This is a genomic window from Bartonella sp. CL434QHHD, from assembly GCF_042195145.1.
In the GTDB taxonomy this organism is placed as follows: Bacteria; Pseudomonadota; Alphaproteobacteria; order Rhizobiales; family Rhizobiaceae; genus Bartonella.
The window spans coordinates 1-57671 of the sequence record NZ_JBHINT010000027.1 but is presented as its reverse complement, the minus strand read 5'-3'; the positions used below and the strand labels follow the sequence as shown (position 1 = coordinate 57671).

The window sequence follows — 57671 nt, the reverse complement described above, 5'->3', positions numbered from 1 at the left end:
TCAAAAACGCCGTCATAAAATGGATAGCACAAATATTGAAAAATATTCCTTTTAAAAAACGCGTGACGGTACAACATAAGCATATTTTGTCGTGGGCGCTCTATTTTGTATGAGAAGCATTCCTCCTCATTAAAGAACGCGATAAAAAAAACATGAACTAAAACCATCATCTCCATTCTGTAAAAGGCATTCCAAATACTTTTGAAAGCAGTAACGCTCACTTAAAAAATAACAATAAAAATGAACGTTGGCATTGCCCTTTCAATTTTATATTTTTCCCAAATGAGGTTATATTCTCATTTCAGAGATTACGAGATATACGCAATATTCTTACTCCAATCGGACACATAAAATCTAGAATGATTCATAGAACTCTTAAAAGTCTCAATCTCTGTTTCAAACAAACCGCTAAAGATTGGATATTCTCAGCAGGAATTGTCCATATATCATCTTCAATCTGATCTTCACGAATATGACGCAAAGGATTAGTATGAACGCCTGTCAGGATAAGTAAACGCAAAGCCAATTGTGTTATGTTTTGTGTTTTACAGAGTAACTGATAAAAGGCAGGGACATCTTTCCAATCCATAGCTGGTCTATTTTGCGTTTTATGACGTTGCTTACCTTAAGAGCGCGCATGCTTTTATCGTTGCTTGTAAATCAACATCAAAACCCAAGGCAACCGTATGTTTAAGACAAAGATTAAGACGCTTCAGTGCTGTCTGAGCTGTTCCAGCTTTTGCATGCCAAATGGGAGAAAGCGTATTGCGTATCTCAGTTTGCGTAATCTCTGAAACGGGCAGACAACCTAATTTGGGGAGAATATAAAGGCGTCAGTGTAAAAACCAATCACACGCCTCACCATCATTTTTTAATTCAGCTTTACGGCTTTCAAAAGCATCTAAAGCAATATCTTTTAAATAATAGAGATTGCGCATTGCCTCACGCTTTTGTTTCTCACGTTCTTTAATGGGATCACGCCCCTCACGTAAAACAGCCCGCCACCCAGTTGCCAATTCACGGGCTTGTTTTAAAGAAACATCTCTCAAGGCACCCAAGCCCATTTCGCAGCCCCCGGAAAGGTATAACGGTAAATCCATTGACACCACCCCCATCTCTTACGTTTGTGAAGAAGCAAGCCGGCACCATCGTTATATTTGTCAGCTCGTGGGTGTTGTGCTACAGCCCTTGGCTCTTAAGACAATTCATAAGAGTCCTTTCTTATACAAATTTTATCCACACACTCATCCCGCTTGTGACGTGCAAACGAGTGGTTTTGATTGATTCTAGATAGAGAGATTTGAAATGAGTGAATCTTACGTTATTCGGGGTTCTAATTCAATATGAAAACAGTGAATTATATATATAAATCAATGTGTTGTCTAGTAATGAACAGATAACAAAAAAAATCATAAACTTAGGTAAGCACCACCATAAAATCACTCATAAACCAGCTATGAACTGGAGAGTCGTACCGGCTTTGATAAAATACTTTGCTCATCCCCATACACAACACATTTGGTTTTAAGTTTACTTATTTTTACAAGCTGTTCGCAACAAATCCCTTATATTCACAAAAATAAGAAAAATATATGGACAATTCTTAGTTCAAAAATATGAAAAGACAGCGTGATATTCATAGAAAAGTCTCATGTACCTTTATCAATCAAAAGCACTAAAGATCATTGAATGTGCACCTTCTGTCTTGTAACGGTTGTCTCTTTTCTGCTCATAAGAAAGCACGCTGGCATCAGCATACACTTAATCCCAATGTTACAACAATTCTTACATTTGAAAGTATTCATTATAGACATTTTTTCCTTTTTTATAGAGTTTTTACTCACATACCATCCCCACTTGTGACCGAAAAGCAAGTGATTGTCATTGATTCAACATGAGAGAAATTTGAAATGAGAAAATCCTACGATAGACCTTCCATTCAAGGCGCAAAACAACAAATGATCTTTATAAATCAATGTGATGTCGATCTCTATTTTTTTAAGGAGAATCACATGTCACAATATAAGCCTATAGACAACCATTGCCTTAAATATTCTCATAAAAAACACCGATATGCTTAAAGCCTTACATAGATCAACTGCCTTAAACGATGATATTTTACGGTCTAATAGGATTCTCTCTATAATCAATAAAGATTAAGTGCGATACAAAATGATTCTATTACTGAGCTAACTTATATCAATACCCAAGCTCTTAACGAAGTCATCATAAAAGACACTGATACAAGTAGCCCTTTATAGCCTCTCAAGAAAACAAGAAAATCATCTCCCACAATAGAATCATTTCTCTACGGCAAAACTTTATCCCACATATGTTCCCAAGAAAAAGCGAAAAACGCATCTTACCCAATGCATTCACNTTTCTCTACGGCAAAACTTTATCCCACATATGTTCCCAAGAAAAAGCGAAAAACGCATCTTACCCAATGCATTCACTAATGAATCAAGAGAAACTTACCACTGAAAGAGATAAAACGCTAAAGTTTTAACCACTAAAACAGAACGTCCACGATACATTCCCTGTTCCACATCGATAGAAGACGATGCAAGAGAACCTCAACATTCATCTTAAAGCGAAAATGCACGCCCCAAGCATGCATTGATCGATGAAATAAAAGAAGTTCACCACTGAAAGAGATAAAACGCTAAAGTTTTAACCACTAAAACAGAACGTCCACGATACATCCCCTGTTCCACATCGATAGAAGACGATGCAAGAGAAACTCAACACGGAAAGAGATAAAACGCTAAAGTTTTAACCACTAAAACAGAACGTCCACGATACATCCCCAGTTCCACATCGATAGAAGACGATGCAAGAGAACCTCAACATTCACCTTAAAGCGAAAATGCACGCCCCAAGCGTGCATTGATCGATGAAATAAAAGAAGTTTACCACTGGAAAAGAAAGAAAACGCTAAAGTTTTAACCACTAAAACAAAACGTCCACGATACATCCCCTGTTCCACATCGATAGAAGACGATACAAGGGAACCTCAACATTCACCTTAAAGCGAAAATGCACGCCCCAAGCGTGCATTGATCGATGAAATAAAAGAAGTTCACCACTGGAAAAGAAAGAAAACGCTAAAGTTTTAACCACTAAAACAGAACGTCCACGATACATCCCCTGATCCACATCGATAGAAGACGATGCAAGAGAAGCTCAACATTCACCTTAAAGCGAAAATGCACGCCCCAAGCGTGCATTGATCGATGAAATAAAAGAAGTTCACCACTGGAAAAGAAAGAAAACGCTCAGTCTTTAACCACTAAAACGGAACGCCCACGATACATTCCCGTTTTCAAATCAATGTGATGAGGACGACGTAATTCACCAGAATTTTTATCTTCGATATAAGTCGGCGCCTTCAGAGCATCAGCCGAACGGCGCATGCCCCTCTTCGCTGGAGAGGTTTTTCGTTTAGGTACAGCCATAAAAAGACACTCCAAATCCATTAAAACAGAAAAAGCAATGTCAAAAATGACAATGCTTCATTTAAAAACACTATAAAATTTTAAGATATTATACACTGATAAAAAAGAAGAGGCAATGTCAAAATGATCCTCCTCTTACTAAAAATGACCTTCTTGTTATCAAAAATGGTGTCACAATAATCAAAGGAATATCAAAAACACTGCAAAATTTGAGAATTTTATACACCAATGAAAGCTTTTTTATAAGACCTTCATTCAATTTTTATTTGGTTTAAAAAGGGATTTGCGCATACAGTAGAGATACGGATAAAAAGAGAAGTTGATTTTTAATAAAAAACGACGCCAATTTATGAAAACAAGAAAAAGCGACAACCTTTCTCTTTAAACTTCATAATTTCATTTTTGTAAAAACAAAGGAAGCAAGAATGCACGAATTTACCACCCTTCTTGCAAAACATAGAGACACCGTTGAAAAGCGGCTTGATACCCTGTTAAGTGATCAAATCCAAAATGGTGAAATTTCACGCCCTAAAAACTTAATCAAAGCCATGCGTTATGGTGTGCTGAACGGTGGAAAACGCTTGCGTCCTTTTCTTGTAATTCAAAGTGCTGCACTTTTTGATGTCCCTGTAGAACATTCTCTTGATGTTGCATGTGCCTTAGAATGTATCCATTGTTATTCGCTCATTCATGATGATCTTCCCGCTATGGATAACGATATACTCCGGCGTGGAAAACCCACTGTCCATGTAGCATTTGATGAAGCAACAGCAATTCTAGCAGGCAATGCCCTCTTAACATTTGCCTTTGAAATTATTGCTCATAAAGCTAGTATTTTATCTACAGATATTAGAATCAAGCTGATCACGTCTCTTGCACAATCGGCAGGGCTTGGCGGTATGTTAGGTGGACAAATGCTGGACCTTGAAGCTGAAAAAAGACCGCAAGAAAGTACTGACATTATCACTCTACAACACATGAAAACAGCAGCCCTGATAAGCTTTGCTTGCCAAGCAGGTGCCATCATTGGCAATGCATCTAAAGAATTAACTGAAAAGCTTACTGATTTTGGTACCTATCTTGGTTTAGCCTTTCAATTAACCGATGACCTTCTTGATGTCACCGCCAACACGCAAACCCTAGGAAAAACGGCTGGGAAAGATGAAACGGCACAAAAAGCCACTTTTGTTCATCTTTACGGCATTAAAGAAACCCAAAAAAAGCGAGATACACTCATCAGTAAAGCAGAAGCATTCTTACATCCTTTTGGCGCTAAAGCACTCCCCCTCCAACAAGCAGCACACTTTAGTGCAATACGCCAAAATTAAACTTCATCCGCCATATTGTACATAGTGTACACCATCATATTTATTGAATGCATAATAGACTTTTCAAAGAAACGTTACCATTAATCTCCATTATAGTCCTTATCATGAAATGGGTGCGACAAATCTTAAGAAGAATTTCATTAAAACAAGCCGCGTGAATTTATAACACAAATGCATTCTGGGTATCTTATTTTGCATGAAAAATGCCTTCCATTAAAGAATGAAAGAAAATGTGAAACAATGCGCAATCACTATGCTTTAAAAGATATTACAGTGGGTGGTGGGTGCTTTAAAGCTGAATAAAAAACAACCGGAAAGAGGAAAACTCGCTTTCTCCTTTATGTCTTTAATCTTCTAACGATAAGGCAAAAGATAAACAGAATAAGTATAAAACCAGGCATTTTATAAACCCGCAAAAAACAATAAAAGAAGTACAATGCCCTCAGTAGAGAATCGTAATTTTTATGCCTTTCCACGCTATCTTGTTGTAGAAGATCAAATATGGTTATATTCTGTAAATTCACTCGTGTATTGCTTGCTCTCTAAAAACACTTTTACAAAAGTGCTCGTTGTTTAGTTTAAGCATCATTTTTTTGAAGCTCGTATTTAAAATATCAGAAAAAAATGAACATAATGGCTATTTTGATTTTTATGCCACCCTCAAAGAACAAAGTCTTTTAACCTAATCTGCTCTGTAAACAGTCTAGTTTCCTACCGAGTAGGTTTCTCTCGCTTTCCACGCATACGATTCACTTAAACTAAAGACGCAATAAACAAGACTTAAGAATATTCACCATGCACTTCTTAAAATACTTAATGTATCAAACAGGATACCTTCACCACCCCTCAAATGACAGTATGTTACGGCATAACAGGATAAATAAAACCACTAATTTCAATAGAACGAAAAACCAAAGCAGTATTATTACCGATCTCTCTTTTCTTAGCAAGAAAGATATAACACATTGATTTATAATGATAATTCGTGGTTGTTCAACTTGAATAAGAACCCTAAATATCATAAGATTCTCTCATTTCAAATCTGTGTATGTTAAATCAATCAAAATCACTTGCTTGCACGTCACAAGCGGGAAAAGCCGTGTGGGGCAAAACATCAAAGAAAAGACTAAAAAAATGCCTCTTATGAACCGTCTTAAAAGCCAAGGGCTGTCCGCAACATTAGGGGCGAGAAAAGTGAATGATTGTGTCGGCATGCTCCTTCAAAAGCAGAAACATTTTTATTTACAAAATTGTGTAATAACTTCAATTGAATAATAATCATGATCACTGTACAACTTTAATTCGTCACACTCTTTATCTCGTTTATTCAATTCATCGCATAAAAAGAGAATTGATAAGATTAAACAGAGAATGATCATTGCAACAGAAAGATAAAGAAAATCCTTATTATTATATATAATAGCGCAATCTAATTTGTGATAAGTAGTTTTTTCAATCCAAGTGCAAATTTCCTCCTTTAAGTGCAATTTTCTCATTAAGATGAAAAGCATCATTGTAAGTGAACCTATGCCTGTTGTAAAAGCTGGAAAATATGTCCACCTTTTGAAGCCATAATAAAAAAACATGCAACATGGCCAAGAAAATGCCGCGACTATCAAGACTATTATAGCCATTTAATATCCTTCGAGAGAATTTTTCTCACTACCCATTCAATATCATTTGTAAATTCTTCTTGGTTTCATCATGTCATATATCGTGTTTAGCTCTATGCAAAAACGCGCTATTTGTTTAACATTTTCATCATCACCGGTCCTCATACTCGACACGAGATCAATCATTTGTGTTTTGAAACTCATGCCATTTTCACTTGAAGAATTAAGAAACTTTTTCGCGTAATCAATCATGGGGTCGGTAGAATTCATAGACATATTATAGGCCCAAATAAAATCGCTTTCTCTCCAATTATAGTCATTACGCAAACTGCTTATGACATTGAGTAACATATCTGCTGATATCCATTCATTATAATCACCACGCAATAAATTAACAAAACGTCCACATAAAACAATCAGTATGTGACGATGCCGTATAATGTCAAACTTTGGTACGATATTCTGATAGCCATGGCTGTATACAAATTTTTTTGCTTGTTCATGCTTTTGAAAATGTTCAAAAGCGCCGTAATTTTCACTGATATATTTTTCGTAAAGTCTATCGTACTGTTCTAGACTATCCACGCGCGTACATCCCACCAATACAAATACAGAAAAAAGAGTTATAAATGTTACAATATGCGTTATGGATAACGATTTCACCGCTTTACCTTTTAATAACTACAATTTGTACGGCTTAACAGATTCCTATCAAATATATCAATATATGCTGTTTTCTTGTGGCTTATTTATAGCAAATTGTACTCAACAATATTGCTGTACTTGGTTTTATTCCCTCTCAAAGAGGGGGCTGTCATTCAAAGTTTCCATAGATAAGTTTACTATCTGGATTAAGAGTATTTTCTAACATCAGAAAATACAGAGCTAACACCACAATCAAAGAGAAAATACTCAAAAATGAGAATGAAAGATGTTGTTATCTCAACAAGATGATTAATATTTTAAAGGAGGCAATGGTAAAATCCGCTAAATATACCAACAATAAAATAGATCATCAAAATATCAAAATCGATCATAAGGGAATTCTGATGAGGACAGGCTATAAATTGTCCGACTGTTTAAATTAGCTCTAATGAGATAAAGTGTTACCAGCAAGGAACCAATGAAAATGGGAAAACTGCTCCATCACCATTCCTTAATAAGCATATAATCCAGCACAATCATTTTCTTTATCAGCGTCCAATCTTATCAGAAACTCTTGGCGCAATATTCATGAGCAGCATTTTTATTTCCCTTTTAACGATTATTATGCCAAGCCCACTTATAACGACAAGCGGATGACTTTGATTGCTTCAACATACATAGATTTTAAATAAGAGTAACTGACACTATTCAGCTTTCTCATTCAACATACAAAAACAACGATGCGCCTTAATAAATCAAAGCCTTGCCCCACTATGAAACCCTATAAAACACGTATCGTAATAAATTAATATTTTCACTGAACTTTTTTGAGAGTTCCTTCTAAAAAAAATACCGCCAACAAGTAAATCAATAAATAAATAGCAAAAATATAAACGAGTGAGAAAAAGCCAAATATATTGACCATATACGCACTCATGTAAAAAAATACCAATAAGCTAAATCTCCCAACGGTTGACAAGAAAGATTCATATGTAGCCCTGAAATGATCACTAATACTATCATGCAAAACAACTTCTACACGAAGATATGTATACTTAATGAGATAAAAAATCATACAGACTAAAATGACAGCAATTTCTTTTCTTGGTTCAAAGAAAGCAATGGTAAAAATCAGTGAAGCCGAAAGAAACAACAGTAAAATAAAATTCACTCTTTCACTTAGTTTTGTAAAGAGAAAACTAGCCAAGAGCTGAGAGAGCAATATCAATGAAAATGTCACACCAAGATCAAAATAAGTGACATTAATATCATAATCTTTAAATATCCACTGCCAATACTGCGAGAATATATTGAAAAAAATCAATGAAAAATAAAAGCATAAAGAGATATAAGGAACTTTAATAAAAATAGATAACATCTCCTTAGCTTCACAAATGAGAGAATTCGCTTTATTTGGTTTTTTCTCCCCCTTCAAATCATCAAGAAAAAACAAACCAAATAGTGTTGTCATCAACATTAAAAACGCCGCGATATACCATATATATTGGCTAGAATAATCAGCAAAATATGCCCCGATTAAACTGAATATAAACATGCCGATGTAATTATATTGAGAGCTGGAACCAAGCACTTTTTTAGTGGATGTCACTTTTGCTTTTGCATATTGAACAAGTAAAGCATTATAAGCCCCAGCAATTAATGTTAGCGATAAGGCATTAAAAGTTTCTGCCAAAAGAAAACCATAAAAGCTTGTAGAAAATCCCATGAGAAAGAGCCATGTAGCAGCAAAAGCAGCTGCCAAAACGATCGATATTTTATAACTTTTTCGATCAGCAAAATATCCCAGAGGAATATCGGTAACCATCATAATAAAAGCCTGAAACGACTTAATGACACCTATATCAATAAGCGTTAAGCCTTTTTCAAGCATATAAAAGACAATAAAGGCGCCAGTTAAAATCCTTATACCATTAAATAAAAAGCCAAACGCTAATATACTTGTCATGCATTCCCCCAATAACGCCCAAAAAGGCACCCGTATACATCATTTATGTCAATATAAAAGCTTATATTTTACGACAAATAGGACTATAATCGCTATAAGGATTTCCAATCCTATCAATTTGATACCCCAAAAAATGCTGGGAAAATGCCTGAAAAATCAATAAACAATGTTCTTTCTATAATTTGATATTTGAAGAATCCGTTAAATATTTTACTGTCTCAAGAGCAGCCCAAAAACCAGCAACAACATTTACGGATCTATCAAAGTATTCATATCGTTTTGCTTAATAGTCTTAACACACTCAAACTCATTAATATCCTTCATAAGCTTCTGATTCTAAAACAGGCATATCATCTGGTTTTACCTAAAATAATAAGCAACCAACGACAGTATTGACCATAGCTAAAGCAGCATACAACAGCACCCTCTTCACATTGAAGACAGCTTGTTTTTAAAAAATGACACACCATTTTTACTTCAGCCTTATGCGATTTTTACCTCAACCTTGCCCAAAGCGTGTATGAATATAATCACTCAAAAGTGCTTCAAATTCTTCAGCAATGTGATCACCCCGCAAAGTTTTTACCTTTTGTCCCTCAATGAAAACAGGTGCCGCAGGACTTTCCCCCACTCCAGGCAAAGAGATTCCAATATCCGCATGCTTTGACTCCCCCGGTCCATTGACGATACATCCCATCACAGCAACCTTCAAGCTTTCAACGCCAGGGTATTTTTCACGCCAAATAGGCATATTTTTGTATAAATCTGCTTCAATTTTTTGCGCCAATTGTTGAAAGACCGTTGAGGTTGTGCGCCCACAACCAGGACAAGCCGCAACAACAGGCAAAAATTGCCGAAACCCCATCACTTGCAAAAGTTCTTGCCCCACCTTTACTTCTCGTGTCCGATCACCACCAGGTTTTGGCGTTAAGGAAATTCGTATCGTATCGCCAATCCCTTGCTGTAATAAAATACCCAAAGCCACCGAAGAAGCAACAACGCCCTTTGTTCCCATCCCAGCTTCCGTTAATCCCAAATGAAGAGCATAATCACAACGCGCCGCTAAGGTGGTATAAACAGCAATAAGATCTTGGACGTCACTCACTTTAGCAGAAAGAATAATTTTATCACGTCCCAACCCCATCTCTTCAGCGCAAAGAGCCGATTGCAGAGCAGACTGCACAACAGTTTCCCGCATCACTTCAGCAACCGATAAAGGATTTTCTTGCTGTGCATTTTCATCCATAAGCCGTGTTAACAACGCATTATCAAGAGAGCCCCAATTCACGCCAATGCGAATAGGTTTATGATACCGACAAGCAATCTCAATAATTTCTGCAAATTGACGATCTTTTTTTGCGCCAAAACCAACATTTCCAGGATTGATGCGATATTTTGCAAGCGCCTCAGCACACGCAGGATGCTCAGATAAAAGCTTATGACCAATATAATGAAAATCCCCAACCAATGGTACAAAAAATCCTAACCTCTCCAATCGCTCCCGTATTTTTGGTACAGCAGCCGCCGCTTCATCGCGATCAACAGTAATTCGAACCAATTGTGAACCAGCTTGCCAAAGAGCAGCCACTTGAGCAACAGTTGCATCAACATCAGCGGTATCTGTATTGGTCATTGACTGTACAACTATCGGGCTCTGCCCCCCAATGATCACATCACCAACAGCAACACCAACAGATCGACGACGCTCAAGTGGTTTAGATAAAAAATAGGTCGTATTCATCAAGTCCTCAAATTTTTAAAACCTGCGCTATCAATCATTACTTACATTGACTTCCTCCGCGCTTCAAAGGACGAAAATTACACCGCCCACCAATCTTAACAGATTGCTCTCAAAAGGTTCTACCTACTAACACTGATGCAATTCAACTCATAGGTGGATTCATTCTATAGACGCACCGGATAAGTTCTACTACTTCTGTTCAAGTTTATACTTCTACACTTGGTTGATTCAAAAAGAAACTGAAACCAAACAGAGACAATACTGTATTTTTAGTTGCATGCCGATACCTTACATCAACGTCATCACAAAACAGTGTTTTACAACACAACAGATAACGCCTAACAAAACACCATTTTTAAAATGCATGAAAGACATCGCCAAATTAATCCAACATATTGATTTATAATAATCTATTTTTTACAAATTTGAATGCTAAACCCAAATATCGTAAGATTTCCTCATTTTAAATCTTCTTAATTGAATCAATCAATACCACTCCCTACAGCCACAAGAGAATATGTAGATAAAAACTCCTTATAAACTATTTCAAGTGCCAAAAGATATCCCAACACTTTAAACAAACAAAAAAATGAAGACATCGCCCACCATCTTTATGATGAATCTTACACCATTTTGTAAAAATTTTTACCTTACATCCTTAACAAAAACCATCATGAAATGAACTCGGACACATTAAAAAATGCCTCATTAAACTCAAACTCTTAATTTTCATCTCACCCACGCGCGGCATTATCAATGCAACTTTTCAATTTTCAAGCCGTTATAGCAAAACCCCAAACACAATTCCAACTGTCACGCAACAATTTAACACATGAAGGAGTCAATAAATGTGTCTATTTTCACCCCATAGAAAAAATGCTAAAATTAAAAAACGTATAGCACAATTAAAAAGAGAGCTGGTCCCCGTAAATCATTGGAGTTTTCAAAATGATAGCTTTGAAAACATTTCTGAGCTGTTTAACACATGGAAACAAAAAGGCCGTCACGCACTTTATCACCTCAACGAACATGCTACAGAATTAAAGAAAAAAGCGAAAGAAAATCCTAAAAAAACCCTCGCATTAGCAGCAGGAATTGTTTTAGTAAGCTTCTTGCTGATCCGTAAACATTAATAACACAATCAATAACCTTCCCTTTTAATGCCCGATTCAAAGCGGGCATTTTTATGGTTTACAAAATATAAACTTTACGTCTTTCTCCTAACTTTACGCCCTCTCCCAAAAGGATAAGTTTTCCAGCCATCCAGCCAGTCTATAATCCAGCTTTTGTCTATCGGAAACCTATCAACGCATGCGATTCACATCACCACCCCTCAAAGGAAAACATTTCTAAAGGCAACAAACAAGCCCTACAACGAATGTGCTCCCCACACAAACACTTAACGCATCAAAAAGATGCCTGATACCACACCTAAAATGAGGATATTCACGGGACAATAAGATAACAACTCAAATATTCAATCCAAAACTTCCCCCAATTTCCCAGCCTTCCCAAAACTTCATTGTGTATATAGACTAAAAATAAAGAATTAATACTGGAAAAGCTTACACTTTTACTCTATACGCCCCCGATTGTCATTTTAATTGGGGAAAGGGGAGGATATTTTGATATTGAAAACCCACACTCCTCTCACTACCAGGTATTTTTTATAAAAAATACCTTTAGACAAAAGAAATGTTTCTCAACAACAATCATTGCATTTTCCTTTGAATTTCACACGAGCGTATTTGCAATAATTCTTCTATTTTTTTCCAACTCATTTTGCCAAAATATAGAACAGATTAAACAAGAAAAACAACAGCTTGCACATTTTAAAAATCCACTCGATGAAATAAAAAAACGACATGGTTTCTTAAATAAAACATCCGCAGCTCTTCAAAGAACATTCAAAAAGCAAAAGAGTCATGGCCTCCATCGCTCTAATTTTAGTCACTTTCAAAAATTGACAGGTATCAGCAGCAGCAAAAATACTGAAAAGAGGAAAGAAAAATTCTTATACTAAAGAGCCATTAAAAAACGCAAAATCAAAAGCCGCAGTTGATATTTTTGATGAACAAAAAGCCAAAACACAACATAGAACAAGCTATTTACGAAAAAGCGCGTGAAAAACAAAAAAAACCATAAAACAGCTTATTGATCAACTTAAAAGTCCTAAAGATACTGATCAAATTCAGCCCATTCAAACACTCTACGCAGCCCTACAGATTCACGAATACGAGTTCTACAAATGAAAGCCTCGGCAATAACCCAACAAAGAAAATTAGAAAACGACACAAAGATTATACCCAACCACTCTATAGTCATTAAACTAAAAAAAATTGTGAAAACGTACGAGTAGCTGATCATGAACTTGCCATAGAACGTCAGAAAAAAGCTGAAGAGGAAGCTAAACGAAAAGCCGAATATGAAAATGGGAAGCTGAAGCTGAAAAACGGAGAGCTGAAAGTGAAGTTAGAGGACGAGCTAAACTTTAAGAATTACAGTGAACATAACAAGAGAATATTCGTAAAATGTTTGGAACTGAAAAACAAAAAGAAAACGAAGGCATATTGACCTAGATAGATAACGATTTAGTCCCTTACAAAGACAAATAGACAACACCATTACACATCTTTCATCGGCTATATCTGCTCCGGTAACTACATTTTATACGCTCTATAGTGTGTCCCCATAAAGTACAATATTATGTATAAGCGTTTTTTAGCTAGATTATTGCGACAGTTTTCAAACTTAGCATCATTGTTATACACACAATACAGATTGATAATAACAACACATCTATCAGAGATAGATTTTTCAATGATCTGCCTCACATCATGCAAATATCACATAAAGAGTACACTCAGATAAAAAGAAGAGCCTCCTTTCCACACCTCAAAAGATGATGTTGCTAGAAACGACAGGCAAAGCTTCCAATACTCCATCCCCCCCTACTGAGTTATTTCAAAAGAAATGGAAGTGAGTAAAGATGCATGCGCTTTAATATTCTAAGGCACATTATTTTACATCATGAAATAGAATAATAAGAAGCTTAAGAGCTTTAAAAGATGTAGTATAGCAAACCAAACGAAATCTTCTAACGTGAATATCCATTTGCTATAAGTAAATGACGCAAAAATTAAACTGAAAAAACCCAAAATTTTATCCTCCAGAATCGACTCGCTGCGAAGTATCTACATAGGTAACCACGGACATGCCAGGAATGAGCTTTTCAATCCCTTCCTGTCCAGGATCTAAAGCAATCCGTACTGAAATACGTTGCGCAATTTTGATAAAATTACCAATTGTCGTATCCGTTTTTAACAATGAAAACTCTGAGCCTGTAGCAGGTGCAAAACGAACCACACGCCCTGTTAACTTTTTGTTGTTCAATGCATCAACAGAAAAAACAACCGGTTGTCCCACACGCATCTGAGAAAGTTGCGTTTCCTTATAATTAGCAATAATCCAAATATCATCAGAAATAACAGAGACCAATTGTGTCCCCGGCATAACATATTGCCCTACCCGCGCTCCAACTAATCCAATATAGCCTGTTCGAGGAGATAAAATCTTTGTATGATCGAGATTAAGTTTTGCCAACTCAACACTCACCTTCGCTCCAGAAATTTCTGACTGTAAACTTTGCCGTTCAAGATCCAATTGTTTTTGCAATTGGCGTTTTGTTTCGAGAGCTGTCAAGAGTTGTGAAAGAGGACGAGAAACAGAACTTGCCGCATCACCAAAACCTAACTTTTTACTATCTGGAACAACATTGGAAAATGCTCGTGAACGCGCCAACTCCACCTCTGCTGTATTAATCTCGCCCTGCAAAAGCTGTGCTTGTAATTCAATACTTGCCAGTTTTGCATTTTTTGAATCGAGAACAGCCTGTGCCCGTGCAAGCTGCTGGCGAAAAAGAGAATCATCGAGCTCAAAGAGCAGCATTCCCTTTTCAACGCGTTGATAATCTTGCACATAAATCCGTGCAATCACCCCAGAGATCTGTGAACTAACCAGAGTAACATTGCCCTTAATGGAAGCATTATCGGTTATTTGAATGTTACTCACAAAAGGAGGAAGTCTCCAAGCCCACAAAATCAGCAAAACACCCGTAATACCCGATAGGAATGCAACAATCGTAGCTTTTGACCGTAATGTTTTTATCATTTTTTTGCACCCCTCTTTCTATGACATTACTCTACTTTTCTAATGCGCGCAAAGAGCATGACTTAACAATCATTGTGACAAGAAAAATAACGAATACAACCATTGAAATATAAAAATAAAGCCGAAAAACGTCATCATAAGCAAAAATATTTGCTGTTAACTTAAATTTCTCTATCAACATAGAAGTACCTTGCTCACTTCTCAAGCCATTGGGAACAGAAACACCATAAGAAGGCGAAAATAAAGTATTCATCTCACCAGAAATAAGCGGATCAGTAATAATAATATTTTGTGTTAAGGACTCAAAGTTTTTATGGGCAAAATAAAACTGTAGGCTGCCAAAAAAAGCCGACCCCATCAATCCCCCTGTCACTTGCGTTAACAAAAAAACAGCAATAAAACTTAAAACGTAACGCGGTCCTCGCTCACCAGCGATCACAAACCCTTTGAAAAGAGCAGGAGGCAAAAAAAGTGCATAACTAAAACTCACCAACCCTTGGCTCAACATCATATCTTTCGGACGCGTTAAATAGTTTACATGACTGTCTAAATAAGCTCCCAACGCCAAACAACCTAAAGATAACAAATAAAAATAATCCTCACGCCCCGCCCGTAAAAAAAAGACACAAACAGCCCCCCCTAACAGAATCCCTAATGTCACCGCAAGATACATGGGCGCCATCTCACGATTGAGCAAACCAAAAAGATTAAAAAAACCTACGGGCAAATTTGACCGCTCCAATAAAAAAACATGAAAGATCAATAAAATAAAAACAGATTGGATCATTTCTTTACTGAAAATCCAACGTAAATCAATCAACGGTTTTTCTCTATTAAGCTCAATAATAATAGCAATAGCCAACGAGAAAATAGCAAGTGCGAGCCCCCAACCAATCCATGGTGCTTCATACCACCAATACAATATGCCAACAGACATGATCACAGCATTTAATCCAAGACCAAGAGCAATCAAACCATAGCTTATCCAATCTAATTTTTGAATAACCTTACTACGCACAACAGGAGTAAGAGGCAAAGTATAGATACAGACCAAGCTGATAAGAACCAACCCCATTTCCAGAGCGGAAAGACTGGAAAAACCACCATTTTCCAGCAAATCAGGAGAAATCAAACGTGATAAAGGTGCCGCTAAAGCCGCATTCATATAATTCAAACTAAGACCAATAGTAAACTTCTTTGCTGGAGCAAAAGCCTCCATCATATAAAGCAGCGCAAGCGAAGCCAAAGGAGCAGCAGCAATCCCAGCAAAAAAGCGAATAATCAATGCAGAACGCAAATCCGTAACAAAGAGCTGCAACACGCAAACCAAAACAAAGCCAAGAATTGATAATTCAGCAAAAGCGCGTAGCCCAAATTGATAGCGGATTTTGATCAACATAATCGCTACACTCACATTTGGCGCCATATAGGCCGCTACCAGCCATGTCGTCTCGGCCAAAGTTGCATGAAAATCACCCGTAAGATGGACAATATTAGACTGAACAATATTAGCCCCTAAACCATAAGCCCATTGCAAAATAAGAGAAGCCAAAATATAAACAAAGCACTTTGGCAAAGGTCCCGCAAAGACACGACCAGGACGAGGAAAGGGTTTTGCGCTCCTTTTAGCAGACACAACCGTACTCTTTTTTCCGCTCATGTCACCTTTTCCTGTATACTCTGCTACGCTTCTATCAATACAGCACCATCAGCTGACAACTGCTGGAAAAAAGACTCTATTTTATGATTGTCCTCATCACTTGTCCCTCCTTCTAACGTCGCTTGAATCTGCAAAATCTGCTGTTCTAATGCATCAAAAGAAAGATTCTCTACAGCCACAACGTGCTCTACCAATAAAGAGCAGCCCGAAAAGGTAATATTTGCAACGCCCCCGCATACAGCAAATAATTTTTCACCCAAAGAGGTGCGAACACGAACACTACCCAACACAATACTTGCCACCAATGGCGCATGATGCGCCATAACTGTCAAATAACCTGAGGCTGAAGGAAGAACAACAGACACTACCTGCTCTGAAAACACAATTTTTTCAGGCGATACAAGCTCAAATAAAAAATGCTCTTCTCTATTGTTTTCCACAAAAATCTCCACAATACCCGATATAAGGACTCTCTGTTTTCTTCAACGATGCGTCCTTTTTAACGAAAAATACCCATGACAGTTTTTTCTTGAATAAGAAGCTTCTTACTAAGAAGCCTCTGCCATGAGACGCTTTCCTTTTTCAAGTGCTTCATCAATCGAACCAACCATATAAAAAGCAGCTTCTGGCAAATCATCATAATCGCCAGCACAAAGACCTTTAAAGCCTTTGATTGTCTCTTCTAAAGGAACGAGTTTCCCCGGCGAACCAGTAAAGGCTTCCGCAACATGGAAAGGTTGTGAAAGGAAACGTTCAATTTTACGCGCCCGCCCCACCAGCAACTTGTCATCTTCAGAAAGTTCATCCATTCCAAGAATAGCAATAATATCCTGAAGCGCTCTATAACGTTGTAAAATGGTTTGTACTTGACAAGCAACTGTGTAATGCTCTTCCCCCACAATCAATGGATCCAACATACGTGAAAAAGAGTCAAGCGGATCAACCGCTGGATAAATTCCCTTTTCCGCAATAGAGCGCGAAAGAACAGTTGTTGCATCCAAATGAGCAAAAGACGCTGCAGGCGCCGGATCCGTCAAGTCATCTGCCGGAACATAAATTGCCTGAACGGAAGTAATAGAGCCTGTTTTTGTACTGGTAATACGTTCTTGCAACGCCCCCATATCCGTTGCCAAGGTAGGCTGATACCCAACAGCAGAAGGAATACGCCCTAAAAGAGCAGATACCTCAGCTCCTGCTTGCGTGAAACGGAAAATATTATCCACAAAGAAGAGAACATCTTGTCCTTCATCACGGAAACTTTCTGCAATTGTCAATCCTGAAAGAGCCACACGCGCACGTGCTCCTGGTGGTTCATTCATTTGCCCGTAAACAAGGGCACACTTTGACCCTTCCGTTGAACCATTATTCTCTTTTGGATTCACATTCACGCGGCTTTCGATCATTTCATAATAAAGATCATTTCCTTCACGTGTACGTTCTCCCACACCAGCAAATACAGAATAGCCACCATGTGCCTTTGCAATATTGTTTATAAGCTCCATAATGAGAACGGTTTTTCCAACACCAGCACCACCAAACAAGCCAATTTTACCCCCTTTAGAATAAGGGGCTAACAAATCCACGACTTTAATACCGGTGACGAGAATTTCCGAAACAGTCGATTGCTCAACATATTCAGGTGCCTCTTGGTGAATAGAACGTGTTTTGGTTGAAGCGATTGGTCCCACATTATCCACCGGTTCCCCAATCACATTCATAATACGTCCCAACGTTGCTTCTCCTACAGGAACGCTAATTTGTGTGCCTGTATCCACAACCTTTTGGCCCCGCATCAAACCATCAGTCGTATCCATAGCAATCGTACGCACGGTATTTTCACCTAAATGCTGCGCAACTTCTAATACCAAGCGATTACCTAAATTCTCTGTTTCCAAAGCGTTGAGAATATTTGGCAATTCACCTTCAAATTGCACATCAACGACAGCACCAATAATCTGCTTGATTTCACCAACAGCGCCTTTTGCACGCTCTTCTTTTTTTGCGGATGTATCTTTTTTTACAGGTGTATCTTTAGCTGCATCACGCGCAGGTACAGAGGAAGCCTTTACATCCACTTGAGATTTCGAAGCGGCTTTTTTCACGCTAGAACGAGCAGCTGGTTTCTTTTTTTCACCTTTTTCTGTTCCTTTGCTTGAGGTTACTGCTTTTACCATCAATCCTTACCTTCTCCATTTAAAGCGCTTCAGCGCCCGCAATAATTTCGATCAATTCTGTCGTAATCTGTGCTTGACGTTGACGATTATAAGCCACCGTCAATTTACTAATCATTTCACCCGCATTGCGCGATGCATTATCCATAGCTGTCATCTTGGCGCCCATCTCACCAGCAACATTTTCCAGCAAAGCCCGAAAGATTTGCACCGAAAGATTACGTGGTACAAGGGCCTCTAAAAGAGACGCAGCATCAGGCTCATATTCATAAACAATCGATTGTGAACCTGTGTTATGATCGGTTTGCTCCACAACATCTATTGCCCCAACAGCTGCTTTTGGAGCAACCATTGGAATCAAATCCAAAGCTGTTGGACGCTGATTAATTACGGAAACAAATTCAGAATAAAACAGCGTACAGACATCGAAAGCGCCTTCATTGAATAAATCAACAATCCGTTGACTAATCATCACTGCCTCTGCAAAACCAATTCGCTTTACAGCATGCAAATCGATATGGTCAATTATCAAGCCTTTGTAATCACGCGATAAAATATCCGCGCCCTTTTTACCCACAGTGATAATTTTTACTATTTTATCAGCCGCCAACAATGCCTTAATCTGTTCACGTGCACGACGAGCAATTTGCACATTAAAAGCACCACACAAACCGCGCTCAGCAGTACACACCACCAAAAGATGCACATCATCGCGCCCCGTACCACGCATAAGAGCAGGCGCATCAACACCATCTACATCAGCAGCAACACTGGTCAAAATATCAGCCATTTTCTTCGCATAAGGGCGTGCAGACTGCGCTGCCTCTTGAGCACGATGCAACCTTGCCGCTGCAACCATTTGCATAGCTTTGGTAATCTTTTGTGTTGCTTTAACCGAAGCGATACGGTCTCTAAGATCTTTTAGTGAAGCCATTCAAGCATTCCATCAATTCATCACGAGAAATTTTTCGCATAAGTATCAAGAACAGTTATCAACTTATCTTTCAGCTCATCTGTTATTTGCTTTTGCTCAGCAATTGCCTTTAAGAGATCTTGATAATCACTACGCAAAAGCACCAAAAGTCCCTGCTCAAACCGCGCAACATCAGAAACCGCCAAAGCATCAAGATAGCCATTCACACCCGCGAAAATAACCACCACCTGTTCTTCTGTTTTGAGTGGAGAAAATTGTGGCTGCTTCAACAACTCTGTCAAGCGCGCACCCCGATTTAACAAACGCTGGGTTGACGCATCCAAATCAGAGCCAAACTGCGCAAAAGCTGCCATTTCACGATATTGCGCCAATTCACCTTTAATCGAGCCAGCAACTTGCTTCATCGCCTTAATTTGTGCAGCAGAACCAACACGCGATACAGAAAGACCAACATTTACAGCAGGACGAATTCCTTGATAAAACAAATTAGTCTCTAGAAAAATTTGTCCATCAGTAATCGAAATCACATTTGTAGGAATATAGGCAGAAACATCATTTGCTTGCGTTTCAATAACTGGCAAAGCTGTCAACGACCCAGATCCATTTTCCGCATTCAACTTTGCAGCCCGCTCTAAAAGACGCGAATGCAGATAGAAAACATCTCCCGGATAAGCTTCACGACCTGGAGGACGACGCAATAAAAGAGACATTTGACGATACGCTACCGCCTGTTTTGACAAGTCATCATAACCGATCAAAGCATGTTGCCCATTATCACGGAAATACTCACCCATAGCACATCCAGCAAGAGGTGCAATAAATTGCAGTGGTGCTGGATCAGAAGCAGTCGCTGCAACAATAATAGAATATTCCAGCGCTCCACGTTCTTCTAAAACTTTAACGAATTGTGCCACCGTCGAACGTTTTTGACCGATAGCCACATAAATACAATAAACTTTATCTTGCTCTCGTCCAGCCCCTTTTTCATGAAAAGGTTTTTGGTTTAAAAATGTATCGAGCAAAATTGCTGTTTTTCCTGTTTGGCGATCACCAATCACCAATTCACGCTGCCCCCGTCCAATAGGGATGAGTGCGTCAATCGCTTTCAATCCGGTCGACATCGGTTCATGGACAGACTGACGCGGAATAATTCCAGGAGCCTTAACATCAACACGACGACGCTCTGTTGCTTTAATGGGCCCCTTACCATCTATAGGGTTTCCCAACGCATCAACCACACGCCCAAGCAAAGCGGGGCCCACAGGAACATCGACGATAGCGCCTAACCGCTTTACACAATCACCTTCACGAATATCACGATCTGAGCCAAAAATGACCACACCAACATTATCAACTTCCAAATTGAGTGCCATACCGCGCACACCGTTTGGAAAGGCGACCATTTCCCCTGCTTGGACATTATCCAAACCATAAACGCGAGCAATACCATCTCCCACAGAGAGAACCCAACCAATTTCTGAAACCTCAGCCTTTTGGTCAAAGTTTTTGATTTGCTCTTTTAGAATTTTTGAAATTTCAGATGGTCTAATATCCATCAGCTGACCTCTTTTTTCAATGCAAGCTTAAGCGAAGACAATTTTGTGAGAAGGGACGTATCAATTTGAGACGACCCCACACGAACGATTAATCCACCAAGAATTGTTGGATCCACAATGATGTGCAGCAAGACTTTTCCTCCAACAACACCTTCCAAAGCCTCACACAACTCTTGTCTTTGTTGAGAACTTAAGGGGCGCGCAGAAACAATTTGCGCAGTAACCTGCCTACGAGCGCGTGCAACACAACGCTGGAAAGCATGTAAAATACCAAATACGGCACTAAGCCTACGGTTTATTACAATAACGCGTAAAAAATTACCAATGACCTGCCCTGCGTTTTTATCAGCAAATTTGATGTTTGCACAAACAGATTGCATCACCTTAATTTGCTCTTTAACTGAAAAGAATGGACTGAGCACAAAGAATTTTAAATCCTTATTCTCCAAAACAAGCAAAAGATCCTCTACTGCCTTTTCAACCTTTTCGACGTTTCCGGCTTCTTGAACGCAATCAAAAAGCGCTTGCGCATAGCGTTGATCTACCAACGGCAGCGGTATGAGAGAAAATGAATCCGACACGAAATACCGCCTCTTTCCCTTGAGCGACTCTCTGATAGTTATCAGATGAAATGAAACAGACATTCTCAATCTTAAGAATCTTCTTCTTAAAACCTAGAACAAAAATCACTTGGTTTCTAGCATAGACATAGCCGACTCGCAACACCACAAATCGCTGCTTTTCAAAAATTTTAATAAAATATTCAAAATATTTTTGAAAAGCATTTTTTTAGATATACAGGATGGCATCACAGTTTTTTTATGCCTCTTTTTGACATTCTCTGAGCGATTTTTTCACTCTCTTTGATTTTTCTTCAAACGCTCTTGTCACCAAACGCTCTTGTCACCATAACAAAACATTCCCTTTATCACCACAAAACCTTTAACGAAAGACGACGGCGACTGAAAAAGTCTATTATTTCAAACTGATAAGAAAGAAAAAACAATGAATATCCTCCTAAAAATTAAAGAAAACATTGATCTTTTTTCTTCAAATACCCACTCCTTTTAAAAAATTTTACCAAGTAATATTTTCTTGTAAGCACACTCTTTTAATATACAAAACATTGATTTATAATGATAATATATCATTTTTCATACCGGATGAGCTTCAAATATCGAAAGATTCTCTCTTTTCAAATTTTTTTATCAAAATCACTCCCTTGCTTCATCACAAACAAAAAAGGAAATGATTAAAGAAAACAACACCTCTTATAAACGCTCTCAAGTACTAAGAGTTTTCGTAATACTCAAAGCTAAATAATAAATGGCGCCATTTTATACCTTAATGAAATAAAGATGGGGAGCCTTAACGTGGTTTTTTCATTCATGAAAGCTTTGATATTCTACACTCGAAAAACATCGTAAAATGAATTCGAGTATGCTGAGAAACATTTGCTTAAACAAGCATATGAATGTAGTAATACAATAGATGTTCTGTAATATTCCGCTTTGGGCGTTCTGCTTTACATGAAAAATGTGCCCCCATTAGAGAACGAAAGTAATAAAAGCATGAAACAATGGATAATCTCCATTTCACGACAGCGCCTATGAATGCTATAATGGTAACCCCATTGAGCAGCCCCATCTTTACACTTATGAAAGAACAAGCCGGCACCATCACACACTTTGCCATCTCCCAATTTTACGACAGCCCTTAATTCTTGAGATGATTAGGTATTTTGGTCCTCTCTTGTATAGTTTTACGCGACACAGGCTCCCCCATCTGTAACATGCAAACGAATGGTTTTGATTGATCAATATAAATAGATTTTAAATAAGAGAATCCTACGATAGTTGAGGCTATAATATGAATAACGGCATATTATCACTATAAATCAATATTTATTATTTATAAAAATTATTATTATGGATGCTTTTGAAAATTCTAGAGCCGAATGAATAAGGATGACAACGATGAATGCTCATTTTGACCTTCACGCTCCAAAATGAGTCCGTGTTCTCGTCAAAGATAAATAAAATAGATATATGCAATATTCTCGCCCTAATCTAGCATACAAACGCAGGTACGACTCGTACAGCGCTGATACATCTTATGAACGCTGCTTCATAAGGCTTTAAGGTCAAATAATATCAAAAACACGTCCCTCATTAAGCCCACATAGCGTCACTTTATATGACACTATATTGCACTGATTTAGAAAAAGCATAGATCAATATCAATTTGAACCCGAACGGAACTGGGCATTTTGGGTGTACAGCTAAGCATTTTAAGCCCTTATAAAAAGAATCCGCCTATCAAAAGAATACTGTCCCTCATACAAAAAAGGAGTAAAAGCCGAAATGATAGTGCCCTCGAAGAAGAGAGGCGCTTCTGCTGGTTCTATAACAAAGATATTTTTTCCCGTAGCTCTACTTAATGCAATGTACATGTATCATATTTTGCTGCCTGGATGCTTATTCTGAATAATATAAGAGTTCAAGTAAAGCACCTTAAGCAAAGAGACCTTCACTTTATGCGATACTGGTTTTAGAAAAAACTTTGCGGATCAATATCAATTTGAACCCGAACGGAACTGGGCATTTTGGGTGTACCGCTAAGCATTGCACGTATAAACCCTTGTATATCAAAAGAACGCTGTCCTTGCAGCAAAAGCCGAAAACGATAACGCCCCCGAACCAAAGCCAAAGGCGCTTCTGCTGGTCCCATAACCGAGATATTTTTTTCCCGTGGCGCTGCTTGACGCAATGCGCGCGCATAATGTTCTGCTGCTTGGCGCTGTTGTGCAGACACGATCAAAGAGGCAAGCCGCCCATAGGGAGGCAAATGATAATGCTGACGCGCTGCAATCTCACGTGTGTAAAAATCTTCTGGCTGGCATGCAAGTAAGGCTTTGATAACCGGATGATCTGGTTGATAAGTTTGCAATAATCCTAAACTTTTCAATCCCACACGCCCTGCTCTTCCGGTAACTTGAGAAAGCAGCTGATAGGTACGTTCACTTGCGCGTAAATCGCCATTGGCAAGACCAAGATCAGCATCAATAACGCCAACCAGAGAGAGCTTGGGAAAATGATGTCCTTTAGCGACTAACTGTGTTCCAATAATAATGTCCACATCGCCATTTGCAATGGCTTGTAATTCGCTTCGCAACTTCCCAATCCCTCCTTTGAGATCTGTTGAAAGGATCAATGATCGCGCTTGAGGAAAAAGCATTTGTGTTTCTTCGGCAATTCTTTCCACACCCGGTCCACAAGCCACGAGATGATCTAATGTCCCGCATTCAGGACAGGCTTGAGGAAGTGGTTCATGATATCCACAATGATGACATTTCAGTTGCCCGTGCGCACGATGTTCGACCAACCAACTTGAACAATCGGTACAATGAAAACGATGTCCGCAAATTCGGCATAAAGTTAAAGGTGCATAACCACGACGATTAAGAAAAAGAAGAGCTTGTTCGCCCTTATCAAGCGTTTGTTTTAAAGCCCTTTCAAGAGCAAAGGAAATAAAGCGCCCCTTTTGCACCCCTCCTTGGCGCATATCAACCACCCGCAACTGTGGAAGTGCAGCTTCTTTAAAACGGGAAGGTAAATGCACCTTTTGATAACGCCCTTTTAAAACATTGGCTTGGCTTTCAATCGACGGTGTGGCTGAAGATAAAATAACAGGAAAATGCTCAAAAGAGCCCCGTGCAACAGCCATATCACGCGCATGATAAAAAATGCGCTCTTCTTGTTTATAAGCGCTATCGTGCTCTTCATCGACAACAATCAAGCCAAGCTCATGAAAGGGAAGAAAAAGTGCTGAACGAGCCCCCGCAACGACACGCACCCGCCCTTCTGCAACTTGTCGCCAGACGCGTTCTCTACGACGTGGCGTCAAATCAGAATGCCATTCTGCTGCCGCAGCGCCAAAACGTGCATAAAAACGATCTAAAAACTGCTGTGTTAAAGCAATTTCCGGCAATAAAATTAAAACCTGCTTGCCCTCTTTAAAGGCTTGAGAAACCGCTTCAAAATAAACCTCTGTCTTTCCTGAACCCGTAACACCATCAAGCAAAAAAACTTGAAACTGAGAAGATAAAACACCTTCCCGCAATAATGTTGCTGCTTCACTTTGCGCTCCCTGCAACTGAGGGAGACAAAAATCAGGATCAGGCATTGCCACAAGATCAGGAGCGGGAACCTTAACATCTTCAAAAATTCCTAGCGCTTTTAAACCTTCAACAACAGAAACCGAAGTTCCAGCCGCATGTGCCAGACCAGAACGTGTCCATATCTTCTCATTACGCACCAATTCCAAAACCCGTGACCGCGCTGGTGTGAGACGTTCTACATTTCCACCACAATATCGCAAACCCAGCATCTGCGCTTCCGGCTCTAAAGCAGCCGGTACCGACAAAACCAATCGTGCTACAAGACCAAAAGGCGCCATTGTATAGCGACTAACAAAACGCAAAAATGTGATCATTTCTGCCTTTAATGGGGGGCAATCAAAAACATGAAGCAGAGAGCGTAATTTTTCACGCGCCACCGAAGCAGACTTGTGCCCATCGGCTGTCTGCTCTCCAACATCTACAACAAAACCGCAAAGCTCACGCCCCATCAACGGAACCCGAACAAAGGAACCAACGTTCACCTCCATAGAAGATGGAACTTTATAACTATAAGCGTGAGCAACAGGAAGAGGAACCAATACGGATACAATCTTTTCCTCTATCATGCTTGAATTCATCTTGTAAACCAATCTACGACCTATTGAGCATCAACAAGTCTACACCTTATCTTTAAACACTCTTATAAAATTCATTGCCGGATTCAATCCCCCCCGATCACAACACTTTTCTAACAAAAATTCTTTTTAACACGCATTCCCTCACCAAAGTGCCAATATAAAGAACCAATCTCATCGTCTATAACAAAAAACTCTATAGCAAAAAAACAGCACTATTCTTCTGTGTAAATAAAACGCATCACTATTAAGCATTCAACATGCTATCGGTTAAGTGCATCCTTCAACAAGGCGATCCCATAGTATGACCTCTTCCCAACGCACACGTTTATTTTTTTACCGCCTCATATCTCAATTTATCTTCAACAAACTGATTTATAAAGACATAATCATTATTTTACCTATTGTAATAAAAACCCTCCATACGATGATTTTTTTCATTTCAAACCCATCGAGGAACATTTGTAAATCCTTATTGATGAAAAAGTATCCCATGATTTTAATTATAAGGAGAATAATATTGCAAATGGAGCCGTTACAATATTCACCTTGGCTTTGTGCCAAAAAGTGAAAACACGTGTATACATTTTTCAGCTTGATTGAAAATCAAGCAACAATACAAGCAGCACAAAAGCGTATTTTTGAAGAATGGGGAAAACAGAATAAATCAATGTAATTGACCATAAAAAAACCCTTCATGCGTAAAATTTTACAGGCGTTCTTCAACAGTGTTTTACGACAAAATAAATCCATCCGCTTTCATCAAAAACAAAGTTAAACATACCCCCTAAAAAAGGAAGGTATCTTATGATGCACTCTCAAATATCAAGAGCAATCGCAAATAGGAAATGAGCAAAGTGTTTGATAATGCTAGCTTATTTCCATAAATATAAAAACACCGCTACGCAAAGATGCCAATACGCAAAAATGTTGGTACGCAATGAATTCTATGCCTTATCACGAGCAACACTATGAAATGGGTGTGGAAACGATAAATCATATTTCTTTACCGAAAACGGATACATGATTAACACCATAGCATTCTTGTTCTTTACACAGATATTAATTCTTTCTCTTGCTTTTGCAGTCAACAATAGCGCATAACAAAAAATAGGATAAAGCTAAAAAAAAGAGGTTAGAGATGAAATTTTTTGTGGATAGCGCCAATATTGAAGAAATTCAAGAGTTACAGAATTTAAGCCTTGTTGATGGTGTTACCACCAATCCCTCTCTTATCCTAAAATCAGGACGCAATATTCTTGATGTTACAAAAGAAATTTGTGCTCTCGTTAGCGGACCTGTTTCTGCTGAAGTTGCAGCAACGGAATTTGAAAGCATCATGAAAGAAGCAGCTGTTTTAGCAAAGGTTGCCGACAATATTTGTATCAAGCTTCCTTTAACACTCGATGGATTAAAAGCCTGTAAAGCCCTCACAGCAGCAGGACTAAAAACAAATCTCACACTTTGTTTTTCTGCCAATCAAGCCTTATTAGCCGCCAAAGCAGGCGCAACATTCGTTTCACCTTTTATTGGTAGACTTGATGATTGTGGAAATGATGGAAGTGAACTGCTTCATGAAATTCGCACAATTTATGATAACTATAACTTTGAAACACAAATCTTGGCCGCTTCAATCCGCACCGTTAATCATGTCAAAGAAGCAGCACTAAGCGGTGCTGACGTTGCAACAGTTCCACCAGCAATCTTAAAAGCACTAGTCAAACATCCTCTCACCGACAAAGGGTTGCAAATATTCCTCGACGACTGGAAAAAAACAGGACAAAATATTGCTTAATGTCTAGAAATTTTATTGGAAAGATCTTTTGAAAGTAACAAAAAGATCTGTTCAGCCAACTCTTCCGCAACACGTTTTTTTGCATCTTCTTCTGCTTGCAGCGTTGCATATTCTTGACGAAGTTGCTCAAAAGATGCATTCATCATTGCTGTTCCTTTTGCAACAAGAGTATTTTTCATATCCTGCAAAGTATAAGAAGCTCTGCTCATAACAGTTCCAACAGAAGGTCGTCCCTTTCTCTTTTTCTCGAAATCAACCTCTATCTGCATAGATTCTCTTGTAAAGACGGATATCTGCAATGCCAATTTATAAGCAGGTAGAGAAGGTTTAGCACCATTTCCATACAAAAGAAAAAGCAGATGATTGCGCACCATTTGACCAAAACGATCCGAAGGTTCTTCCACAACAATAGAAGCAAGCTTTTGCGCTAACCCCAAAGAAGCTTGTCCAGAAGGGTATCCAGAAGCAGGATTCCCATAAGAAGCAGAATCCATTGTCATTGCACTCTGCAACTCTTGACGGTAAAGCGGTTCAACTTTGCATCCACACAACAGTGTGAATACACCAGCTAAAATGACAAGAATAGAACTTCTAAAAAACGACATTCACAATCCTTTGTGGAACAACAATGATTTTTTTCACAGGCTTTTCAACCAGCTGCGCCTTTACAAAATCTAACGCCAAAACCGCTTCTTTAATCATCACCTCATCAGCAGTTGCTGCAACGCTCACCTCACCGCGTTTTTTACCATTAATTTGTACTGGCAAAGTATAGCATTCCGCAACGGTTAACGCACGATCATAAACAGGCCAAGCAAGCGCAGACATTAAAGTTTTTCCTCCTAAAGCAGCATGACATTCTTCTGCTAAATGGGGCATCATGGGTGCAATCATGGCAAGAAAAAAATCCATAGCTTGACGTAAAGAAGCTTTCATTTCATCGTCAACACTTTCTATCCTATTTAACAACGGTGCCATAATATTCAAGAATTCATAAAGGCGTGCAATAGCCCGATTAAAAGCGAATTTTTCCAAATCATCTTCTACAGCGCAAAGCGTGCGATGTGCGACCTTTGAGAGTTCCAAAGCCGCCCCCTGATGCCCTGCACAAGGCGCCACATCCTTTAAAATAGAAGCACTCACAGCCACATGGCGCCAAACACGCTGTACAAAGCGATGTGCACCTTCAACACCAGATTCTGTCCAAATGACATCCCGCTCGGGAGGAGAATCTGACAACACAAACCAACGCACAGTATCAGCGCCATAAGATGCAATAATATCATCAGGATCAACGACATTCTTTTTTGATTTTGACATTTTCTCAATCAAACCAATCGTCACTTTACTTTGATCGGTTAATTTATAAGCACACCGCTTTCCATCTTTTTCAACAATCGAAATTTCTGCTGGAGAAACCCACCCTTGATCATCCCGATAGGTTTCATGCACCACCATCCCTTGGGTAAAAAGCCCCTTAAAAGGCTCATCTACCGTCACATGACCGACCAATTTCATAGCACGCATAAAAAAGCGCGCATAAAGAAGATGCAAAATGGCATGCTCAATTCCACCAATATATTGTTGCACAGGCAACCATTCAGCTGTTGCTTGTTTGTCAACAGGTCCCTGCGCAAAAGGAGCCGTAAAGCGTGCATAATACCAAGAAGAGTCAACAAATGTGTCCATGGTATCGGTTTCGCGTTTGGCAGGTTGACCACAGGAAGGACAAGTAACATTCTGCCACCTTTCATGTCGTGCAAGAGGATTTCCTGGTTGATCAAAAGTAACATCATCAGGCAACACAACCGGTAAATTGGCACGTGGAACAGGAACAACCCCACAAGTTGTACAATGGATCATCGGAATGGGGCACCCCCAATAACGTTGACGTGAAATCCCCCAATCACGCAAACGAAATTGCACTGTTTTCTTCCCTTGCGGTTGCCCATTGAGCATTTGTTTTTCAAGCTTTTTAGCAGCTTCTTCAAAAGCTTGTTGGGGTGTTAAACCATCCAAAAAACTGGAATTGATCATCACCCCATCACCCGTATAAGCTGTTTCAGTAATAACAAAATCTTCTGCTTGCTCTCCTTTTGGCAAAACCACCGGTTTTATTGGAAGATCATATTTACGCGCAAAATCGAAATCTCTCTGATCATGAGCTGGACAACCAAAAACAACCCCTGTTCCATAGTCCATAAGCACAAAATTCGCGATATAAACGGGAATATGTACTGTTGAATCGAAAGGATGAACAGCCAAAAGGGGCGTGAGAAACCCTTGTTTTTCAGCTGTTTCAAGTGCTGCTGTTGTCGTTCCACCACACCGACAATTTTCAATAAAAGCACTCAACGCTTTGTCTTTTTTTGCCAAAGCTTGTGCAATAGGATGATCAACAGACAGAGCCAAAAAGGAAGCGCCAAACAGTGTATCAGGACGCGTTGAATAACAAACAACCTCATCAAATTTATCACAAACATCATCAGCATCACCCGCCGACTTTAATGCCCAACGAATCAGCAAACCTTGTGATTTTCCAATCCAATTTTTCTGCATGGTGCGAACTTTTTCCGGCCATTGCTCCAGCTCTTCAAGCCCAGCCAAGAGATCTTCACTAAAATCGCTAATTTTGAAAAACCACTGCGTCAATTCACGCTGTTCTACCAACGCACCAGAACGCCATCCCCGCCCATCAACAACCTGCTCATTGGCCAAAACGGTGTGGTCAACAGGATCCCAATTCACCTTAGCTACTTTACGCGCAACCAAACCCTTCTGATAAAAATCAAGGAACAACATTTGTTGACGATGGTAATATTCCACATCACAAGTCGCAAATTCACGCGCCCAATCTAAAGAGAGCCCTAATTGCTTTAATTGCCCGCGCATCACAGCAATATTCTGATAGGTCCAAGTTTTAGGATGCACTTTACTTTGCAGAGCAGCATTTTCAGCCGGCATACCAAAAGCATCCCACCCCATGGGATGAAGCACATTAAATCCCTTTGCCCTTTTATAGCGTGCAACCACATCCCCCATGGCATAATTGCGCACATGCCCCATGTGAATACGGCCAGAAGGATAAGGAAACATTTCTAAAACATAATATTTTTCACGAGCATCTTCTTGAAGAGTCTGAAAAATTTTCTTTTCATCCCAAATTTCTTGCCATTTTTTTTCTCTCGCACGTGGATTATAGCGTTCGCCTATATTATAATGTCCAATTGTCATTCCCATTATACTCTTTTAATAAAACAGAACCAAAAACTTGTTTTATTATGCTTGACCATGGATTAACCTCATCGTCAACATTTTCGTGAAATATTTCCCTAAGTATTTTATAAAACTTTAAAAAAAACGACCAACTCTTGAACAAAAAAGGTAAAGCACAAAAATATGAATACACAAACGCCCCTCGATGCCCCTTCCGTTGAAGCATGGCAAAACCTTCAAAAAGACATTGCAGCAATATGCCAAGAGCTACAACGCCCTGTAGAAGAAATTGAACTTATCGCTGTTTCAAAAACTGTTTCTGCTATTGATATACGACCCCTTTTGCAAGCAGGCCAATCTTTGTTTGCAGAAAACCGCGTACAAGAAGCAGCACAAAAATGGCCTGCTTTACGTCAACAATTTGAAAATATTAAACTCCATCTCATCGGTCCCCTACAATCAAATAAAACAGCAGAGGCGGTAAAACTTTTTGATGTCATCCAAACGGTTGACCGTGAAAAAATAGCCAAAAGCCTAGCTGAAGAAATGGAAAAGCAAAAAAAGCATCTCCCCTGCTATGTTCAGGTTAACATTGGCTTAGAACCGCAAAAAAGTGGTATCGCACCACAAGAAGCTACATCTTTTGTCAACCAATGCAAAAACAACTATGGACTCGATATCATCGGACTTATGGGCATCCCCCCTGTCGACGAAAACCCCGGCCCCTATTTCGCGCTCTTAGCAAAATTAGCAAAACAAGCAGGTCTTCCAAAGCTTTCCATGGGCATGTCCAGTGACTTCAAAACCGCTCTACAGTTTGGCTCTAATGTCCTTCGCATTGGCTCTGCTTTATTTGGAAAACGCCCTGTGTAAAGCAATTCCCCCTTCATATAAATTCCCATTGAAAATTCTACGAACAAACCAAAAACAGCAGAAATGAGAAAAAATATTTCCTTCAATATCAATAAAAGAGCAATTCTAGCAAAAAAGATTCCAGTCCCTCTTTCATCCTGTTAGCAGGATAAGCAAAAAAGCTGGTTTCTCAAATTTCTCACCGGCACATCCACAACACGTACAATAGCTTCAAGATAGCATTGCAATTTGGCTCTCATATTCTCGCACATTGGCTCTACTTTACTCCCCTCTGACCGCCTCTCCAGCAAAAGCAATATAAAAAATAAATCCTTATATAAAGGCAAAATGATAAGAGGGGCGTTGCGCATGAATGAAAAAACTGTCGCGAAATAAATAATTGCAAAAGAATATTGAATAAGATCATCGCAATGATTTCCATTGAAAATCATGAATTCTCTTAACTTCTCCAACACGCGTAAACAATTTCCCCACATGCCAATGGCATAAAGCAGACAAAAAGAGGCTTATGGTTACATAATACAGTAACAAAACTCTTTCATGTAAGTCACTTGAGCAAAATAAACATCTCAAATGCTCAATAGAGCACCAAGAACCGCGCTAAACAACATGATAGCAATCTATAAGGTCAACGATAGCATAGAGGCTTTCCATGCTCTACAAAGCATAACATACGGTCAATATTCGCCTGAAAAATAAAAGAACGAATCCCGTGCATATGCGCATAATACATGCACGCAAAACAATGGAAATGAGAACGATTTCAATAACGATATTCCTTTATCATTATTCCTTTGTCGATCTCGTAAACAAAGAGAAAAACTTCAACTTTTCATATGCCTAATTTTTCTAATTTTAAACTTTAATTAAGGAAAAACAGGGGATATTTCTTATATTTTAAAATATTGCAAATAATATTATTATCTTCTTAAGAAGAAGATTTCATGTATACATAGTATAGATATTATTTATACAGTATTTTTATTGTTATTTTTAAAATTTATCTTTGACATTTTTCTAAAAATACATGATAGCCATTTGAAATGTATCATTATGATACTACTTTTAATGTAGATAATTAAGGAGAATTAATATTTTTGGTTCATGCAGCACATTCGGTCATATAGCGACAAAGATATCTCTCTGAAGTTAAATAATTTTGTAAGTATATTTGTAAGAATATACCAAATTAAATATCTACATCTGTGGATAAAATAATTTTCAGAGATATCTATTGTGGATCACATCTTATAATCAGAATTTTTTTTATAATGAATATTTGTTATGAAATCGTAAGAATGTTTTGTATTCTCATTGTCTTTATCCCTATTATATGCTATTGGTTTTTAAAAATGGTAGTTACATTTGGAAAGTAACTATAAAATAAACTTTATATACAGTAATTCTTTTCATTATTTTTGATATTTTGGTTTAATTAATTATTAATGAACTTATTCTTATTTGAATAAGGGAATACAAAATAAAAAACATTTAAAGCGATAATCAATAAAGCACCTTCATCTCCCTTTTTATATGATATTTTTTAATGCCTTTGTGCGTTTATAAAAGGCTCTATACCGCAATAGACTTTGCCACATTTAAATATCCTAAAAGCATAAAATACCTTTTTAAGAAAAACGTATCAGATTTAAAAATTGACTATTCTAATCTTTGTCATTTAGTCTAACCTCACAATGAAAAGCTTTTGGGAAAACTCTGCCACAAATATAACCATACAAAAATACAGAGGCAGATTTTCAAAACAATAAAAAGAGGGAAACATGACTGAAAAAATCTATCCAGTATCAGAAGAGATCAAAAAAAATACTTTACTCGATGAGGAAACTTATCAACAATGGTATCGAGAAAGCATCGATGATCCAGAAAGCTTCTGGGCAAAACATGGTCAACGCATTGAATGGTTTAAACCTTTTACAAAAGTAAAAAACACTTCTTTTAACGGAGATGTCTCCATTCAATGGTACGAAGATGGGATAACAAATGTTACCTATAATTGCATTGATCGCCACCTGAAAATCCATGGAGACAAAATCGCGCTCATTTGGGAAGGAGATAATCCTTATCATGATAAAAAAATAACCTATAACGAGCTTTATGAACATGTTTGTCGTTTTGCTAATCTTTTGAAAAGCCGTGGCATTAAGAAAGGCGATAAAGTAACCATTTATCTCCCCATGGTACCCGAAGCAGCCTATGCTATGCTTGCTTGTGCTCGCATTGGAGCTATTCATTCGGTTATTTTTGCTGGCTTTTCTGCTGAGGCAATAGCAGGACGCCTTGTCGATTGTGAATCAACCTTCATTATTACCGCTGATCAAGGCTTGCGTGGCAGCAAACGGATCAACTTAAAAGACAATGTTGATCATGCCATTGAGATAGCCGCGCGCCAAAACGTGCAGGTGGACCAAGTCATGGTTATACGGCGAACTTGTGGACCCATTCAATGGGTAGAGGGGCGTGATTTTTGGTACCACGAAGAGATAGCTCATGCCAAAACAGCTTGTCCACCAGAACCAATGAATGCTGAAGATCCACTTTTTATTCTTTATACTTCAGGCTCAACAGGCAAACCTAAAGGTGTTTTGCATACCACAGCGGGCTATCTTGTTTTTGCCTCGATGACTCACCAATATGTTTTTGATTACCACCCCAATGAAGTTTACTGGTGCACGGCTGACATTGGTTGGATAACCGGTCATTCTTACTTGGTTTATGGACCTTTATGCAATGGTGCGACCACTTTAATGTTTGAAGGCACACCAACCTTTCCTGACAAAGGCAGATTCTGGGAAATTGTCGACAAACACCAAGTCAATACGCTCTATACAGCACCAACAGCTATCCGCGCCTTAATGGGAGCAGGAAATTCGTTTGTTGAACACTCAAACAGAACATCGTTGCGTCTCTTAGGCACGGTAGGAGAACCGATTAATCCAGAAGCATGGGAATGGTTTTATCATATAATTGGAAATGACCGTTGTCCGATTCTCGATACATGGTGGCAAACGGAAACAGGAGGGCATATGATCACGCCCTTGCCCGGTGCAACACCCCTCAAAGCAGGATCGGCCACACGTCCTTTTTTTGGTGTTCAACCCCAAATTGTTGATGCCCAAGGCAATGTTTTAGAAGGTGAAGCAGAAGGCAATCTTTGTATCAGTGATTCATGGCCCGGACAAATGCGCACACTTTATAAGGATCATGAACGCTTTATTCAAACTTATTTTTCCTCCTATAAAGGAAAATATTTTTCAGGCGATAGCTGTAGGCGCGATAGCGACGGTTATTATTGGATCACAGGACGAGTTGATGACATTCTCAATGTCTCGGGGCACAGGTTAGGAACTGCTGAAATTGAATCAGCTCTTGTTTCTCATCCCGCTGTATCAGAAGCAGCTATTGTGGGTTACCCGCATCCCATTAAAGGACAAGGAATTTATAGTTTTGTGACTCTCATGGAAGGAACAGAGCCAAGTGAAGAATTGCAAAAAGACCTTATCAAGCATGTGAGACAAGAAATAGGCTCTATTGCCATATTGGATAAAATTCAGTTTGCTCCGCAGCTTCCCAAAACACGATCAGGGAAAATTATGAGACGTATTTTACGAAAAATCGCTGAAAACGATTTTGATACTCTCGGAGATATTTCAACCCTTGCCGAACCACAAGTTGTTGAAGATCTGATTGCCAACCGACAAAACTAAAAAACACGACGCAATACAACATACGGTGGTTTTTGTTTTTTTTGCTAAAATTATCTCAGCATTATTACGAAAACCACCAAGGAGAATAAAAAACAAAACAATGCATGAGAAGCTCAATCATTCTAACAACAAACGCTTTTTTTCATAACAGGTAAGAAATAATTTAAGCAAAAACCTCAAGATTGGGATGCGAACAAGAATAAGAAAGTAAGATAAAAAGAGCAACATAGCTTTTTAAAATCACCCAATGTCCACTCAATGCAAAAAAAGCCTCTGAGTAAGAAGGAAAAATAGTTCTGATGTTTATGCTAGAATCCCTTTGAAATTCCTGCTAAAATCATAAATAAAGCTAAAAAAAGAAAGTATAAGTGATAATATTCTTGAGCAAAAATATTTATCGATAACGAGGGTGTATAAAAAATATTGAAAACCATGAAATCTAAAATAAACAAGCTTACAACAAAAATCTAAAGCAATGAAAGTAAGAGTTCTTAGAATAAATGATGCAATATAAAATCAGGAGTAATAATAAAAAGTGATTCATTTTGAAAATGTCGGCCTACGCTATGGAATGGGCCCTGAGGTCCTTCGTGATATTAGCTTTCATATTCCTCCTGGATCATTTCAATTTCTCACAGGTGCCTCTGGAGCAGGGAAAACGTCGCTGATGCGTCTTATGTTTTTGGCACTCAAACCCACCCGCGGTCATATTGATCTCTTTGGAACAGACACAGCATTACTCAAACGACAAGAGCTCCCTGCGCTGCGACAACGTATCGGTGTGGTTTTTCAAGATTTTCGTTTACTCGACCACATGACCACTTATGAAAATGTCTCCTTACCTTTACGCATTAAAGGACAAGAAGAAGCAACCTATCGCAGTGAAGTGGAAGATCTTCTCTGTTGGGTAGGTCTTGGAGATCATATTCATGTTTTACCACCTGTTCTTTCCGGTGGGGAAAAACAAAGGGTAGCCATTGCACGCGCACTCATTGATCAACCTGAAATTCTACTTGCCGATGAACCGACTGGAAATGTCGATCCGCCCTTGGCAAAACGCCTCCTCCGTTTGTTTATTGAATTAAACCGTTTTGGAACGGCTGTTATCATTGCCACCCATGATATTGCCTTAATGGAACAAGTTGCAGCACGGCGTATGCTTCTCCATAACGGACGGATGACGATTCATGAATAAGTCTTTCCCCATTTTTACAAGCAATAAAAAAAATACAACAGCGATTATTCCCAGTGGTAATATTTCTGGAAAAGCATTGGTTGCCGTAATTGCTATTATGACATTTCTTTCAAGCCTCACCTTAATCGGTGTTGATTTAGTCCAACATGCTGCCCAAAATTGGAGTAATCAGATTAGCTATGAAGCAACAATACAAATACGTCCCATTGACAATGTTGATATCAACAAAGCACTCCGTGATGCCGTACAATTGGTTAAAACATTTTCTGGTGTACAAGATGCAAAAATTGTTGACCAAAAAGCTACAGAAAAGTTACTGGAGCCATGGCTTGGAACAGGCTTCAATGTCAATGAACTACCCCTTCCCCGCCTCATCATTGTGACCCTGAATGGGGATGAAAAAATCAATTTTGCAGCCATTAATCACGCCATTAAAACCCAAATTCCAGGAGGTCAATTTGATGATCACCGTGTTTGGGTTCATCGTTTTGCGACCATGGCACACACCACTGTTTTCATTGGTTTTTCAATTTTAGCATTGGTTCTAGGCTCTCTTATCCTCACCATCATTTTTGCCACCCGCAATGCATTGGCAGAAAATACACATATTATCAATGTCTTATATTTCCTTGGTACTGAAACTCTTTTCATTGCTCGCCAATTTGACTGGCATTTTTTTAAAACCGCGCTGCGTGGTTCTTTATATGGTGGTCTTACAAGCATATTTCTGTTTTCAGCCTTTTGTCTCTGGACAAATTATAACTTGGGAAGAGTGGAAGCTAGCCAAATAACAGCTTTATTTGGACATCTTTCCATAAGTTCCATTCCTTACGGAAAAATCATTTTTCTTATTATTTTCGTTTCTTTTCTTACCACCCTTACAAACCGCATGACTATTTTAACACAACTGAAAAAAATCGATCAATGTGAAAACGGTTTATTTTAATTTTATGACTCACAACACTTACAACTCATTGACGCAAAACAATTTAGAACGTCCTCTTCCAAAACGGCTCCACTATAGTTGGTCTCCCCGCTTTTTATTTCGCTATTTTCCACCGACAACCCTTACTCTTTCAATCATTGTTTTCATTTTCTGGAGCGGTTTTATTATTTTTTCTGAAAAAACTGAACGACTTTCTCCCCCACAGCCTCTCCCCAAAGCTGATGCCATCATTGTGCTGACAGGCGGAGAAAACCGAATAGAGACAGGACTTAATCTCTTACAAAGGGGGCTTGGTTCACGTCTCCTCATCAGTGGTGTAAATACCACAACCAACCTGAAAAGTCTCATGCATAACATGCATATTACCCGACGGCTTATCTCCTGTTGTATTGACATCGGGCATCAAGCGATTAACACCAGAGGAAATGCTAAAGAAAGCGCCGATTGGATCAAAAAACACCACTATAAAACCCTTTATATCGTCACCCATGATTACCATGTGTGGCGCTCGATGCGAGAACTTAAATATTTAATGCCTGATATCCATTTCATTGCCTATCCTGTTAAAAAGCACAATGCTGAAAGCGCAATACAACAGATCAATCAAATCCGCATTCTCATATTCCAATATATTAAAACGCTCCAAGTCTATATCAGAACCGCATTCTAATCTTTATCCTTCTGACTTTTTAAAAACCTTGCCATCTTCTGACCTCTTCATACCTTTCTCTCATACTCTTCCACAAGAGGTTGCTTCTATAAAAGCTCGACAGAGCTACCTTCATACAACACAGAACACCCCACAATACATGTATCACTGTATTGCACATTCACCCAAAACATCTCTTACATCCCAAACATATCTCACAGCACGGGATCTGTACATGCCATCTCAATATATAAGCTCTTGTAAATAGAGCCCCCAGACAACTATAAGATCTTCAGACTTGTTATAGAGATCTATTTATACCACCGTCTTTACGCTTCATAAAAATACAAACCGCCCACCCTATATTTTGCCGCCCCCAAGTATTACGATAGCTCAAGCCTCTTGGGATGATTGGTAAGAGGCATGCATTACGCCTTTCTTAAACACGAACATACCAACCTCGTATGACATGCAAAAAAATAATTTTAATAGATTTAAAATGAGAAAATTTATAATAATTAGATTTCTCATTCAACAGAGAGAATGTTAAACTATCATTATAAGTCAATATATTAGTAACAATCTCTTATTCTAAAAAGCATCTTCTTAAGAGCATTTTAGATCACAGATAGGAATAAGCTAAAAACGCACACCGCTACGAATACCTCACGTTTTTTATCGCAATCTTTTTTGAAATCATTTTGCTCTCTAAGATCACTTTTTGTCTGGTTTCCTCCCCAAAAAAGAACGAAAATTTTTAAACTCTATTGATCTGTAAACAATAATAACTCAGCTTCTTGTCTAACGCGTTCCACCTGCTCACTTCAATATCAGAACACCTCAAAAGACAGATTTCATAAGAATTGTGATTTCCTCTCAACATCTCAAAGGACGATGATTCCTATCAGCAACGATTTGTAAACAGTTCACTTTCTCTGGACAGGTTCCTCTCAGCTTCCCCATTTATATGATTTACTCACATAAAGCTCGACAAGAAAACCCCTGCCTGAGAATATTCATCACTGCCGCTAAAGCTCATGCGTCATAATTTTAGTGACCTCACTGCCTAAGGTGCTTTATTACATACAACATATTGATTTATAATGAAATTTTATTACGCTACAACTTGAATGAGAGCTCTCAATATCATCAGATTCTCTCATTTCAAATCTGTTCTCTATTGAATCAATCAAAACCACCCGCTTGCACATCACAAGCGGGATGAGTGTGTGGATAAAAACTGTACAAGAAATGACTAAAAATGGCTCTTATGAACCGTCTTAATGCAAGGTCTATCGCAACACCCACGAGCTGGCAAATATAATGATGGTGCCGGCTTGTTACTTCATAAGCGTAAAGATGGAGGTGCTCAATGGATTTACCGTTGTACCATTCACGAGCGCCGTCGTGAAATGGGATTGGGTGCCTTAAGAGATGTCTCTTTAAAACAAGCCCGTGAATGTGCAAACCAATGGCGCTCTGTATCGGACTTGTAGCAGGAGGAAGAATAACCACCATACCAACTAGACATACCATTGCTCATCACTAGCGCCATTATGTTCTTTAGCAGCATAACTGCAGCTTGGTATTACGATGTTCTCTTACTTCATCTCACACCTGCTGAATATGAGCTTATTCTTTTTCAATAAATGAAAGCCCTTTTCATTCATACATCATTCAAAATAAGAAGCTATCCGCCTCTCAAACTTTTTGTCTTCCTCACCAAAACCATTAAATCAAACCCGCGTTTCACGGTATTAGTTCTTAAGATCACGCCCCCTACCGAGTATCTGACGGCATCCTTACCCTAGAAACTCAAATGGCTTGTTTATCCTTCAGCTCCAAAATCATGAGATAAGGCAGAAAAAAGCGGTGCCTTAAACAAAATATTCTAAAGAAAGCTAAGTTACTCGCATAAAGGAACAGAAAACGGCTGTATCTTAGGTCACATTTTAAAACCTGAGCATGATCATTATTTATTTGCATAAACCTAAACACCTATAATTTGCACCACCCTCTGCAAAACTAAAAGTGAGAAATCCTCATAACCTCTTTTCCAAAAATCTTAAAAAGACTAAACGAAACCTCTTAAACTGCTCAGCTATCTCGATACCAGTTCATTTTTTTTTGGAAGAATGGAGGTTTAAGCTGTTTTTGGCATCAACCTTCTTTTTTGTTCTTTTGTTTGTTAGCAGATATACTATTCACTTCCCCCGCCTCTTTTTAGGTTAAATCTTAAGAATCGTCGCGCAGTATATTTCATTTGTCCTCCTCTTCACATCTCAGAAGGCGAAGATTTTTAACAAAATTCAGTCTGCAAGCAATCTCACTCTAACGGGTTCCATTTAACTTCTCCTTAACAGGATTTACTTCCATAAGACTCGACAAGAAAGATTTAAAAATATTCATCATGCATTCTCAAAACATTTAATGCCTCAAGAAGGCTTATATGCCTATCATATCTCACATGATGTAGTCTGCTATAAGAAACGTTCACCTCTAGGGTACGCTCCACTTAATAAACAAAGCGTTTTCTAAAATAGAGCAGCAAATAATGCCAAACTTTTCCCATTCATGTTTCGCTTCATAAAAGCTTCATCCAAGTGGAAAGCATCACGAACAAACATGACCCAATTGATAAAGCTTAATCGCGTGAAAGAGCGACAACAGGGTCAAGCCGTGAAGCTTGCCGCGCTGGAGAAAAGCCAAAACATATTCCAATGAGTGTTGAAAAAGTAAGAGACATAATGATCGATTCAATAGTATAAACCAAATGGATAGGCGCCTTAAACAGAAGAAATAAGCCACCGATAGAAAGCCCAAGCAAGATCCCCAAACCACCACCAATCACACAAACCAAAATCGCTTCAATGAGAAATTGCTGTAAAATATCACTTTGCCGTGCACCAACTGCCATACGCACGCCGATTTCATTGATCCGCTCAGAAACAGTGACCAACATAATATTCATCACCCCAATACCCCCCACAATCAGGGAAATAGCTGCAATTGAAGAAATTAAAAGTGTTAAAATATTTGTACTCTCCATAACACGTTCACGGAAGAATTCAGAATTTCTAATGAAAAAGTCCTCCCCGCCATGCCGCATAATGAGAAAACGTTTTATCATGGTCTCCGCTAAATGTGAATCAATATCATCAGCAATTCTAACAGTAATTGCACGAACTTCTGTTGTGCCAAGAAAACGTGTCTGCACTGTTGTATAGGGCAAATAAAGCTGTAACGTATTTGATGTATCTCCACTTGCATTATTTTGCGAATCAACAACACCAATAATACGCGCTGGAACATTCCCCACATGCACCACCTTTCCAAGGGGGCTTTCATAGCTATGGGGGAAAAGAACAGACAATGCTTCTTTCTCGATCACGAGATCAACCGCCCGATCATGGACACTTTTTTGATCAAAAAACTGTCCTTTGAAAACTTTGAGCCCCTGTGTCTGAAAAAATTGTTCTCCCACCCCCGCAATGACGGCATTAACTTCAACTGCACCAAAACGCACTTTCGAGCTTGCTGAAATCTGTGGTGTTACACCAGAAACATAAGGTAATCCAGACAAGGCTTCTGCATCAGCTTCAACCAAACTGGTTATTTTTTCTGCTTGTGGATCAGAAAAACTTTTACCAGGAAAAATGGTTAATGTATTAGTACCCAAACTTTTAAAATTTTCCAGAATTTTCTCTCGTGTACCATTCCCTAAAGCCACCATAGCAATAATCGCCCCAATACCGATAATCACCCCAAGCATTGTTAGAAAAGTCCGCATACGATGTGCATTCATTGCCAACAGAGCCATCACAAACGCCTCACGGAATCGCTCAAAAAAAGAACGAAAAAAGCCCAGTTTTTGTTGGCCTTTTAGATTTTGTTGTTCCTGAAGAGATTTTCTACCAACTTTTGTTTTTGCAACCCTTGACCGCTTATCAGCAATAATTTCCCCATCACTGATTTCGATAATACGCTCTGCTCTTTCAGCCACCTGCATATCATGGGTTACAATGATAATAGTACGCCCTTCTTGATGAAGTTCATCCAAAATATGCAATACTTCTTGCCCACTCTTTTTGTCCAATGCACCAGTTGGTTCATCTGCAAGAATGACCTCCGCATTATTCATGAGCGCCCGAGCAATAGAAACACGTTGTTGCTGACCACCGGAAAGCTGATTTGGACGATGATTTATCCGATCACCCATGCCCAAACGCGTTAAAAGATCCTGTGCACGCTTTTTTCTTGCTTCCACGGCACATCCCGCATAAATAGCCGGAATTTCAACATTACCAAGAGCTGTCAATTCATTCAACAAATGGTAGCGCTGAAAAATAAAACCAAAATGATTACGTCGTAAAGCCGACAATTCATCCGCAGAAAGAGAAGCTGTTTCTTTACCAGAGATCCAATAACGGCCAGAAGTTGGACGATCAAGACAGCCTAAAATATTCATCAAGGTAGATTTACCTGAACCGGAAGCACCTACAATTGCCACCATTTCACCACGTTTAATGGTAAGATTGATGTTTTTCAAAACGGTAACAAACGTTTCGCCCGCAGGAAATTTGCGCACAATATTTTCCAAGACGAAGACAGCATCTGCTTGATTTGTGCTCATGCTTTAACTCTCGTCTTCGCTATGCATGTTAGAAGACTCTGGCATCACTCCATCAGACGAACTGGTGATGACGACATCACCCTCGTTAAGTCCTGAAATAATCTCCGCCATAACCTTATTATTCAACCCAACACTCACCTGTTTAGTAACCACCTTATTTTCCCCCACCAAAACAGAAACCCATGCTTTACGCTCTCTTGTCTCATCGCGTAAAGCATCACTTGGAACCAACAAGACATTCTGCGCGCGCCCTAAGATAATATGAACTTGAGCAGTCATATAGGTTCGCAAAAAATTGTCCGCATTATCAACATGTAGAATTCCATTGTAATAGATAGCCGATGATATTAAAGCACTAGAACCACTCACCATACCAGGATTAATACTCACATCAGCACGAATTGCTTCAGGAGCCGGCTCTACTTTTTCTAAAACGCCTTCATAACGACGCTGTGAATTACCTAAAACTGTAAAATAAAGTGGTTGTCCAGCTCGGACTTTAAGAATATCTGCTTCTGAGATTTGCGCCTTGATCGTCATCTTTGATAAATCACCCAAAATAACAATTGTTGGCGCCGACTGAACCGCATTCACATTCTGCCCTTCTTCCACAACTGTTGCCAAAACCGTTCCCGCTGAAGGGGCAGTGATGCGTGTATAACCTAAATTAACCTCTGCACTCTCCACATCAATTTGTGCTTGCACAATCTGCTGACGAAGTTGTTCAATTTGCGCCTCGCGTATTTTCACCTGTGTCGCAGCCTCATCGAGGTTCGCCCGTGAAATCGCACGTGTTTCGATCATTTTTTTCTGACGCTCTAAATTTTTCTGTGCAAGAGAAAGATAGGCTTCTTGTTCTACCAAATTCGCATAATAATGCGATAATGCTGCTTTTTTTCTTTTTAAATCATTTTCCTGATCTGTAGGATCAATTTCTGCCAAGAGATCGCCTTCTTTCACAACACTCCCAGGGGAAACACGCATTGACACCACACGCCCTGTTGCACGCGCACCAACAGCCACCAACCGGTAAGGACGTACAAGACCAGAAGCTAAAACACTTTCCTCAATATCCCCACGCTTCACCACCGCTGTTATATAAGTTGGAGTAGATGTTCCAAAAAAAACAGAACGTAACCATAACAACAAGAGAATGAGAAATATAGCAGTTAAAAAGAAGGAAAGTTTTTTATGTTTTGTAATGAAATTTTTGAGTAAGTTTTTTTTCATTTCCCTACCTTTGCACGCGAACGAGGTGCATTATCAACGACTTCTGGACGCGATACATCAACAACGCCATCCCAGCCTCCCCCCAATGCTTTCATCAACGTGATATATTGCGTAACCAAAGAAACACGGCTATCTTTAAGCGCCATTTGTGCAGAATAATAAGAGCGATCAGCATTTAACAATTCAAGAAAACTAGTATTTCCATTCTCAAAAAGGCTCCGTGAAAGTTTTAAGGAATGAAGAGAAGCTTTATTCGCAACGATTAGCTTTTCTAAGCGTTGATGTTCCTTCGTTAATCTTACAAGCGCATTTTCTACATCTTCTAAAGCTTCCAACACAGCAGCTCGATAAGTAATAAAAGCTTGATCACGCTGCGCGCGCGCTACCGCAATAGAAGCCTCGACCTGACCTCCATTAAAAAGAGGAAAACGAAGACCAGGTCCAAAAGACCAGCCAATCGTTGAATTTTTCCATAATTGATCAATTGCCGTTGCTGCTGTTGAAATATTACCTGTTAAAGTAAGTGATGGATAACGATCTGCTTCACGTTGACCAATCCGTGCTGTCGCTTGCGCATATTGACGCTCTGCCCGTCGTAAATCCGGACGTGTTAACAAAATATCAGCTGGAATTCCTGCTGGTATCGGCCAGCGTGGTTGTGGAATCTTTGCATGCTTAGCATTTTTTTGTAAAAGATCCTTCAATGCCGTAGGCACACGACCAGTTAAGACAGAGAGGCGATGAACGCTCATTGCTACATTCGCTTCCATCTGTGATATATCTGCCTCTGTATTTGCCATTTGCGCTTGCGCATTTGAAACATCAAGCTCAGAGACATCACCAGCTGTTAATCTAGCGCGCATCAGTTCATAAGTTTTACGTTGTGAGACAGCAATTTGCCGCACAATAAACAACTTTTGTTGCCAACCACGCATTTGCACATAATTTGTTGCCACATCTCCTAGTAATGTCACCATGGTAGCACGCATATCTTCCACAGCCGCATCAAGGCCATAACGCGCTGCTTCAACCGCACGTTTATGCCCACCAAAAAAATCCAGCTCCCAGCTTGCATCAAAACCACTACTATACTGGTTTAACAATGCATCAGACTGTCCAGAACGACTACGGGTTCCTGAAATTGAATTGGACACATTTGGCAAAAGAGTTCCCACAACCTGCCCTAAACCTGCACGCGCCTCACGTACCCGAGCTTTGGCAACAGCAACATTATTATTTCCAGAAATAGCATAATCCATTAACGCATCTAGAACAGGGTCATTCAAATGCCGCCACCATCCGGCAAGCGCAATGGACTGCCCTGCAGTCTGTGCAGATTTTTCTCCCCAAACTGCTGGAACACGAAAAGATGTTTTCTGGTAATTAGGACCAACCATACATCCTGACAAAAGCAAACACAACAAGACACTAGAAAATAATCCACGAGAAGCGCCCCATTTGAGATTTCTGATATACATCCAGTCTCCCGCATTCTTTCAGAATCATTATTTAATATTAATACTTTATTTACCTCTTATTTCAAACTTGACGTGAAAAATCAAATACAGTTTGCACAGGAATATGATCTGAAGGACGTTCCCATCCGCGCGCATCACGAAAAATAGAAAGATCTACAACAAAAGGTGCTAAATCTTGAGAAGACCAAACATGATCAAGCCGCCGCCCATAATCGGTAAATGCCCAATCGCGAGCACGATAACTCCACCATGTATAAAGCTTGGTAGGAACAGGAATATGCAACCGCATCAGATCAACCCATCCACCTTGACAACACAAATCCTGTAAACGCTCGGTTTCAATGGGAGTATGGCTTACAACCTTCAACAATTGCTGATGAGACCAAACATCCTCTGCCAAAGGAGCAATATTTAAATCTCCCACCAAAAGAGAAGAAAGACCATCGCCGTGATCCGCACGAATGGAAGACATTTCTTCTAAAAAATCAAGCTTATGACGAAATTTTTCATTCACATCAGCATCAGGGATATCTCCCCCAGCAGGAACATAAAAATTATGAATCCGCAAGCTTCTCCCATGGGCTTCCACAATAACTGAGATATACCGGCAATCTTGGTTTTGACAAAAAAAACGTTTTTCTACCTTTTTAAAAGGCAAACGAGAAACAATAGCCACCCCGTTATAAGATTTTTGTCCACTCAATGCGATATGCTTATAACCCGCTGCTTCAAAAGCCTCCACTGGAAATAAAGCATCTGGACATTTTGTTTCCTGTAGACACAAAACATCTGCGGAAAAGAGTTCCAAATACTGAAAAACCTGTGCAAGACGCAAACGAATAGAATTAATATTCCAAGTCGCAATACGAAAGAACATTTGTTTTAATCCAAATAACGTAACACTCTTTCTTCATTTCTTCGAAGGAAGCGTGAACATCCCATTAGCGAACCGGACGTCTGTCCGCACATTCATAACCTGCACAGTAGTTTCCAAATTTTGTTGGTCAACAATTGTCCACTGCCGCAAAGCAGAGCCTTTAGAATCAAAAACCATCCTTATTTGCCCTGCCCCAATCGTTTTATCACGCAGAACAATCGTCACAGCCCCTGGATCTTCGCGAAATGCCAACAAGCGCCCAGAAGATACATCAATTTTATCATCCAACAAAAACTTCATTGGCGTTTGCGAAAGTTGTGAAAAGTTCCAAGTATTCAAAGCCCGATTGTTAATACCCACAAATTGGCCATCTGCAATAATTTGTAAAGGCATTTTTTTGTAAATGAAACGAATTTTCCCTGGACGCTCTAAATAAAATGTCCCCTGAGACATTTTTCCCTTTGGACTAAACTGAATAAAATCACCTGTCATTGTTTTGATTGCCGCAAAGTGATTCACAACATTTTGCGCCTTTATCACTTTATTAGATACTTGCGAAAAAACAGGAAAAGTTAAACACCAAAAGATAATAATTCCCACCAACCCAAAGATTCTTCTTTGCGGTAAAAAAGACGTTTTCATAAAAAATGCTCCCAAGCAATACTTAATTAACTTTATAATTCATAACTTAAGTGATCAACGACGAATAAATACCTATCTTTATAAGATAAAGATATCGTTTGAAAAAACTATCAAAAGATTTTCAAGAGTATTCTTCTTCGACAGCCTCCAAAACTTTTTGCTTACCCATATCATTTACTGGACTAATGATGCCTTCTTCTTCCATCCTTTCAATCAATGTTGTAGCACAGTTATAACCAATGCCTAAACGACATTGAATATAAGAAGTCGAAGCCTTACGATCACGAAGCACAATAGCAACAGCTTGACAATAGGAATCATCTGCTAAAGAAACATCCCTCTTTATTTCTTGCGATCTCTTTCGGTATCGTTTCCAAATAACCAGTCTGCGTTTATGTTTCCGAAATCATCAAAATTTCCTGCTTTTCTGCTGATTTTCTAAACGCATAATATATTCTTTCCCACCCCTAATCTATGAAGCAACATAAATTATAGTCAATACATAATGGATTAAGGACTAAACATATTACTCGCGAACCTGAAAGCTCTTTTAAGTGTCAAAAATGCTTTTTTGACTTCCTTCCCACCCAAAAGAATAAAAATCTTCATCCGAACCACTCTGTAAACAGTTTGGAGTTTAGCAAATTTCACTTAGCTTCCCACCCCATATAATTCATTTATATTAAGACTCGACAGATCAGCCTTGCCCTAAATATTTAGAGCGCACTTAAAAAGACACTTAAATACCAAACCTTACATGCTTTTACCCCCTCTACACTCGCAATGACATTATTTTATACCAAGATATTGATTTATAATAATTTATCTTTTTAACTTAAATCATAACGCCAAAGACAATAAGATTCTCTCATCACATACTCTCTCATATTGAATCAATTCAAATCATTTGCTTGCACGTTACAAGCAAGGTTGGTGTATGGATAAAAGTTATATAAGATAAAGAATCCCCTTATAAGGAGTCTCAAGTACCAAGGAGCTATCGCAAATTGAGAGCTGGTATATGAAAATGCAGACTTTCTACGATACAATAGGATAAACACTTGTTTTACAAGGTATTATAAAAAACAACTATAAATATTTTTCAAAAGCGTTCTTCTTCAGCAGGCACTAAAATTTCTCGTTTCCCTGCGTGATTTGCTGGACTAATAATACCTTCTTCTTCCATCCTCTCAATCAATGTCGCAGCGCGGTTATAACCAATGCCTAAACGGCGTTGAATATAAGAGGTTGAAGCCTTACGATCACGAAGCACAATAGCAACAGCTTGACTATAGGGATCATCTTCTGAAGGAGAAGACAAAGAAACATCAGCACCATCCTCTTCAACTTCTTGCGTAATTGTTTCTAAATAATCAGGTCGTGCTTGCTCTTTGAGATGCGCAACAACCTGCTCCACTTCATCATCCGCAACAAAAGGCCCATGCACACGCTGAATACGTCCTCCTCCCATCATAAAGAGCATATCTCCTTGTCCCAATAATTGCTCGGCCCCCTGTTCGCCTAAAATTGTTCGGCTATCAATTTTGGAACTCACAGAAAAAGAAATGCGTGTAGGAAAATTGGCTTTGATCGTCCCGGTAATAACATCGACGGAAGGACGCTGTGTCGCCATAATTACATGGATACCGGCAGCACGTGCCATTTGTGCTAAACGTTGAACCGCTCCTTCAATATCTTTCCCAGCAACCATCATCAAATCAGCCATTTCATCAATAATGACAACAATATAGGGCATAGGACTAAAATCAAGTGTTTCCGTTTCATAAAGAGGCTCACCGGTCTCGCGATCAAATCCAACTTGAATTGTCCGCACCATTGTCTCTCCCTGACTTGCAGCTTCCCTAAGACGTGCATTAAACCCATCAATATTACGAACGCCTAGTTTTGACATTTTACTATAGCGCTCTTCCATTTCACGAACAGCCCACTTTAAAGCAATCACGGCTTTTTTAGGATCTGTCACCACGGGTGTTAATAAATGGGGAATGCCATCATAAACCGAAAGCTCAAGCATTTTCGGGTCCACCATAATGAGACGACATTGTTCAGGTGTCATACGATAAAGCAATGATAAAATCATTGTATTGATAGCAACAGACTTTCCTGATCCTGTTGTACCAGCAACCAAAAGATGGGGCATTTTTGCTAAATCTGCAACAACAGCTTCTCCTCCGATTGTCTTACCCAAAGCAAGTCCTAGCTTTGCTTTGCTGTCAATAAATTCTTGCGCCTGCAACATTTCTCGTAAATAAACCATCTCACGCTTTGCATTAGGCAATTCTATTCCAATAACATTACGTCCTGGAACCACCGCAACACGCGCCGAAATCGCACGCATCGAGCGTGCAATATCATCTGCCAAACCAATGATACGGGAAGACTTAATGCCTGCAGCCGGTTCAAATTCATACAAAGTTACTACCGGTCCAGGACAAGCATCTATAATTTTTCCTTTGACCCCAAAATCTAACAAAACCCCTTCAAGTTCCTGAGAATTTGCTCTTAAAACAGCAGGAGAAAGTTTTGCATCCCTAACAGACGGTGGTGGAACCGAAAGATAATCTACAAGAGGAAGAACAAAACCACCATTTGAAGAAGCTGTTAAAGACTTTCGATTTTTAACAGGAGAAACATAGGCTTTATTTTGATTTTTCTCACACTTTACTTTTTCACCCAAAAAAGTTGGCTCAATCCGATCAAATGGCTTTCCTTGCCCTTTACTCTGAAAACGCCTTTTGAAACAGAATAAACGAAAAAAACGCGCTTGTAAAAAATAAAAAAGATGCAAAAGAGCGCCACAAGTTGTCGCAAAAAAACCATGATTTTCACGATCCTCCTCTGCGGCATATTCCGTATCTTCTTCCAACTCAAAGACTGGATTAACGATTTCGTCTTTTGGAATGCTTTTTTCTTTTCTTTTCTTTGTTCGACGCCGCCATATCACATTACCAGCAAAAGCAGCGGTGAAAAAACCTAAAAGAATAAAAACAACACTGAAAAACACCGTGTAAGGAGGAGAAAGAAAAAGAGGAAAGACTGAAGAAGCAACACTTAAAACTTTATCTCCTAAAACCCCTCCCAATCCCATTGGCAATGGCCAATAAGTAAAAGAAGCAACAGGTGACATAAGGGCAAAAGCAATTAAAAAACAAATCGTTGATAGCACCCATAAAAAAAAGCGCAAAGTCAAATTGTAGATATTCTTTTGCGCCAACAAGAGAAAAGACCAAAATAACGGTGGCAACAAAACAGAAAGACTTGCCAAGCCAAAAAACTGCATAATAAAATCTGAAAAAATTGCCCCCATCCACCCCATAAGGTTTGTAACCTCATTTGTACTTGCATGGGTTAAAGATGGATCCGCAACATTCCACGTCGCCAAAGCAAACACACAAAAAATAATAAAGCCCAAAAGCCCAAGCCCAATAAATACCCCTATCTGACGTAAAAACATCTCAATAAGACGCGAACCTTGAGAATTTCGCACTTCTAATGAATCATAAGGAGAAGAACTTCGGTGCATCTATCAATTCCAAATACAAAAATTTCATATTTTAAAGAGTTATAACTCCCTCTCTCTCTTAAAAAAGGATGAAGCTTAAACTCTGTGCCGATTTGTAAACAAATAGCCTGTAAACAATCCGACTTCTTATCTAGCGCGTTCTACCTTCTAACCACTTCATATCATTCATATACCACCACCCTAAGAGACAATCCTTCATAAGGCGCATAAAAAGCTCTCCCTGAGATATTTATCACACGATCAACCAAAAAACACCTCATGTGTAAAGTGTTACATGGGTCCTATAGACACCTTCCTAAACAGATGATGTTTTTTACGCTACATCATGATAACGGCAAAATATGAATACTGTTTTAACCATCACGAATGAACACAATTTTTTATCTATCATACTAACGAAATGTCCCCCTTCAGGACAGGCATACTGAAGTAACTCACACAACTTAAAAAATACATGACCATCTTTGTTTATTTTTAGTTTTCTTTTTTATCAACCAAGTGTAAAAAGAATTGAAGAAGATATTCAAAAAAGCTTATCCGATAAATCTGTAAGATGAATCACATAAATGATTAAGCAGAAAAACTCTGAAAAACCAATCTGTCATCAGATTGGCGCCAAAAAGAAACCTCGTTTTTGTAAAGCAGAGAGAAAAGTAAAAGTTAAGATATTTTAGGCAATGTAAAAAGATATTCTTTTTAAAAGAAAGCAAACTATAAACAATGGAAGAAGTATTGTGTGTTCTAATCGCAATAAAGACGTACAACCCAATAAAAAAATTAAATCTCATAAAACTAAACAATGTGATCTGCTCATTGCAGGGGGGGCAGCTGTCGGTTTAACCCTAGCGATAGCACTCAAGCAAACAGCCCCTACTCTGAAAATAAAAATCGTTGATGCTGCTCCACAAGGAGATACCCCTGCTTCTAACATACGAACCATTGCCCTTGCTGCTGCTTCTATTCGTATGTTAAAACAATTACAATGTTGGGAACCTATAAAACCCTATGCGCAACCCATTCATTCAATGATCATCACAGATGCAAGCACTAGTGATCCTGTCAAACCCACCCTTTTAACCTTTGAAGGCGACATTACCCCCGGTGAGCCCTTTGCTGCTATGGTAGAGCATAGAGAACTCATCAACACTCTAAAAAAACGTGTCAAAGATCTCAATATCCCTGTTATTACAAACACGCGTGTCATTGATTTTCATCAAGAACACCAACATACAACCGTCACTTTAAATAATGAAGAGGTTTGGCAAACAAAATTGCTTATTGCAGCTGACGGAGCCCATTCGAAATTACGCCAAAAAGCTGGTCTGAAAAATTTTTCTCATCCCTATAAACAAACAGCAATCATCTGCACAGTTGAACATGAAAAACCCCATAATGGTCAAGCAATTCAACATTTTTTACCTGCCGGTCCTTTTGCTCTTCTCCCTCTCAAAGGCAACCGATCCGCCATTGTGTGGAATGAAGATCATAAAACTGCGCAATATTATCTCAAAGCTGATGCACTTATTTTTGAAACAGAACTCGAAAGACGCATTGGCCATCGGTTAGGCAAACTCTCTTGGGATGGCGAACGTCAAGCTTTTCCTTTGAGTCTTTCTTTAACACGTCAATGCGTTAAACCACGTTTTGCTCTCGTTGGCGATGCCGCCCATACCATCCACCCCATTGCAGGACAAGGACTCAATTTAGGATTACGCGATAGCGCTGCCCTCGCTGAAGTGATTATTGAAACAGCACGACTAGGTCTTGACATTGGCTCCCTCACGGCTTTAGAGCGCTATCAAAGCTGGAGACGTTTTGAAATTGTCCGTATGGCTTTAAGCAATGATTGGCTTAATAAACTCTTTTCTAATGATAGCCTTCTTTTACGGATGCTCCGCGATACCGGCCTTGGAATCATTAATCAAGCGCCAAAAATAAAAAAATACTTCATTCAAGAAGCTGCCGGACTCACTCCAAATGCCCCACGTCTTCTACACGGCTTCCCACTTTAAGAAAAAATTCATACTATTTTACAACCTTTGCCTTCCTCCTTCAAAGAACAAAAAATTCCTATCTCATCCAATCTGTTTACAAACCGGATTCCTGTCGAGTAATTTTTTCTTGACTTCCTCCTCCCATATTTCACTCAACATAAGACTCGACAAGCAAGCTACATTATGAGAATATTCACTACGCACTGAAAAAAACGTTTAATGTCTCAAAGAGGTTGTTGCTTTATATCACCACACTTTAAAAGAAGCCATTTCACGGCATAATAAAATAAACAAGACTTTTTAGCACACAACACTTTTATTTATAATAATAAGTTCATTGTTCTCATATTGAGTGAGAAATCTAAAGATCATAAAATACCCTTATTTCAAATCTCTCTACATGTTGAAGCAATCAAAATCATTCGCTTGCACATCACAAGCGAAAGTGTCGTATAAATAAAAACAATTAAACAAAGCGACAAAAGCCTCCCTCTCTCAAGAACTAAGGACTTTAGCAATATTGGAGGCGAGTAAAGTGTATAAGGACGCCGGCTTATACTTTTTATTGAAGTAAAAATGGTGGTGTACAATGAATTTTATATGATCATAGGGGCTTTTACGTTATACTATTCACGAGAAGCGCCATAAAATAAGCTTAGTTGCATTGAAAAATTTTTCTTTTAAAAAAGCGCGTAAATTGGAAACACAAATGCATTCCGTTTGGGGCATTCTGTTTCTCAGACAAACCCTTTAACTTATTGTGGAATACCACACAATTTTAGAAAAAATATTCCGATATATAACAAAGTGTTCCGCACTCTATACCATCACACACAATTGTAAACCTGCATACCCCCCCTATTTCACACCATAAAAGAAGATAAACCGCAATAGAAATGATCCAATCCTTTTATTTTCAAATACACTCTTTATTCATTATTCATAAACGCTCATAAATGAATTTTAATCACAAACGCTCAGAAATATGTCATAAATTCTATAAACCCCATAACAGCCATAGAAATTTTCCATTTTCTACACACTCACTCATCTCAACTAACGATAAATAAAGTAAATGCCTCATATATAATCTTACAGAAAAAAGCCCAAACAAAATCTATAACATCAGGCTTGTTCTACAGAACAGTATTTCAAAAATATAAGTACGCTAATTTATTAACATATTAATTGATAAAATTATCATTTTACATATTGAGTTAAAATCCCTATGCAATAAATTATTCTCATTTCGACCATTTTTGTAAATAATCAATAAAACTCTTTATTTACATAGACTAAAAAGAGCAACGTTAATGAAACGATAAAAAGAAGTAAAATATCCCCCTCTCTCAAATGCCAAAAGCAATTACAATATTTCAACCTGGCATCATCATTATGCTTGCCAGATTATGACAACAAAACCTTTTGCATTTAAATAAATTTGTTCACGCTCCCTATTGTCGTATTTGGTAACTCAATACTTTAATATATTTGTTCAGTATGTTTATACAATCAAATTACCCAAAAGAGCATACTTCTTGCATTTACATTCCTTAGTATTCCCTTATCTTGTAAATATCGCACACGTGTTACGTTACTTCGAGTTCATCAAGTGTATACCCATTCTCCAACCACTCTTTAATCCACTTAGGTCTACGTCCACGCCCATTCCATAATTCCCATTGGTTATTGGGATTTCTATAATGGCGCTCTTTGCTCACAAGATCAGCGATATCAATTCCATGGGCATTAGCAATTTCAAGAATTTTTCGTCGCGCATTTTGCTTTTCCTTTGCTTGCCGTTTTTTTAATTCCACATCGATTTGTGTACGCATCTCTTGTAGCTCATCAAAATTCATATTCTTGAGATCATTCACCTTAATTACTCCCCTTGCAAAAAAGAATTTCTTTTTGCCATATTTTAAACACAATTATAGACAATTTCTGTCCATTTATTATCGAAATTAAAATTACGATACATATATCACTTTGACGGAGATGTGCTTTGAGCCACAAAGAACTGTTTATTGGTATATCAACCACCACCACTGCATCTTTTTTCAGTTCAATTACTGGAACTACTAAATGCAGTGCTCAAACACCATCACACCTCTCTGACTCTCATGAATCAGTAGTCAAAAGTAAATATAAATCGTCACTCTATAAATTATGGCAATACGCAACAAAGAACAAGCCCTCTCTGTATAATGATAGTGTAGTTCATTATAACAGTAAAACCTCCCCTTACACACAATGGCTTTTTACTTCGTATAATTTTTTTTTGAAAAGATTTTTGCAACTAGAGAATTATATAAAACAAGCAGCTTCAATACAGTATCAAAGATTATTATTTTTTAAAAGCAGCGCCTTTTTTCGTGATTCCAATAATATTGGTTGGCGTAATGTGCTCTGTTTTATTCAACACTTTTATCTCGTTGGTTGGATATTCGCATATATTAGAAATCTTCTTAGAAGAGAACAAAGCAATAATCACAAGGAATATTCTAAGCTAAACAATCTCATTCTGCAAATTTATAAAATCAAAAGACAACGAGAAAAAGCACCACAAAGAATTAGCATTTGTATTAATAAAATTCTTCGTAATAAGGTGTATTGCTAATGATTGTTCCAGATTTCACATTTTTTGCTGCTGCATACATATCCAATACGCCCCCCATAGCATTTTCAGTTGTTGCCGAACAAGAAGCGCGGGACAATGTCTATGTAACAGATGATAAAGATAACTTGTTCTATCAATCATCTCAGCTTAAGGAAACAATCGCAACAGCTGAACAGAGTGAACATAATTTTAACATAATTTTAGGGCAAATTGGTGTTGGAAATGTGAAATTGTTTTCTCTTTTTGATGCATTTGATTTTTGCAGAAATCTTACAGCTGCACAAAGCGCTTTAACTTACTGCTATGAACAAACAACATCAAAGTGCGTCTTTGAAAAAGCGACTTTACAGTCTGTGCTGAATTTTTACAATACAGAAAACTCAAGCCACACCCGTATGCAAAAAGTTACTTCATATATTGGAGTAAAAGCTGCTGTACGAGGAAATGAAGACTTGCAGGAGCCTGTAAAACTTAAAAAAGAAGAACCAGAACAGACAACTAAAGTAGATTCTCTTCCTCTCTCTTCAAAAGGAGAAGAAGATGCATTTACACATAAAGAAAGTAGCGCCCGCGATGCTTTTTCAGCTGAAGATTTTTCTTCATCGAGAAGATTGCTAGAGTGAGGACTGATATTTTCACGAAACTCCAGAAATTTGATAGGATATTATAATGAAAGGTAGATAAGAAAATGTTAAAGCTCTAATTAGTAAGATTGAACAAAATCTCTTCTAGTTGAGGGCAAAGATAATGAAAATGATAGAACAAAACAGCGTTGATATAGCATTTAGTCAAAAAGCAGCACGTGAGATTACAGTCGTGATGCTTTCAGAAAGAGAATGGTATTTCACGTTTATTTCCGACGATCCAATCACCGGAAAGCCAAATAAATATACGTTACTTACACAAAGAGGAAAACTAAGAACTTGGGCTGATCCAAAATATCTTTTTAAGTTTCTTCATGAACGAGGGGTCATTTGTGGGAGTTTTAATCTTAATCAGGATAAAGGACATGAAACAATTAAATATTCTTCACACAACAGCTCGTAATAAAATTGCTGCATTTTCTGCAGCTTTAACTGTGTTTTTTATGACAAATCCTACATGTGTCCAAGCAGCAGGTTTAAGTACTGCAAAAAAAGCTTTAGAGGAACTCCAAAAAGATTTAAAAGCGATTATCCCTCTTGCTGCTGCCGTAATACTTTTGTGCTTAGCAATTGCTTATGCAGGGCGCTATATCGGAAAAGATACATTCGTACGATGGGCAATCGGGGTCGTTATCGCTGGTTCAGCAGCTGAACTTGCCAATTTATTATTTAAACCAAACTGATAAATATTTTAGACATAAAATATTTCTTTCAGGAAATAAGAAGATTAGATTTCTGTGTTTTTATTTAGCACAATAAAAACTATATCGAAAAAAGAAATTATTTATACTAACTGTAATCTAAATTGAGATAAATAATATGAAACAATCAAATACCCTTCAAACAATAATTAGAAATAAAACTACTAAAGTCTCTGCAGCTTTAACTGTATTTTTTATGGCCAACCCTGTGTTAGCCCAAGCAGTAGTTTTAACTCCTGCAGACAACGCTTTAAAAGCGCTCCAAAAAGACTTGAAAGATATTATCCCCATTGCTGCTGCCGTTATACTTTTGTGCTTAGCAATTGGTTATGCAGGGCGCTACATCGGAAAAGACACATTTGTACGGTGGGCAATTGGTGTCGTTATCGCTGGTTCAGCAGCTGAACTTGCTGGTTTATTATTTAAACCGAACTGATAAATATATTAAATACGAAATATTTATTCGTGAAAAAAGAATTTTAGACTTTAATACTTTTATTGCACATCAATAAAATTATTCCTTAATTTTATGGGAAAACTACTTACGCCTAATACAATGTGATAAGGTTGAACAATATGAAAAAATTAATCAATTTTCAATTGAACGATAATAATAAAATTACGGCAATCTCTGCAGCTTTAACTGTATTTTTTATGGCCAATCCTGTATATGCTCAACAATTAACAACTGCAAAAGGTGCTTTAGAAAAACTCCGAGATGACTTAAAGCTACTTATCCCTATTGCTGCTGCTGTGATACTTTTGTGCTTAGCAATTGGTTATGCAGGGCGCTACATCGGAAAAGATACATTTGTACGGTGGGCAATCGGGGTCGTTATCGCTGGTTCAGCAGCTGAACTTGCTAAAATGTTGTTCCAAAGCCCATGAAAATGACTATTAAAGTCATGCAGT

At 38.6% G+C, this 57671-nt stretch carries 37 protein-coding genes and 3 pseudogenes; 16 read left to right on the top strand and 24 right to left on the bottom strand.

Translation table 11 applies throughout. The annotated features are described in order from the left end of the window. Positions 1-415 precede the first annotated feature (415 nt). The 3 genes and pseudogenes from ACFILN_RS04790 to rpmF all read right to left on the bottom strand — a co-directional run. A pseudogene (locus ACFILN_RS04790) lies at positions 416-1138 on the bottom strand (tyrosine-type recombinase/integrase); the annotation flags it as partial. 1644 nt (positions 1139-2782) lie between these two features. Next, positions 2783-2977: a hypothetical protein gene (locus ACFILN_RS04785; RefSeq protein ID WP_375670990.1), complete on the bottom strand. Its 195-nt coding sequence runs from the start codon at positions 2975-2977 to the stop codon at positions 2783-2785. 301 nt (positions 2978-3278) lie between these two features. Then, positions 3279-3458, bottom strand: coding sequence for a 50S ribosomal protein L32 (gene rpmF / locus ACFILN_RS04780; RefSeq protein ID WP_005774555.1), 180 nt, complete (start codon positions 3456-3458; stop codon positions 3279-3281). Between the two features lie 425 nt (positions 3459-3883). On the opposite strand from rpmF, the gene ACFILN_RS04775 reads away from it, so the two are divergent. Beyond that, positions 3884-4786, top strand: a complete 903-nt coding sequence (locus tag ACFILN_RS04775) for a polyprenyl synthetase family protein (RefSeq protein WP_273790503.1) — start codon at positions 3884-3886, stop codon at positions 4784-4786. Positions 4787-6462: 1676 nt separating this feature from the next. Here the strand turns inward: ACFILN_RS04775 and ACFILN_RS04770 are convergent. The 3 genes from ACFILN_RS04770 to ispG form a co-directional block, all read right to left on the bottom strand. Then, positions 6463-7062, bottom strand: coding sequence for a hypothetical protein (locus ACFILN_RS04770; protein WP_375670988.1), 600 nt, complete (start codon positions 7060-7062; stop codon positions 6463-6465). Between the two features lie 796 nt (positions 7063-7858). Beyond that, on the bottom strand, positions 7859-9010 hold the full coding sequence (locus ACFILN_RS04765) for an MFS transporter (RefSeq protein ID WP_375630914.1): 1152 nt from the start codon (positions 9008-9010) through the stop codon (positions 7859-7861). Between the two features lie 499 nt (positions 9011-9509). Next, positions 9510-10751 carry a flavodoxin-dependent (E)-4-hydroxy-3-methylbut-2-enyl-diphosphate synthase gene (gene ispG, locus ACFILN_RS04760; protein WP_273790506.1) on the bottom strand — a complete coding sequence of 414 codons (1242 nt, stop codon included), beginning with the start codon at positions 10749-10751 and terminating at the stop codon, positions 9510-9512. An 848-nt stretch (positions 10752-11599) separates the two neighbouring features. Between ispG and ACFILN_RS04755 the strand changes: the two genes are divergently transcribed. Next, positions 11600-11884 (top strand): hypothetical protein, encoded by a 285-nt coding sequence (locus ACFILN_RS04755; RefSeq protein WP_273790507.1) that lies wholly within the window; start codon positions 11600-11602, stop codon positions 11882-11884. Between the two features lie 2029 nt (positions 11885-13913). Here ACFILN_RS04755 and ACFILN_RS04750 read toward each other — a convergent pair. The 8 genes from ACFILN_RS04750 to ACFILN_RS04715 form a co-directional block, all read right to left on the bottom strand. Next, the gene (locus tag ACFILN_RS04750; protein WP_273790508.1) at positions 13914-14921 is read right to left on the bottom strand and encodes an HlyD family secretion protein; all 1008 of its coding nucleotides are present in this window, start codon (positions 14919-14921) and stop codon (positions 13914-13916) included. A 31-nt stretch (positions 14922-14952) separates the two neighbouring features. After that, positions 14953-16581, bottom strand: a complete 1629-nt coding sequence (locus ACFILN_RS04745; RefSeq protein ID WP_375630912.1) for an MFS transporter — start codon at positions 16579-16581, stop codon at positions 14953-14955. Positions 16582-16604: 23 nt separating this feature from the next. Further along, positions 16605-17021, bottom strand: coding sequence for an ATP synthase F1 subunit epsilon (gene atpC / locus ACFILN_RS04740; RefSeq protein ID WP_273790510.1), 417 nt, complete (start codon positions 17019-17021; stop codon positions 16605-16607). A gap of 108 nt (positions 17022-17129) precedes the next feature. Beyond that, entirely contained in the window at positions 17130-18755 is a 1626-nt protein-coding gene (gene atpD, locus ACFILN_RS04735; protein ID WP_375611724.1) for a F0F1 ATP synthase subunit beta, read from the bottom strand. A gap of 19 nt (positions 18756-18774) precedes the next feature. Beyond that, positions 18775-19686 carry a F0F1 ATP synthase subunit gamma gene (locus ACFILN_RS04730; RefSeq protein WP_273790512.1) on the bottom strand — a complete coding sequence of 304 codons (912 nt, stop codon included), beginning with the start codon at positions 19684-19686 and terminating at the stop codon, positions 18775-18777. Between the two features lie 20 nt (positions 19687-19706). Beyond that, positions 19707-21242, bottom strand: a complete 1536-nt coding sequence (gene atpA / locus ACFILN_RS04725; protein ID WP_273790513.1) for a F0F1 ATP synthase subunit alpha — start codon at positions 21240-21242, stop codon at positions 19707-19709. After that, positions 21242-21823 (bottom strand): ATP synthase F1 subunit delta, encoded by a 582-nt coding sequence (gene atpH, locus ACFILN_RS04720; protein WP_273790514.1) that lies wholly within the window; start codon positions 21821-21823, stop codon positions 21242-21244. Before atpH ends, atpA begins: the two co-directional genes overlap by 1 nt. 1969 nt (positions 21824-23792) lie before the next feature. Then, positions 23793-25988 (bottom strand): primosomal protein N', encoded by a 2196-nt coding sequence (locus ACFILN_RS04715; protein WP_375665011.1) that lies wholly within the window; start codon positions 25986-25988, stop codon positions 23793-23795. Positions 25989-27138: 1150 nt separating this feature from the next. Here ACFILN_RS04715 and fsa point away from each other — a divergent pair. Next, positions 27139-27792: a fructose-6-phosphate aldolase gene (gene fsa, locus ACFILN_RS04710; protein ID WP_273790517.1), complete on the top strand. Its 654-nt coding sequence runs from the start codon at positions 27139-27141 to the stop codon at positions 27790-27792. On the opposite strand, the gene lptE is transcribed toward fsa, so the two are convergent. Beyond that, a complete protein-coding gene (lptE, locus tag ACFILN_RS04705) occupies positions 27789-28397 on the bottom strand; it encodes an LPS assembly lipoprotein LptE (RefSeq protein ID WP_375654379.1) in 609 nt (202 codons plus the stop codon). The two genes, fsa and lptE, sit on opposite strands and share 4 nt — an antisense overlap. Continuing rightward, positions 28384-31026, bottom strand: a complete 2643-nt coding sequence (gene leuS, locus ACFILN_RS04700) for a leucine--tRNA ligase (RefSeq protein WP_375670994.1) — start codon at positions 31024-31026, stop codon at positions 28384-28386. Before leuS ends, lptE begins: the two co-directional genes overlap by 14 nt. Positions 31027-31191: 165 nt before the next feature. Between leuS and ACFILN_RS04695 the strand changes: the two genes are divergently transcribed. The 6 genes and pseudogenes from ACFILN_RS04695 to ACFILN_RS04670 all read left to right on the top strand — a co-directional run. After that, positions 31192-31881, top strand: a complete 690-nt coding sequence (locus ACFILN_RS04695; protein WP_375670986.1) for a YggS family pyridoxal phosphate-dependent enzyme — start codon at positions 31192-31194, stop codon at positions 31879-31881. Between the two features lie 1781 nt (positions 31882-33662). Next, positions 33663-35606, top strand: coding sequence for an acetate--CoA ligase (acs, locus tag ACFILN_RS04690; RefSeq protein ID WP_375637556.1), 1944 nt, complete (start codon positions 33663-33665; stop codon positions 35604-35606). 535 nt (positions 35607-36141) lie between these two features. Then, on the top strand, positions 36142-36801 hold the full coding sequence (gene ftsE, locus ACFILN_RS04685; protein WP_273723097.1) for a cell division ATP-binding protein FtsE: 660 nt from the start codon (positions 36142-36144) through the stop codon (positions 36799-36801). Then, positions 36794-37747 carry an ABC transporter permease gene (locus ACFILN_RS04680; protein WP_273790524.1) on the top strand — a complete coding sequence of 318 codons (954 nt, stop codon included), beginning with the start codon at positions 36794-36796 and terminating at the stop codon, positions 37745-37747. Before ftsE ends, ACFILN_RS04680 begins: the two co-directional genes overlap by 8 nt. 4 nt (positions 37748-37751) lie before the next feature. After that, positions 37752-38417 carry a YdcF family protein gene (locus ACFILN_RS04675; RefSeq protein WP_375637555.1) on the top strand — a complete coding sequence of 222 codons (666 nt, stop codon included), beginning with the start codon at positions 37752-37754 and terminating at the stop codon, positions 38415-38417. Between the two features lie 1240 nt (positions 38418-39657). Further along, positions 39658-39880, top strand: a pseudogene (locus tag ACFILN_RS04670) (Arm DNA-binding domain-containing protein); the annotation flags it as partial. Between the two features lie 1160 nt (positions 39881-41040). Here ACFILN_RS04670 and ACFILN_RS04665 read toward each other — a convergent pair. From ACFILN_RS04665 to ACFILN_RS04635, 7 genes and pseudogenes are all read right to left on the bottom strand, one after another. Beyond that, positions 41041-43029: a MacB family efflux pump subunit gene (locus ACFILN_RS04665; RefSeq protein WP_273790526.1), complete on the bottom strand. Its 1989-nt coding sequence runs from the start codon at positions 43027-43029 to the stop codon at positions 41041-41043. A 3-nt stretch (positions 43030-43032) separates the two neighbouring features. Further along, a complete protein-coding gene (locus ACFILN_RS04660; protein WP_273790527.1) occupies positions 43033-44259 on the bottom strand; it encodes an efflux RND transporter periplasmic adaptor subunit in 1227 nt (408 codons plus the stop codon). Beyond that, complete coding sequence (locus tag ACFILN_RS04655; protein ID WP_375670984.1) at positions 44256-45737, bottom strand: efflux transporter outer membrane subunit; 1482 nt, start codon at positions 45735-45737, stop codon at positions 44256-44258. Before ACFILN_RS04655 ends, ACFILN_RS04660 begins: the two co-directional genes overlap by 4 nt. Before the next feature lie 61 nt (positions 45738-45798). Next, positions 45799-46614 carry an exodeoxyribonuclease III gene (locus tag ACFILN_RS04650; RefSeq protein ID WP_273790529.1) on the bottom strand — a complete coding sequence of 272 codons (816 nt, stop codon included), beginning with the start codon at positions 46612-46614 and terminating at the stop codon, positions 45799-45801. 33 nt (positions 46615-46647) lie between these two features. Then, the gene (locus ACFILN_RS04645) at positions 46648-47256 is read right to left on the bottom strand and encodes an outer-membrane lipoprotein carrier protein LolA (RefSeq protein ID WP_273790530.1); all 609 of its coding nucleotides are present in this window, start codon (positions 47254-47256) and stop codon (positions 46648-46650) included. A 121-nt stretch (positions 47257-47377) separates the two neighbouring features. Then, positions 47378-47636 (bottom strand): annotated as a pseudogene (locus ACFILN_RS04640) (DNA translocase FtsK); the annotation flags it as partial. 722 nt (positions 47637-48358) lie between these two features. Continuing rightward, entirely contained in the window at positions 48359-50800 is a 2442-nt protein-coding gene (locus tag ACFILN_RS04635) for a DNA translocase FtsK 4TM domain-containing protein (RefSeq protein ID WP_375643239.1), read from the bottom strand. 734 nt (positions 50801-51534) lie between these two features. Between ACFILN_RS04635 and ACFILN_RS04630 the strand changes: the two genes are divergently transcribed. Next, positions 51535-52812: a ubiquinone biosynthesis hydroxylase gene (locus tag ACFILN_RS04630; RefSeq protein ID WP_375658026.1), complete on the top strand. Its 1278-nt coding sequence runs from the start codon at positions 51535-51537 to the stop codon at positions 52810-52812. A gap of 1571 nt (positions 52813-54383) precedes the next feature. Here ACFILN_RS04630 and ACFILN_RS04625 read toward each other — a convergent pair. Beyond that, positions 54384-54671 (bottom strand): H-NS family nucleoid-associated regulatory protein, encoded by a 288-nt coding sequence (locus ACFILN_RS04625; protein ID WP_015857007.1) that lies wholly within the window; start codon positions 54669-54671, stop codon positions 54384-54386. A 128-nt stretch (positions 54672-54799) separates the two neighbouring features. Here ACFILN_RS04625 and ACFILN_RS04620 point away from each other — a divergent pair, with 128 nt between their 5' ends. From ACFILN_RS04620 to trwL (ACFILN_RS04595), 6 genes are all read left to right on the top strand, one after another. Continuing rightward, a complete protein-coding gene (locus tag ACFILN_RS04620) occupies positions 54800-55414 on the top strand; it encodes a hypothetical protein (protein ID WP_375670982.1) in 615 nt (204 codons plus the stop codon). Continuing rightward, entirely contained in the window at positions 55414-56037 is a 624-nt protein-coding gene (locus tag ACFILN_RS04615) for a TrwN protein (protein ID WP_375670980.1), read from the top strand. Before ACFILN_RS04620 ends, ACFILN_RS04615 begins: the two co-directional genes overlap by 1 nt. A 124-nt stretch (positions 56038-56161) precedes the next feature. Continuing rightward, the gene (gene korA / locus ACFILN_RS04610; RefSeq protein WP_375630977.1) at positions 56162-56461 is read left to right on the top strand and encodes a KorA family transcriptional regulator; all 300 of its coding nucleotides are present in this window, start codon (positions 56162-56164) and stop codon (positions 56459-56461) included. Continuing rightward, the gene (gene trwL / locus ACFILN_RS04605; protein WP_273790537.1) at positions 56424-56741 is read left to right on the top strand and encodes a VirB2 family type IV secretion system major pilin TrwL; all 318 of its coding nucleotides are present in this window, start codon (positions 56424-56426) and stop codon (positions 56739-56741) included. Before korA ends, trwL (ACFILN_RS04605) begins: the two co-directional genes overlap by 38 nt. Positions 56742-56877: 136 nt before the next feature. Beyond that, positions 56878-57195, top strand: coding sequence for a VirB2 family type IV secretion system major pilin TrwL (gene trwL / locus ACFILN_RS04600; RefSeq protein WP_273790538.1), 318 nt, complete (start codon positions 56878-56880; stop codon positions 57193-57195). A 140-nt stretch (positions 57196-57335) separates the two neighbouring features. Then, entirely contained in the window at positions 57336-57647 is a 312-nt protein-coding gene (gene trwL / locus ACFILN_RS04595) for a VirB2 family type IV secretion system major pilin TrwL (protein ID WP_375654617.1), read from the top strand. Positions 57648-57671 lie beyond the last annotated feature (24 nt).

Bases quoted from the DNA above. Each gene is read 5' to 3' on its own strand.
- ACFILN_RS04785 (WP_375670990.1), bottom strand. From the start codon at position 2,977: ATGTATCGTGGACGTTTTGTTTTAGTGGTTAAAACTTTAGCGTTTTCT.
- rpmF (WP_005774555.1), bottom strand. From the start codon at position 3,458: ATGGCTGTACCTAAACGAAAAACCTCTCCAGCGAAGAGGGGCATGCGC.
- ACFILN_RS04775 (WP_273790503.1), top strand. From the start codon at position 3,884: ATGCACGAATTTACCACCCTTCTTGCAAAACATAGAGACACCGTTGAA.
- ACFILN_RS04765 (WP_375630914.1), bottom strand. From the start codon at position 9,010: ATGACAAGTATATTAGCGTTTGGCTTTTTATTTAATGGTATAAGGATT.
- ispG (WP_273790506.1), bottom strand. From the start codon at position 10,751: ATGAATACGACCTATTTTTTATCTAAACCACTTGAGCGTCGTCGATCT.
- ACFILN_RS04755 (WP_273790507.1), top strand. From the start codon at position 11,600: ATGTGTCTATTTTCACCCCATAGAAAAAATGCTAAAATTAAAAAACGT.
- ACFILN_RS04750 (WP_273790508.1), bottom strand. From the start codon at position 14,921: ATGATAAAAACATTACGGTCAAAAGCTACGATTGTTGCATTCCTATCG.
- ACFILN_RS04745 (WP_375630912.1), bottom strand. From the start codon at position 16,581: ATGAGCGGAAAAAAGAGTACGGTTGTGTCTGCTAAAAGGAGCGCAAAA.
- atpD (WP_375611724.1), bottom strand. From the start codon at position 18,755: ATGGTAAAAGCAGTAACCTCAAGCAAAGGAACAGAAAAAGGTGAAAAA.
- ACFILN_RS04730 (WP_273790512.1), bottom strand. From the start codon at position 19,686: ATGGCTTCACTAAAAGATCTTAGAGACCGTATCGCTTCGGTTAAAGCA.
- atpA (WP_273790513.1), bottom strand. From the start codon at position 21,242: ATGGATATTAGACCATCTGAAATTTCAAAAATTCTAAAAGAGCAAATC.
- ACFILN_RS04715 (WP_375665011.1), bottom strand. From the start codon at position 25,988: ATGATAGAGGAAAAGATTGTATCCGTATTGGTTCCTCTTCCTGTTGCT.
- fsa (WP_273790517.1), top strand. From the start codon at position 27,139: ATGAAATTTTTTGTGGATAGCGCCAATATTGAAGAAATTCAAGAGTTA.
- lptE (WP_375654379.1), bottom strand. From the start codon at position 28,397: ATGTCGTTTTTTAGAAGTTCTATTCTTGTCATTTTAGCTGGTGTATTC.
- leuS (WP_375670994.1), bottom strand. From the start codon at position 31,026: ATGACAATTGGACATTATAATATAGGCGAACGCTATAATCCACGTGCG.
- ACFILN_RS04695 (WP_375670986.1), top strand. From the start codon at position 31,192: ATGAATACACAAACGCCCCTCGATGCCCCTTCCGTTGAAGCATGGCAA.
- acs (WP_375637556.1), top strand. From the start codon at position 33,663: ATGACTGAAAAAATCTATCCAGTATCAGAAGAGATCAAAAAAAATACT.
- ACFILN_RS04680 (WP_273790524.1), top strand. From the start codon at position 36,794: ATGAATAAGTCTTTCCCCATTTTTACAAGCAATAAAAAAAATACAACA.
- ACFILN_RS04675 (WP_375637555.1), top strand. From the start codon at position 37,752: ATGACTCACAACACTTACAACTCATTGACGCAAAACAATTTAGAACGT.
- ACFILN_RS04665 (WP_273790526.1), bottom strand. From the start codon at position 43,029: ATGAGCACAAATCAAGCAGATGCTGTCTTCGTCTTGGAAAATATTGTG.
- ACFILN_RS04660 (WP_273790527.1), bottom strand. From the start codon at position 44,259: ATGAAAAAAAACTTACTCAAAAATTTCATTACAAAACATAAAAAACTT.
- ACFILN_RS04655 (WP_375670984.1), bottom strand. From the start codon at position 45,737: ATGTATATCAGAAATCTCAAATGGGGCGCTTCTCGTGGATTATTTTCT.
- ACFILN_RS04650 (WP_273790529.1), bottom strand. From the start codon at position 46,614: ATGTTCTTTCGTATTGCGACTTGGAATATTAATTCTATTCGTTTGCGT.
- ACFILN_RS04645 (WP_273790530.1), bottom strand. From the start codon at position 47,256: ATGAAAACGTCTTTTTTACCGCAAAGAAGAATCTTTGGGTTGGTGGGA.
- ACFILN_RS04635 (WP_375643239.1), bottom strand. From the start codon at position 50,800: ATGCACCGAAGTTCTTCTCCTTATGATTCATTAGAAGTGCGAAATTCT.
- ACFILN_RS04615 (WP_375670980.1), top strand. From the start codon at position 55,414: ATGATTGTTCCAGATTTCACATTTTTTGCTGCTGCATACATATCCAAT.
- korA (WP_375630977.1), top strand. From the start codon at position 56,162: ATGAAAATGATAGAACAAAACAGCGTTGATATAGCATTTAGTCAAAAA.
- trwL (WP_273790537.1), top strand. From the start codon at position 56,424: ATGAAACAATTAAATATTCTTCACACAACAGCTCGTAATAAAATTGCT.
- trwL (WP_273790538.1), top strand. From the start codon at position 56,878: ATGAAACAATCAAATACCCTTCAAACAATAATTAGAAATAAAACTACT.
- trwL (WP_375654617.1), top strand. From the start codon at position 57,336: ATGAAAAAATTAATCAATTTTCAATTGAACGATAATAATAAAATTACG.